We start from the raw sequence: 45,716 nt of genomic DNA, 5'->3' as shown, positions 1-45,716 counted from the left end.
TTTTGATCACCTTTTTTATGTACACTACCACGCTGAACAAACCAAAGGCCATGAACGTGGCGATGCCTGATAACTCCGTTAAGACGCAGAGTTTACCGATTGCAGCCTCCCGTTCCATGACAATCCTTTTAGGAAGCAACAATAAGGTAGAATGGTATATGGGCGAGCCAGGTAAGTCAGCACCTACAGTTGACCACTATGGTAAAGATGGTTTACGCAAAGCATTGATCGATAATGCCAAACAAGTTGAATCGACGCATGCTGCGCCCGATAATACGATGGAAGTATTGATCAAGCCAAGCGATAAATCGACCTACCAAAACCTGGTTTCCGCGCTTGACGAGATGAAGATCACCAACGTGCAGATTTATGCGATCGTAAAAATCACACAAATGGAGATCGACGACCTTAAAAAGAATAATATTTATCAGTAATATTTTATTTACTGTAACCGTTAATTAATTACTAAAGCCTAAAAAAATGTTAGGATCAAAATTAGACATATTTAATCAGGAATGGATTGATGTCGTATTTGCCGGTCGTAATAAAGCATATGGCGCGTATGAACTAAGAAGGGACAACGGGCGCAATACCCGTACCGCCCTTATCATAGGTGTTATCGCCTTTGTTATTATTATTTCTGCAAATACTATCATCAACGCTATTTCCGGCTTTATCCCTAAAGCCAAAGAAAAGGTGAAGATCACCAACGTGGTGCTTGCTCCACCCCCGGTGGATATTAAAAAACCACCTCCGCCACCTCCGCCTGAACCGCCAAAACCAAAGGTTGACCAGGTAAGATTCCCGCCTCCTGTTGTAAAACCGGATGCTGAGGTAAAGGAAAAACCACCAACCGTTAAGGAACTTGAAGTAGCTGACCCCGGTCAGAAAAACCTGAAAGGCGACTCAAAAGCAGACGTTACAATCGATGAACCTGTTGGAACAGCAGAAAAGAAAGTAACCGAAGATGATGGTAACAAAATCTTTACAGCAGTTGAGCAAAACCCTGAGTTCCCCGGAGGTCTGGATGCATTTTATAAATATCTTGGAAAAACCATCCGCTATCCCGCAGTTGCAAGGGAAAACAATACCCAGGGAAGGGTAGTTGTACAGTTTGTTTGCGAGAAAGATGGTTCGTTAACAGATATCAAAGTGGTACGTGGTATAGGTGATGGTTGCGATGAAGAAGCAATTCGCGTTGTAAAAAATTCACCGCACTGGAAACCAGGTATTCAAAACGGTCGCCCTGTACGTGTAATGTACAGCGTACCTATCAACTTTACGCTATCGTCTGAAGAATAATAACAGTTAAATGTTTACAGATAATAACAAGCAAAAATCGCCCTCCCGGCGATTTTTGCTTATTTTAGGAGCCGTAGTATTTATAGCAATTTTCGCATGGGGGCTGATGGTGATCTTTGACGACAAACTGTTTTCAAACTTACCAAAAACCCAAAAAATACTTTTCGGTTCATTGATCATCCTCTACGCGGTGCTGCGGATTTCGCGCATATTTAAAAAAAACAATGACCAGGTATAGTTTCACCCCCGGCGTTAGCCTTATTGTTCTGTTCCTGCTGTGCCAAAGCTGCGGGCATAAAACCAATACCCTAAAAAAGGGTAAATATAGCGCTGATAGCTTGACAATGGTTGTAGATGAATCCCTGCAGCCAATCGTCGACCAGGAATTATATGTATTTAAAGCGCTGGAGACCAAGTCTCGCCCAAGCGTAATTTATGCACCTGAAAATGACGCTGTCAACCTGCTTTTAGCAGACAGTGTTCGGATGGTCCTTATCTCACGCGAGTTAAACCCGCAGGAAAAACAAGTATTAAAATCCCGCAACCTGGTAACTATTGTGAACCGCTTTGCTGTGGATGCGATCGCCATTATTGTTAACAAAGCCTCCAACGACACCACTATTACCGTTAGCGACGTAAAAAAGATGCTTAACGGACAGGCTAAGCAGGATAAAAATATCATATTTGACAACCCAAACTCGGGCCTGGTGAGGTATCTGAAAGAGTTTTCCGGCAATAAGGAGCTTAAACAAAAAAATATTTTCTCCCTCAAATCCAACAAGGACGTCATCAAATACGTCAGCCAGCACCCAAATTCAATAGGGATTGTCGGGTTTCCGTGGCTTAATGATCCGGATAAAGACTACGCCGATGCTGTCGATAATATAAAAATTGTAGGTGTGAGAAATGACACCGCAAAAAATGCCTCCCCTGATTATTTTACACCATCGCAAACTACCCTTGCGTTAAAACAATATCCTCTCACCCGCGATTTATATATTGTTAATTGCACCGGCAATATGAGTTTAGGAATGAAATTTGAGGTGTTTATGAGGGGTGAAAGAGGGCAGCTGATTGTATTAAAATCCGGAATTCTGCCCGATAATATACCGGATAGGCAAATAAATATTGTAAAATAACTGAAACAGTTAACCGGGTTTATTTATTTTGTATAAACTTGTTTAAACTTGTACCGGCAAAATCAATCTAAAAAATATAATATTGCAGGATTATCCAAAAAAAAATGTTTTTTTACATACTGTTTCAAGGGGAAAAACATTTCTAAAGTCACAATGTTGCAGTAAAAAACAATTAATTAGTAATTTAGCAGTTAATGCTAAGAAAACAATTATAAGAATGAGGGAAGTACCGCTGGTTTACTGAAACATTAAAATAAAAAGTAAATATGCTGCTGCTGACAGAACGCAATTAAACATAAAACGATAACGAATTAACTAATAAAAATGAAAATGATCAGTAAAATAGCCGCCTCAGGGTTAGGACTGTTATTTATAGGTTCATCAGTTTTTGCTCAAAGTTTAGCAGATGCCAAAAAAGCAATTGATGCCGAACAATACCAGAAGGCTAAATCGATGCTAAAAAACCTGACGGTTACGCAGGCAGATAAAGATGAAAACTATTTTTACCTGGGTTGGGTATATCTGAAGCAGGATTATCTGGACTCAGCCAAAACGATTTTCAACAAAGGACTTGCTGTAAACAGCAAATCAGCATTAAATTATGTTGGTTTGGGAGCTGCTGCCCATATTGAAAAAGACAATAGCACCGCTACAACAAATTTTAACGCGGCAATAACCCTTGCAGGAAAGAAAAACAGCACGCCTTTTTTATATATAGGTTTGTCGTACTTGTTACCTGTTAGCGGCAGCAGTATTGGTCCTAAAGGATCTGCTGTAAGCCAGGCCGATGCAAATGCTGCTATTGCAGCATTAAACCAGGGCAAAGCTGCCAATCCGCGTGATGCAGAGGTATTAACAGCGCTTGGCGATGCCTACCGCTCGCAATTAAGCAGCAATGATGCTTATAGCGCTTACTCATCAGCATTGGCAATTGACCCTAAATCGGCTTCAGCAAATGTTGCTGAGGGTGTATTATGGAAATTTGCAGACAACTTTGACGGCGCCGTAACCCAGTTTAAGGCAGCGTTGACAATCGATCCTAACTATGGACCCGCCTATCGCGAATGGGCCGAAACTGATTTACGCTGGGCCGATACTGACCCCGCCATACATGATGCCAAAATTCAGGAAGCAGCTGATAACTATAAAAAATACATCAGCCTTACTGATTACTCGGTTGAATCGCAAATGCGCTATGCTGACTTTTTGATCACCGCAAAAGATTATGTAACCCTGCAAAAGGTTGCAACTGACCTATCGGGCGCGTCAAGATCTAACTTAAGGGTTTACCGCTATTTAGGTTATGCCGCCCTGGAAAACAAGGACTATCCTGCTGGCGAAGCCGCTTTAACCAAATGGGTTACCCAGGCAGATCCAAAACGTTTGATCCCTACAGATTATTTAAAATTAGGCAAGATAGAGCTGGCTCTTAAAAAAGATTCATTAGGCGTACTTGACCTTCGCAAAGCTTTAACACTGGATACCACGCAGGTAGATGTTTATGGCGATATAGCAACTTCTTTATTTAGCCTGAAAAAATACCAGGAAGCAGCAGATGCTTATCATGTTTATGGGCAAAAATCTTCTCACGCTAAACTGAAAGACCATTTTAACGAGGGTTATAGTTTTTACGAAGCCTATTTAGCACAGGCTCGCAAATCACAAACTGTTAAGACCTATATACCAGATACGACATTGCTTACAAAAGCCGATTCAGCTTTTACCTATGTTCAGCGTAAACTGGCCAGTCCTAACGTTAGCGTTGTATATTACCAGGCGCAGGTGAAGGATTTTGAAGATTCAGGCGACAGGAACAACATCAAAGGATTGGCAAAACCTTTTTACGAACAATACATCCAGTTGGTATTGGCTAAAGGCGGTACACCTGATGAAACTACCAAAAGTAATTTGGTTGATTCCTATGTTTATTTAGGCAACTATGCTGAATTTAAAGATAAGGACCACGCCAAAGCCCTGGATTATTTTAACAAAGCGAAGGAACTTGACCCGACTGATGCCCGGGTTACCTATTACTTTCAAACTTCAGGAAAAGCAAAGTAAAACCCATTCCATAAATAAAAAAAGCCTCGCTGATAAAACATCAGGGAGGCTTTTTTATTATCGTTCCGTTTGTATATTTGCAACATGGAAATACATAGTTTGCCCGTAAATTATTTGCCCATCATTTTTCAAATGATCGTGGCATTGGCCTTTGTGGTTGTCACCATGTTTTTTACCCATAAATTGGGCCCCACACGCAAAACGAAAGATAAGTTAACCACCTTTGAATCGGGTATCGAGGTAATCGGTAACGCGCGTACCCCTATCTCCATCAAATATTTCCTGGTAGCCATCCTATTTGTATTGTTTGATGTGGAAGTAATTTTCATGTACCCCTGGGCAGTCAACTTTAAGGACCTTGGCCAGCAAGGCATGATAGAAATGTTCATTTTTATGGGCACCCTGCTGCTGGGCTTTATCTATGTTATAAAAAAAGGCGCACTTGACTGGGATTAACATTTGTCCAATCTGGTATTAATACACCCTCTACCTGGGGTTATTTATATAAGCTTGCAGTTAAATTATCCTGTTTAGACTAATTCTAAATATAAATACCATATTGCAAAGTGTATCTTATACATTAGTTATTTATTGTAAATTTGCAACCACATAGTCAATTTAGGACGGGTTTTTGTTTGATATAGATCATGAGTGAAATTCAGTTAGTTGATGCCCCTGCGGGCGTAGAAGGAGCAGGTTTCTTTGCTACTTCGGTTGATAAAGCAATAGGTTTAGCGCGTTCATATTCATTATGGCCACTGCCATTTGCTACTTCATGCTGCGGGATCGAATTTATGGCTACTATGTCGCCACATTATGACCTGGCCCGTTTTGGCGCCGAAAGGTTAAGCTTTTCGCCCCGCCAGGCCGACCTTTTAATGGTGATGGGTACCATCTCCAAAAAAATGGGCCCTGTTTTGCGCCAGGTTTACCTGCAAATGGCTGAACCACGCTGGGTAATGGCCGTTGGCGCCTGCGCATCAAGCGGCGGTATTTTTGATACTTATTCTGTTTTACAGGGAATTGACGAAGTGATACCGGTTGACGTTTACGTGCCCGGCTGTCCGCCACGCCCCGAAGCCATTATTGACGGCTTCATACAAATTCAAAAACTGGTGCAATCAGAAACTTTGCGCCGCAGGAATGAGCCAAAATATCAGGAACTACTAGCTTCATACGGAATTCAATAATGGGTAAATTAACAAACGAAGATCTTGTAAAAAAGATCAGCGAAAAATATAGTGACCAGGTAACCCTCCTTGGCGAACCATTTGGCTTATTAACCTTTGAGACCGGTCGCGACCAGATCATTGATCTGCTAACCTGGTTAAAAAACGATGCCGCATTACAGTTTATTTATTTAACAGATATTACCGCTATCCATTACCCCGAACTGCCAAAACCTATCGGGGTAATTTACCATTTGCATAGCCTGGTAAATAATGTACGCGGAAGGATAAAGGTATTTTTGGAAGATGCCGATGTGCATATCCCAACCGCCACCAATATCTGGAACGGCGCCAACTGGATGGAACGCGAAACGTATGACCTTTTTGGGGTGATATTTGACGGGCACCCTGACTTACGAAGGATATTAAATGTTGACGACATGACGGCCTTCCCGATGCGAAAAGAATTCCCGCTGGAAGACCCTAACCGTGTTGATAAAAAAGATTATTTTTTTGGAAGATAAAAGCAATGCAGAACCATCCGGTATATACAGATAACGATCCGCAAACCGAGCTTTCAACCCTTAACCTGGGCCCAACCCACCCTGCCACACATGGTGTATTCCAAAATGTGCTGCAACTGGATGGCGAAAGAATTGTAAGCGGCGTATCCACCATAGGCTACATCCACCGTGCTTTTGAAAAAATTGCCGAACACCGGCCGTTTTACCAGATCACCCCATTAACCGACAGGTTAAACTACTGCTCATCGCCCATCAATAACATGGGCTGGCACATGACAGTTGAAAAATTACTGGGCATACAAACGCCAAAACGTGTTGATTACCTGCGGATCATTATTATGGAACTGGCACGTATTGCCGACCATTTGATCTGTAACAGCGTACTCGCTGTTGATACAGGTGCCGCTACAGGCTTCTTTTACGTAATGGAATACCGCGAGGCTATCTATGAAATTTACGAAGAGGTTTGCGGTTCGCGCCTTACCACCAATATTGGCCGTATAGGCGGTTTCGAACGTAATTTCAATGCCATCGCTTTCAGAAAACTGCGTAAGTTTTTAAAAGAATACCCGGTTGTTTTAAAGGAGTTTGAAAACCTCACCAAACGTAACCGCATATTTATTGACCGTACCAAGGATGTTGCAGCAGTAACCGCCGAAGACGCGATTAGCTACAGCTGGAGCGGGCCGATATTACGTGCAACAGGTGTTGATTATGATGTAAGGGCAATGAACCCTTATTGCTCATATGAGGAATTTGATTTTGAAGTACCCGTGGGCGAAAACGGCGATGTTTACAGCCGTTACCTGGTACGCCAGGAAGAAATGTGGCAAAGCTTGCGCCTGATTGAGCAGGCATTGGTTAAACTTGAAAACGAGCCTTCGGATATTTTCCACGCGGATGTACCTGACTTTTACCTGCCTCCGAAAGAGGATGTATATAATAATATGGAAGCGCTGATCTATCACTTTAAAATAGTGATGGGCGAAATACCTACACCAAATACAGAAGTTTACCACTCGGTTGAAGGTGGTAACGGCGAATTGGGCTTTTACCTGGTAAACGACGGCGGACGCTCGCCTTACCGTTTGCATTTCCGCCGGCCAAGCTTCATTAATTACCAGATGTACGCGCCGATGAGCCGCGGCATGCTGTTATCAGATGCGATAATTAACATGAGTAGTTTAAACGTTATAGCCGGAGAGTTAGATGCTTAGAGTTGAAGAAACCCAGGCGCCGGTTGAATTTTCGCCGGAACTGTTAAAAAAGTTCGATGAAATCGTAAGCCGTTATCCCGAAGGGAAGCAAAAATCGGCTTTATTGCCCATTTTGCACCTTGTACAGGCTGAATTGGGTTGGCTTAGCGCAGCTGCTATGGATACTGTTGCTGAATACCTCAGTATCCAATCGATTGAAGTATACGAAGTAGCCACTTTTTACTCCATGTACTTTATGCGCCCGCAAGGCAAATACGTATTGGAGGTTTGCCGCACCGGCCCTTGCTGCCTGGTGGGCGCTGAAAAAATAATGGACCATATTGAAGAGAAACTGGGCGTTAAGGAAGGTGAAGTTACTTCCGACGGCCTGTTTAGCTGGCGGGGTGTTGAATGCCTTGCTGCCTGCGGTTTCGGCCCGGTTTTACAAATTGGTCCCGAATATACATTTTATGAAAATTTAACAAACGAGGGGGTTGATAAGCTGATTGCGGAATTAAAAGCGAAAGGCAAAAATTAATAATGACAGGAACAGCTTTAGTTGTGTCAGATACTTTATTGGTTGTAACCGTAGCTGTTATCAATTTAACCAACGAAAGCATCGATCAAATACCGGTGTTCCTGAAGTTCCTGATAATTATTGCTGTTGCCAGCAGCATTATCAGGCATATCAACCACTACAGGCATACAAAACGCTTGTATTAGCCTGGCGACGTTATAAGTAGATAAAAAATAAATGAACAACAGAATAAAATTAATTGTATGGGATTCGGCTTTAATCAGCGGGATCATGTTGTTTTTGTTTTGGAATATTCAGCCGCATAACAATTTAATCATAGGTTTAATTACCGTATTAATTCTGTCAAATTGTGCGGCACAACATATAGCCGGGTATAAATTAACCGGCAAAATTTATTAACAGTAATGGCACGTAAATTACTATTAGAACACATCAACGTACCCGGCATCAATACTTTTGATGTTTACCGCTCAAAAGGCGGCTATGCTTCGGTTGAAAAAGCTTTAAAAACCATGTCGCCCGACGAAGTGGTTGAAGAAGTTAAGAAATCGGGGCTGCGCGGCCGTGGCGGCGCGGGTTTCCCTACCGGGATGAAATGGAGCTTTCTGGCTAAACCGGAAGGTGTTGCCCGCTACCTGGTTTGCAATGCAGATGAATCAGAACCAGGAACTTTTAAGGACCGCTACCTGATGACCTATATCCCCCACTTATTAATTGAAGGGATGATCACTGCAAGCTATGCCCTTGGCGCTAAAGTATCCTATATCTACGTTCGCGGTGAAATGATGCCGCAGATCAGAATCCTTGAAAAAGCAATCGCGGAAGCAAAAAATGCTGGTTTCCTTGGTAAAAACATTTTAGGCTCAGGCTACGATCTTGAACTATATGTGCAACCGGGCGGTGGCGCCTATATCTGCGGCGAAGAAACCGCTTTACTGGAATCACTGGAAGGCAAGCGCGGTAATCCACGCATCAAACCGCCATTTCCCGCTATTGCCGGTTTATATGGCTGCCCTACAGTAGTAAATAACGTGGAATCAATTGCAGCAGTTGTTCCGATCATCAACGAAGGCGGGGAAGAATATGCCAAAATAGGCATTGGCCGCAGTACCGGGACCAAATTGATCTCAGCTGGCGGCAACGTTAAAAATCCTGGCGTTTATGAAATTGACCTGGGCTTGCCAGCCGAAGAATTTTTATATTCCGACGAATATTGCGGCGGTATCGCCAATGGCAAACGTTTAAAAGCGGTTGTGGCCGGCGGTTCATCCGTACCGATACTTCCTGCAAACCTTTTCCTGAAAACCATTAATAACCAACCACGCCTGATGAGCTATGAATCATTGTCAGACGGTGGTTTTGCTACGGGCACCATGATGGGCTCAGGCGGTTTTATCGCCTTTGACGAGGATCAGTGCATTGTACGCAATACATGGAATTTTACCCGTTTTTATCACCACGAAAGCTGCGGGCAATGCTCGCCATGCCGCGAAGGTACCGGGTGGATGGAAAAAGTATTGCACCGTTTAGAATACGGCCATGGCAAAATGAGCGACATGGACCTGCTGGTTGATGTATCGAAAAAAATTGAAGGAAATACCATTTGTCCGCTGGGCGATGCGGCTGCATGGCCGGTGGCCAGCGCCATCCGTCATTTCAGGGACGAATTTGAATGGCATGTAACCAATGCTTCGGAAGCGGTAACGAGGAATTTTGGATTGGCGCATTATGCTGATCCGCTGCCGAAACCGGAAGTTGTAGCATAAATAATAATAACAGCGTCGCTGTCGCAAACGCGGCGATTGACGGTTGGAAAATATAATTTTGACTAATATAGAATGTCAGTTAAAGTAACCATAGATGGCATTGCCATTGAAGTAGAACCGGGAACATCCATCCTGAACGCCGCGAGGCAGATTGGTGGCGATATTGTTCCGCCTGCGATGTGCTATTATTCAAAACTAAAGGATAGCGGCGGTAAATGCCGTACCTGTTTGGTAAAAGTGAGCAAAGGATCTGAAAAAGACCCGCGCCCTATGCCCAAACTGGTGGCTTCATGCCGCACCACAGTTATGGATGGCATGGAAGTGCAAAACATCACCTCGCCCGAAGTTATTGAAGCCCGTAAAGGGATCGTAGAAATGCTGCTGGTAAACCACCCGCTGGATTGCCCTATTTGCGACCAGGCAGGAGAATGCCACCTGCAGGACCTTGGTTTTGAGCATGGCGCGGTTAAAACCCGTTATGAGTTTGACCGTCGTACCTTCGAAAAAATTGATATCGGCGATAAAATACAGCTGCACATGACCCGCTGTATCCTTTGTTATCGTTGCGTATTCGTAGCTAACCAGCTTACCGAACATCGTTATCACGGGATTTTAAACCGTGGCGATCATTCTGAAATATCTACCTATATACAACATGCCGTTGATAACGATTTTTCAGGAAACGTGATCGACGTTTGCCCTGTTGGCGCCTTAACTGACAAAACTTTCCGCTTTAAAAACCGTGTTTGGTTTACTAAACCAGTTGAAGCGCACAGAGAATGCGATCATAAAGATTGCAACGGTAAGGTAACCCTTTGGTATAAAGGTGAAGAAGTTTTGCGTGTAACAGCACGTAAGGATGAATATGGCGAAGTGGAAGAATTTATTTGCAACACTTGCCGCTTTGACAAAAAGAAAACGTCAGATTGGGTGATTGACGGGCCGCGCCATGTATCACATAAATCGGTAATCAGTTCTAATCATTATGATTTTATACCTTTACCGGTGGTAAAATCAAATCCTGTGCTGATAGAGGCTAATAAAGAACAATTTGAACGGGAAACACGCTTATAATGGAACTTGCAGATATCATAATTAAATTTGTCCTGGTAGTGATCATTTTTGCAATCAGCTTGCTGATTGCTTTATACTCTACCTATGCCGAACGTAAAGTAGCCGCATTTTTTCAGGACAGGCTTGGCCCTAACCGCGCCGGTCCATGGGGTATTTTACAACCCTTTGCCGATGGTGGTAAAATGTTTTTAAAAGAAGAGATCATTCCGGCAAGCGCAAGCAAGTTCCTGTTTATAGCAGGCCCTTCGCTGTCCATATTTACCGCATGTATCGGTTCGGCTGTTATCCCATGGGGGCAGCAGTTAACCATTGCCGGTCATGTTATTGACTTGCAGGTTACTGATATTAATGTAGGCGTCCTCTACATACTCGGCGTGGTTTCGCTTGGTGTTTATGGGGTAATGATAGGCGGTTGGGCCTCCAATAACAAATATTCGTTATTAGGTGCTATACGTGCAGCATCGCAAAACATCAGCTACGAGATTTCAATGGGCCTGGCCATCATCGCCCTCCTATTGGTTACCGGTACCCTGAGCTTGCGCCAGATTGCTGAACAGCAACATGGTTTTTGGGCGCATGGCTGGTTTACCTGGAACTTTTTTAAACAGCCATTAGGCTTTTTATTATTTATTGTTTGTGCTTTTGCAGAAACCAACCGTACCCCTTTCGACCTTCCTGAATGCGAAACTGAGCTGATTGGTGGTTACCACACCGAATACTCCTCCATGAAACTTGGGTTTTACCTGTTTTCTGAGTATATCAATATGTTCGTGTCTGGTGCGGTAATGGCTACCCTTTATTTTGGCGGTTATAATTTCCCTTTTATGGATATGATACACTCACCAAACCTGGTAGCTATTTTGGGTGTGGTCGCGCTTTTCGCAAAAATATTTTTCTTTATCTTCTTTTTTATGTGGGTTCGCTGGACAATCCCCCGTTTCCGTTACGATCAGTTAATGGACCTGGGTTGGAAAGCATTGATCCCGCTGGCAATAGCCAATATTGTCATTACCGGTATTGTTATTACTTTTTTAAACAGATAAGCGATTAAACAGATGGAAGCATTAAGTAATAAGCGAAAAGTAATGGAATCGAAGCCGCTCACTTTTTTAGAGCGGATCTATTTGCCTGCCATTTTCCAGGGCCTGGCCATTACCATGAGGCACTTTTTCAGGAAACCTGTAACCGTGCAGTATCCTGAGCAAACACGCGAATATTCTGAAAATTTCAGGGGTCTGCACTCGCTTAAACGCGATGAGAATGGCAAGGAACGTTGCACCGCCTGCGGTTTATGCGCCTTATCATGCCCGGCAGAAGCCATCACCATGACAGCTGCTGAACGCCAGAAAGGCGAAGAACATTTATACCGCGAAGAAAAATATGCAGCAGTTTACGAGATCAATATGCTGCGCTGTATTTTTTGCGGCTTATGTGAAGAAGCCTGCCCGAAAGAAGCGATTTACCTGGATGGCCCGCACGTAACGTCAGACTATTTGAGAAAAGATTTTATATACGGTAAGGACAAATTAGTAGAAGCCCCATTAAATCAATAAAGAAGTTTTATACCTTTGTCCCGCACTTTAAAGGGTAAGGTATTTTGTAAATATAAACCATGAGTACATTTTACTTCATCGCATTTTTGTCAATCTTTTTTTCGATACTTGTTATCTCTGCGAAAAATCCTGTACATAGCATTCTTTACCTGGTGCTAGTATTTTTCACCTTCACTATTCATTATATTTTGATGAATGCACAGTTTTTAGCTGTGGTAAATTTCATTGTATATATGGGTGCGATCCTGGTATTGTTTTTATATACCCTGATGCTGATCAACCTGAATAAAGAGTCTGAGCCCCGCAAATCCGGCCTCATTAAGCTTGCAGCGGTTGTTGGCGGCGGTTGCTTTTTAACAACCATCATTGCAGCCTTAAAAGCATTTAAAATTTCGCAACCGGTAATGCTGCAGGACCCTAACCTGGGCCTGGTAAAAAACTTAGGCAAAATTTTGTTCAACGAATATTTACTGCCATTTGAAGTTTCATCCATCCTGCTGCTGTCAGCAATGGTTGGCGCTGTTTTACTGGCAACTAAAGACCCAAAAACAACCTGATGGAAACCATATCAAAAAACATACAAGCTATTCCGCTTAACCATTACATCCTGTTATGCTCTATCATATTTTCGATAGGGGTTATCGGTGTTTTGATCCGCAGGAATGCGATCGTGATCTTTATGTCGGTTGAGTTGATGCTGAACTCGGTAAACCTGCTGTTAACCGCATTTTCCGTTTACCGCGGCGATGCCACGGGCCAGGTTTTCGTATTCTTTATCATGGCGCTGGCCGCTGCAGAAGTAGCAATAGGACTTGCCATCATCGTAATGATCTATCGAAATACAAATTCGATAGACATCAACGTGCTGAACAGGTTGAAATGGTAATTTATAATTTCGGAAATCGGAATTTCGATTTCGGATTTGTTTTGTTTTAAAAATTTAACTTAAAAAAAATCTTAACGTCTCCCCCACCGGGGGAGATTTAGAGGGGGCTTATATGGATAATTACATCTGGCTTATTCCTGTACTACCGTTAGCCGGTTTTATTATTAACGGCTTAGGCCGCAACACGCTGTCAAAAGGCCTCATCGGCTTTTTGGGCAGCTTAATGGTACTGGTTTCATTTGGCTTAAGCCTGGGCCTTTTCTTGCAGATCAATTCAACACATGCGCCTATCAATGTAACTTTGTTTACCTGGTTTGAAGCAGGTATTTACAAGCTGCCTTTTGCATTTTTGGTAGATCAGTTAAGTGCATTAATACTGCTCATCATTACGGGTGTAGGTTTCCTGATCCATTTATATTCGATAGGATATATGAAAGATGACGCGGGTTATGGCAAGTTTTTCGCATACCTTAACCTGTTCGTCTTCTTTATGCTTTTACTGGTTTTAGGTTCAAATTACCTGATCATGTTCATCGGCTGGGAAGGTGTAGGGCTGTGCTCCTACCTGCTCATCGGTTTCTGGTACACCAATCCGGATTATGCGGACGCCGCTAAAAAAGCATTCATCATGAACCGTATCGGCGATCTGGGCTTTATCATTGGCATATTTATTCTGATGAGATATTTTCACAGTGCCAGCTTTGCAGATATCTTCCCGCAAGCAGGCACCAGCCAGTATGCTGGTACACCTTACGTTTTGATCACATTACTACTGTTTGTAGGCGCTGTTGGTAAATCGGCACAATTACCATTGTTTACCTGGCTTCCGGATGCGATGGCCGGCCCGACACCTGTTTCGGCCCTCATCCATGCCGCAACCATGGTAACTGCTGGTGTTTATATGATAGCCCGCTCAAATATCTTATTTACTTTGGCGCCGGTTACGCTGCATGTCATATCCATCGTGGGCTTATCAACCGCAGTTTTAGCAGCTGTTATCGCTTTAACACAAACTGATATTAAAAAAGTACTGGCTTATTCAACTGTTTCGCAGTTGGGTTATATGTTTTTAGGTTTGGGTGTTGGCGCTTATACCGGCGCTTTCTTCCATGTGCTCACCCACGCGTTTTTTAAGGCTTTATTATTCCTTGGCGCCGGCTCGGTAATCCATGCGGTTAGCGGCGAACAAGATATGCGTAAAATGGGCGGCCTCAAAAACAAGTTACCTATAACTTACAGAACGATGCTGATCGGTACTATTGCTATTGCAGGTATTCCTCCATTTGCTGGTTTCTTTTCAAAAGACGAGATATTGGCGCACGTGTTCGCACAAAGCCCCGCAATGTGGGTGATTGGTGTTATTACCGCCATGTTCACCTCATTCTATATGTTCAGGATGCTGTATCTTACCTTCTTCGGTAAGTTCCGCGGCACACATGAACAGGAGCATCATTTGCATGAATCACCTGCTACCATGACCATTCCCCTAATTGTTTTGGCAGCATTATCCATTGTTGGCGGTCTGATCGGCATTCCCGAGGTTATGGGTGGCCACGATTGGCTGGCCCAGTTTTTAGCGCCTGTATTTAAACAGTCTGCGGCTATTTTTACTGAGACGCCTTTGACACAATCTACAGAATGGACCTTGATGGGACTATCTGTTGCCGGGGCCGTAATAGCCTTGTTTTACGCTTTCAACAAATACGTAACGAAAGCCCATGTGCCTGTTGCCGATACCGAGGAACGCCCTGCTTTGGCTGAATTATCCTACCATAAGTTTTACATAGACGAATTGTATGATATGATTATCCGGAAACCACTGGATGCGCTATCAGACTTCGCCTATAAAGTGGTTGATAAAATGGGTATAGACGGAATTGTGAATGGACTGGGTAAAGGATCAATTGAGGCAAGCAAAGGCCTGCGCCTTTTGCAAACCGGTAATGTAGGTTTTTATATTTTCATGATGGTATTGGGGATCATTTCGATACTCCTGACACTTGTTTTTAAATTTTAAAAAACGTTTAGCGTTTACAATATAAAATGACGGTTAGTATTTTAATTTTTTTGCCGGTAGTTGCAGCCCTTGCGGTATTGTTATTTAAAAACAATGCGGCCAAACACGCTGCCTTAACTTTTGCGGTTGCCGAGTTGGTTGTAGCTGCACTTTTTTTATCCAAATTCGTACCTGATGCATCGTTTCAGTTTGTTACGGATGTACCCTGGATCCCCAAATTTGGTATTTATTTTAACGCAGGGATCGACGGGATCAGCATGATGATGGTTTTGCTGACGACGCTATTGGTTCCGCTCATCATTTTAACCACCTATAAGCATCAATACAAAAATGCAAATGCATTTTATGCCCTCATTTTATTTATGCAGGCAGGCTTGCTGGTAGTGTTTACCGCTTTAGACGGATTTTTATTTTATGTGGGTTGGGAAGCGGCTTTGATCCCTATCTATTTTATCTGTTCATTGTGGGGCGGCGAAAACCGTATCAAAGTAACTATCAAGTTTTTTATCTATACTTTCTCAGGTTCGCTGATCATGTTACTGGCTATCATTTACCTGTACCTGCAAACTCCTGAAAAAACTTACGACATATTTCATTTTTATAATTTAGCGCTCGGTGCCAAACAACAGTCATGGGTTTTTCTTGCTTTCTTTTTGGCTTTTGCTATAAAGATGCCGCTATTTCCTTTCCACACCTGGCAGCCTGATACTTATACCGAAGCGCCAGCAGCCGGCACCATGCTATTAGCAGGTATTATGCTAAAAATGGGCATCTATGGGGTTATCCGCTGGTTAATTCCAAACGCGCCGCTTGGCTATATGCAATGGTATAGCGTTGTAATTGTGCTGGCAGTAATCGGCATTGTATATGCATCTATTATTGCCATCAGGCAAAAAGATGGGAAACGGCTGGTGGCTTATTCGTCCATTGCACACGTTGGCTTAATTGCAGCCGGCATCTTTGCCTGGTCAGTGCAAGGTTTGCAGGGCGCCATGATCCAAATGCTGAGCCATGGTATTAATGTTATTGGTATGTTCTTTATCTGGGATATTATCAGCACCCGTTTGGGTACCCGCGAGATCAGCCAGCTGGGCGGCATCGCAAAAGTAGCCCCCAAATTTGCGCTGGCATTTTTAATCATCGTATTAGGGACGGTAGCCCTCCCGCTTACCAATGGTTTTGTTGGCGAATTTTTATTGCTCAACAGCGTTTTCCAGGTAAACATTTACCTTGTTGCGGTTGCCGGCTTAACCATGATACTTGGCGCGGTTTATATGCTGCGGATGTATAAACAGGTAATGCAAGGCGAAACAAATGCATTAACTGCCACTTTTACTGATATTACAGGTACTGAGAAACTGGTCCTTTGTATCATTTGCGCCCTTATTATTGTAATTGGCATTTATCCGCAGCCAATACTTCATATATCAGACGCCGCAGTTACAAAATTGGTTCAAACCTTGAATTTTAAATTTTACCAACAAAAACTATGAGTACCCTAATAATTATATCTACTCTTCCTATACTATTGTTATACCTGGGTTTATACAAAGCCCAAAAAGCATTACTACCCGTAACGCTTATTGGGTTGATTGCCGCGCTGGGCTTTACTGTAGCATCTTATACTTCGGCTGACACCGCTACCCCGATTTATAGTGGTATGATGCTGTTTAATAATTTTTCAGCTGTATTTTCAGGCATTACTATCATTACGACTATACTGATCATCTTACTTTCACGCGGTTATTTTGAAAAGATCAGTAATCATATTGCGGAATATTATGCTATCATCCTGTTTGCACTGGCAGGGGTTATCGTAATGGTTTCTTTTTACAACCTGGTTATGCTGTTTATCGGCATCGAGATCATGTCGGTTAGCTTATACATCCTTGCAGGTATTAAAAAAACCGACTTCGCCTCTAATGAAGCTGCTTTAAAATACTTCCTTATGGGGGCATTTTCAACAGGCTTCCTGCTGTTTGGTATTGCCTTGATTTATGGCTCTACAGGTTCGTTTAACCTCGAAACCATCCGTAATTGGGTGATTCAAAACCCACATAGCATCGATCCGATGTTTTATGCAGGCATCTTGCTGATCGTAGTTGGCTTGTGCTTTAAAGTAGGTGCGGCCCCCTTCCATTTCTGGACTCCGGATGTGTACGAAGGCTCCCCTACCCTGATTACAGCGTTCATGTCGACAGTGGCAAAAACAGCAGCATTTGCAGCTTTTTTACGCCTGTTCAGCGCTTGCTTTGCGCCGGTATCTGATTTCTGGGTGCCTGTGTTATTAGTAATCACTATTATTACCCTTTTCATTGGCAACATTACTGCGCTTTACCAGCAAAGCTTTAAACGAATGCTGGCCTTTTCGAGTATATCACATGCAGGCTACTTATTATTTGCTATTGTAGCTCTTGGTGCAAGTTCTGCAAATTCGGTATTCATGTATGCCACTGCTTATTCTATTGCCTCTATCATCGCCTTTGGCGCCTTAATACTTGTTCAGCAACAATCAGGCAGCGATAATTTTGAGAGCTTTAACGGGTTGGCTAAAAAGAACCCCTTCCTGGCAGTTGTGTTAACTATTGCCATGCTCTCACTGGCGGGCATTCCGCTTACCGCAGGGTTTATTGGTAAATTCTTTATGTTCTCAGGCGCATTACTGCAGTTTAAGTTAGTGCTGGTATTATTGGCAGTGGTAAATGCTGTTATCAGTATCTTTTATTACTTCAGGGTAATTATCGCCATGTATTTCCGTGATGCTGAACGCGCCGAGCTTACTGTACCGGTATTTTATCAACTGGTTTTAGGTTTTGCTGCATTGGTAACTATACTGATTGGCATCTACCCGGGCTTTATTTCAAACCTTATTTAAATCTGTAACATAAGCATTACAAATTCATTTAATATTTGTAGTTTTACAGATATAGCAAATGGATAGTTTTTGGGAACACCTGCAAAATTTAACAGATGCCCGATCAATTATAAGCTTAGGGTTCTTCTTTCTGCTTATTGTTGTTTTTGCTGAAACCGGGCTGTTTTTTGGTTTCTTTTTACCTGGCGACTATTTGTTATTCATGTCGGGCCTACTCTGCTCAACCGGCAGGTTTGATATTTCAATTTATACCCTTGTTTTATCACTAATTGCAGCTGGCGTTTTAGGAAATTATACCGGCTACTGGTTTGGGTACCGAACGGGGCCGGCCTTATTTAATAAAAGCAATTCTTTCTTCTTCAAAAAGCATCATATTAATGTTGCGCAGGAATTTTACGCCAAACATGGGGGCAAAGCATTGGTTTTAGGGAGATTTTTCCCAATAATTAGAACTTTTGCACCTATCTTTGCAGGAGTTGTTAAAGTTGACATTAAAAAATTCACACTTTATAACTTTGCGGGCAGTATTGCCTGGGTATGTACATTTACCTTATCCGGTTATTTTTTAGGCCGACGGTACCCGCAATTAAAAGAATATATTGAGTATATTGTAATTGGTTTAATAATAGTAACAAGCGTTCCGCTGATTTATGCGTTGTACAAGCGAAATCAGCACAATCGCGAAAAGGTTAAAGAGTTAAAATAAAATTTATAAATGAGTACACAACATCCATGGCACCAGGTTTCGCCCGGAGATAATATTCCCGAAATTGTTAATGCAATTATTGAGATCCCTAAAGGATCCAAAGCCAAATATGAGATCGACAAAGCATCCGGGCTGTTAAAGTTAGACAGGGTTTTATTTTCGTCGGTAATGTACCCGGCTAATTATGGGTTTATCCCACAAACGTATTGTGATGACAATGACCCTTTAGATATACTCGTACTCTGCTCCATTGATGTATTCCCCATGTCAATAATCGAGGCAAAAGTTATTGGCGTTATGCACATGGTTGACAACGGCGAACAGGACGATAAGATCATCGCGGTAGCAAAAAATGATATGTCGATCAACTACATCAACGACCTTGCCGAACTTCCTCCGCATGTAATGGTGGAAATTGTACGCTTTTTTAAGGATTACAAAAAACTGGAAGGTAAGAATGTTACCATTGAACACCTTTTAGGGATGCGATATGCACATAAGGTGATCAAAGAAAGTTTGGAATTGTATAAGTCTACTTTTCCCGTGTACCAATAAATAAACTATGGGGCCTGATCTTGAAATAAACGGTTTTTACCTTTTCCTTACCTTTTTCCTGGTTTTGCTGAACGGCTTTTTCGTTGCGGCAGAATTTGCTATGGTTAGGGTCCGCGGTTCGCAGGTTGAAATTAAGGCAAAATCGGGCAGCCCGGTAGCAAAAGTTGCCCGGGGTATTTTACACAACCTTGATGGCTACCTGGCGGCTACGCAACTGGGCATTACTATTGCCTCTCTTGGTTTGGGTTGGGTGGGCCAATCCGTTGTAACTGCTTTGATGCTGCGGATGTTCCTCACCTTTGGGCTTGACATAAAATCAATATTTATTGTCGATACAAGCCATATTGTGGCATTTGCTTTTATTACAGTGTTTCACATCGTGTTCGGCGAATTGGCACCAAAGTCTATCGCCATACAACGATCAGTGCGTACCGTAATGACAGTTTCGCTCCCGCTGCGTTTCTTTTTTGTAGTGTTTAAACCTGTAATCTGGTTATTAAACGGCTTCGCCAATTTTATTTTAAAGCTGATGGGGATCAACCCGGTGCAGGGCGAAGCGTCTCATAGCTCTGAGGAACTGCAATACCTCCTAGACCAGGGAAAGGAAACAGGTGCACTGGATTCAACCGAGCATGAGCTCATCCAGAATGTTTTTGATTTTAACGAGCGCATCGTTAAAAACATCATGGTACCCCGTACTAAAATATCAGGCATAGAACTCGGCACTACGAAAGATGAGTTACTTGAAATTATTATAACGGAAGGTTACTCGCGCATACCTGTATATGATGAAACTATTGACAAGATCGTGGGAATCGTACATGCAAAGGATATTTTACCCTTGCTGGCCCACCATGAAGAGATTATTTTAAAAAATATTATCCGTAAACCCTACTTCATCCCTGAAACAAAAAGGATCAACGACCTGATGAGCGAGTTACAGCAAAAACGTATCCAGATCGCAATTGTGCTGGACGAGTTTGGTGGCACTGCCGGAATGGTGACCCTTGAAGATATTGTGGAAGAATTGGTGGGTGAGATCCAGGATGAATACGATGAAGAAAAACCAATTGTTGAAACGATAAACGATCGTGAATTTATTGTAAACGCCCTTGCCCCCATCTACGATGTGAACAGCCACCTGCCGCATGATTTGCCGGAAGATGGCGATTTCGACACGGTATCAGGATGGCTTGGTGACATTTTCGGCAAAATACCGGATGTTGGTGAGCAGAAAGAAGCAAATGGTTACAATATCACGGTATTGAAAAAATCCGATCAGAATATTGAGTCAGTAAAGCTCGAGTTGCTGATTAACGAAGAGGATGCGTTAGATTTACATTGATCTGCTTTAACGATGCACCTTTTTTATACGCCAGATATTGACTCAACCTGCCAGCAATATTTTCTGACTGAAGAAGAAAGCAAGCACTGTACCCGCGTACTCAGGCTTGAGAAAGGCGCAGAACTGCAATTGATCGATGGCAAAGGTGGTTTATATACCGCAAGCATTTTGGATGCCCATCCAAAAAGAACATTGCTTCAAATAATTTCCGTAACCCACAACTTCAATAAAAGAAACCACTATTTACACATCGCCATTGCCCCAACCAAAAATATTGAACGTATTGAATGGTTTTTGGAGAAAGCAACAGAGATAGGCATTGACGAAATCTCGTTCATCATCTGCAAACGATCGGAAAGAAAAGATGTAAAGACTGAACGCCTGAACAAGGTGGTTACGTCCGCAGTTAAACAATCGTTAAAGGCCTACCATCCGCTTTTGAATGAGCCGATAAGTTTGACTAAGCTATTTACCCACCCTTTTGATGGACAGAAATTTATTGCACATTGCGAAAAAACAGGCAAAACCAGTATCGCCGATGAGCTGAAAACAGGTGGCCGGTATTTGATATTGATTGGGCCCGAAGGCGACTTTACGACCGACGAAATTGACGAGGCTTTGCAATACGGTTTTAAAGCAATAACTTTAGGCGAAAGCCGTTTGAGGACCGAAACTGCTGCGTTAGAAGCCTGTTTTGAAGTGAACTTTTTAAACAGAGTTAGTTGATTTTATTGATAGATTAGTTGACTTAGTTAATATTGATGATTAATCGAAAAAAATCGCTTATAAGGACGGGGATGAAACCCTTGTTGACGCTTTGCGCTATTGTGTTTTTAATGGCGATCACCAGTTTTAGCCCACCTACCTATAAAATGGCCAAACTAAAATATAATGGTGGCGGCGATTGGTACGGCGACCGGACAGCCCTCCCTAACCTGATAAAATTTTGTAACGAAAAACTCAAAACTAATTTTCAGCCAGAAGATGACGTGGTTGAAGTTGGCAGTGCTGAATTGTTTAACTATCCTTTTATTTTCATGACCGGCCATGGTAACGTGATTTTTTCGGACCAGGAAGCGCAAAACTTAAGGAAATATTTAACCGGCGGCGGCTTTTTGCATATCGACGATAATTATGGCCTCGACCCTTATGTTCGGCCGCAAATGAAAAAAGTATTCCCTGAGCTTGATTTTGTTGAGTTGCCGGTTAACTATCCAATCTACCACCAAAAGTTTGATTTTCCATCCGGCTTACCAAAAATTCACGAGCACGACGATAAACGCGCACAAGGTTTTGGATTGATATACAAGGGCCGCCTGGTTTGCTTCTATACCTATGAGTGCGACCTGGGCAATGGCTGGGAAGATTATGGCACATACGCCGGCGATACACAGGAAACGCGCTTAAAAGCCTTGAAAATGGGCGCTAACCTGGTCGAGTATGTTTTAACCCAGCAATAGTCACTATAATCATAAACACTAATGTCGAAAGCAATCTCCAATTAACTAACCTCTAATCTCCCGCCCCCATGTACAAGGTAAAAATAAATGATAAATACAATTTCGAACTTGAAAAGAATGGCGATAGCCTGTTGATAAATAATGAAAAGATTGAGGCAGACGTAAAACAGTTAAACAATACCGTCTATCATATCATCAACAACCTGCAGTCGTACAATGCAGAGATGATCAGTTTTAACCGCGCCGAAAAAACGGCTGAAATAAAAGTAAACAACAATATTTATACAGTTACCGCAAAGGACCAATTTGATATTTTACTGGATAAACTTGGCCTAAGTAACCTTAATGAAGCTAAGGTTAGCGAAATAAAAGCGCCTATGCCCGGCATGGTACTTAAAGTTTTTGTTAGTGAAGGAATGGACATTAAAAAAGGCGATAACCTTTTTGTTTTGGAGGCTATGAAAATGGAAAACATTATCAAAGCGCCGGCGGATGTAGTGGTTAAAACAGTTAAGATAAAACCTGGGGATAAAGTAGAAAAAGGGCAGATCCTGATGTTATTTTAAGCCGGATCAACTTTTATTATCCATAAAAAAGGCTTCCCGATTTTTTCAGGAAGCCTTTTCAATATCTAAAGATTAGAATTATTGTTTCGCGTTAAACTTCTTTGATTGTTTGATGCTGTAATGCGGTTTGCCTTCAGGATGAATTTCAGGCTCGCCTACTAAGGTCATTGCACAACGGAAGCCAACGGTTGAACTTGACTCGTCTTCATTCATAAAACGACGGGTTGCAGGGTTTAACCAGAACGCCATATCGTTCCATGAACCGCCTTTATACACCTTTGAATGATCGCTTACCAAACTGGTAGTTCCATACAACGAAGTATTTACTGTATCGTTATAACCCCTGTTATCAGGATTAAATTTCTTTCCCTCCAAAGCATTTTTTTCAGCGGGGGTCTGACCGGGAGCCGCACCCACAGCTGCTCCTGCGTTAGCAGTATTTGGCTGGTTAGGGTTTGCACTTTGTGCCTGTTGCAATGCTAGTAACTCGCTGTATTTCAATTTTTTGTTTGATACAGAAGCATCTTTGATCGGGCGGCCATACTTATCTTTGGCGTACAAACCTTTTGAAGCATCAGCCAGACGCTTATTGCTAAACTCGTTACCACGGAAAGGGTTAAAATCTTCAACTTCTTCAAATGAGGTTTGGCGGTAGGTATCCTGAACCCATTCATTTACGTTACCGGCCATGTTATATAAGCCAAAATCGTTTGGCGGAAAGTCTCTTACCGGCGCGGTAATATCCGCTTTATCATTCAAATATCCGCCTACACCCATATTGTCGCCCAAACCGCGTTTAAAGTTGGCCAATATCATACCCCGGGTAGCTCTTTTTGACGACCGTACACCTAAACCATTCCATGGATAAACTTTATTATCATCAATATTTTCAAATTGAGTATTGCCTATCAAACCTAATGCAGCATATTCCCATTCGGCTTCTGACGGTAAACGATATGCTTGTTTTAATATACCGTCTTCCATACGCACGTGCCTTACAGGCTCTTTTCCACCTTTTCCGTTGGCACCTGTAGTTGGTTTGGCGTTAGGGCTTAAATCAACTATCATTTTTTTACCATCAATACCGGGGCCCGTATATTGACCATTCAGATAAATATCTGTATTAAAAGGATCTTTATTTGATGCTGCGGGCGCAGCTGCTTTGCCTTTTTTGCCATTCCCGTTTAAGTCATTCCAGGCAACCATACGCCCGGTTTCACGTAAAATATTTTCGTTAACACGGTCAGTACGCCAAACGCAATAATCCTGCACCTGGTCCCAGCTAACACCCACAACAGGGTAGTCCTGAAAGGCCGGGTGCCTTAAATAGTTATCAACATAGGGCTCATTATATGCTAATGCATTACGCCAAACCAAAGTATCAGGCAATGCATTGTAATATAATTCGTGATCCTCCGGATAGGTAACACTTATCCAGTGCATGTAATCAATCCAATCCTGGTTGGCTACTTCAGTTTCATCCATGTAAAATGAAGGAACTGTTACCCTGCGTTTTATGTTATTGTAATCGTACGTAACGTCCTGGTCGGCACTACCGCCCATTACAAAGGTACCGCCTTCAATAGGCACCAAACCTGGTCCGGGAGTTGGGTGAGTCTTCCTGAAACGTTCGTAACCGCCGGTTTTTTTGTCATTGTAAGTAATACCGGTCTTTGAAGATTGCGCGTGTTTACTGCAGCTGCTTATCACTGTGCCAATGCCCAACAACACAATCGCAGTTCGCGTAAAAAGTACTTTCATATTTATACTTTATTTTTGGAATGTAAATTTATAACATTTTGCTTAAAATGCTAATTCTATTACCTAAATCTTTTAAAGATATTAATCTTTATTTGAATTTAAACGCAATCCAGGCTTATTGTGTTACATTTAATCCAAATAATATGGTGGAAAACTTCTTGGTTAACTTATACGTAATAGCCTTCAAATAGCATATATTTATTATTTAAAATATAAAAATATAAATTTCACATGATGTTTTTCTCTACCAGAGCTTTAATTATTTTCAGTGGTATATTATGTCCCGTTTTGGCAATTGCTCAAACAACGGGACCAAATGTTGATGGTACTACATACAATACTTCTTCCCTGGCTGCTGTTCCGTTTTTGAATATTACCCCCGATTCACGGTCAGGGGCATTAGGCGAAGCCGGCGTGGCCCTTACAGCAGACGTGAATGCAAATTACTGGAATCCAGCCAAACTTGCATTTTTAGAAGACAATGACAATGTCTCACTCTCTTACAGCCCATGGCTACGCCAATTGGTCCCGGACATCAGTATGTCTTATTTAAGTTATGCACATAAAATTGATGACCGCAACACATTCGGTGCATCTTTAAAATATTTCAACTACGGCACCATCCAATTCAGGGACAATACGCAAAATGACCTGGGCACCTATTCGCCAAACGAATTTGCGTTGAACGGATCATTCGCCCGTAAATTTGGTGAAGAGTTTTCGCTTGCGCTCACCGCTGGTTTTATCTACTCAAATTTATCAAATGCTGTTTTCGCTACCGGAACGGGCGCACAGGCCAGGGCAGGAACTGCTGTGGCAGCTGGCGTTGCTTTGTACTATAACCATAAGATCCAGGAATTTGGTACCGATGCGATATTTGCGTTCGGAACGAATATTTCAAATATTGGATCAAAAATCAGTTACAGCAATAATGGCCCGAAGTATTTTTTACCGGCAAACCTGAAAATTGGCGTTGCCAATACGATTAACCTGGATGATTATAACCAGCTAACTTTTACTGCAGATTTTAACAAACTATTGGTTCCAACGCCGCCAATTACTGATGCCAATGGGAATATCGTCAAAGGCGTCAGCAATGACGTATCAGTACCGGTTGGCATTTTCCAGTCATTTTCTGACGCACCGGGAGGTTTTAAGCAGGAATTACAGCAAATTACCATTTCAACCGGCCTTGAATACTGGTACAACCAGCAATTTGCCGTACGGGCTGGTTATTTTTATGAAAATCCAAATAATGGGGGCTCGCATTACCTCACCATGGGCATAGGTTTTAAATATGATATTTTCAATTTTGACTTCTCGTACCTGGCGGCGAGCCAGCAAAATAGCCCGCTAGCAAATACGCTTCGTTTTACCTTAAGTGCTAACTTTGGCGGAGATAAAAACGCTAAAAAGCAATGACAAAATTAAGGGTTGGGTTTGGATTTGATGTTCACCAGTTAAAAGATCAGCATCCGTTTATTTTAGGCGGCGTAGATTTACACCATACTTCCGGGGCTTTTGGCCATTCAGATGCAGATGTATTGTTGCATGCTATTTGCGATGCCCTGCTCGGCGCTGCCAATTTGCGCGATATAGGCTTTCATTTTTCCAATACGGACGAGAGGTGGAAAGGGATCAGCAGCCTGGTTTTATTGCAAAACGTAGTAATACTTTTAAAAGAAAAAGGCTGGCAAATCGGTAATATTGACGCCATGGTTTGCCTCGAGGCCCCCAAAATAAACCCTCACATCCCTGCAATGAAGGTTAATATAGCCAAAGCCGCAGGCATTAGCGAAGAAGATATCTCCATAAAGGCTACCACTAACGAACAATTGGGCTTTATTGGCCGGCAGGAAGGCATTGTAGCCTATGCGGTTTGTTTGATAGAAAAGAACTGAGATTTGACAATTTGAAAATTTGGTAATTTGAAAATTATAAATCATTTTCAAATTACCAAATTTTCAAATTCACAAAATCGGACTAAACAGTCGCTTCTTTCTTAATAGTCACATTTCCGGTACGTTTTAACGCGCCCCATCCATGCAACTCGCCTTTTAATGCCCTGCGGATGGACTTAAACAGCACATAATACATCAGCTGGCGCCATATAAAGCGCTGCGGGATAATGTAAACCAATTTTTTATAGTCTTCCTTCTGCATCCAAAAGGCAATTATAGCCACTATGAAGTCTATCAGCACGAATCCAACGTAGTAGGTAATTATCCTACCCGGCTTATCACTGAATAAACCAATAATCATGAACAGGTCAGCAAGCGGAGAAAACAAAGGCAAAATAATTTGAAAAACTAAAATATTAGGCATGCCCAGCATCCCGAAGAACTTATACTTTTTATTGAAAAGCGCGTCCTTGTTTTTCCAGAAACTTTGCATCACGCCAAAGCTCCAACGGAAACGCTGTTTTAGCAAGCCATTAAGCGTCTCGGGGGCTTCGGTGTAGGCAATAGCGTCATCGCAATTACGTACCACATAGCCTTGCTTTAATATGCGCATGGTAAGATCGCAGTCTTCAGCCAGGGTATCGTAAGTAAAGCCACCGGCTTTGTACAGGGCTGATTTGCGGAATGCGCCAATGGCCCCGGGCACCACGGTGATGCTATTGATCAGGTCAAAAGCGCGCCTATCCATATTTTGGGCAGTAATGTATTCTATCGACTGCCACATGGTTATCAGGTTAGTTTCGTTTCCAACTTTAACAGTACCGGCAACGGCGCCAATTTCCTCATCGGTAAAATGGTTCATCAAATGATAAACGGCATCATTTTTTAGCTGTGTATCAGCATCAATACAAACCACAAAATCATTTTTGGCATGGCTGATCCCGAAGTTGAGCGCCGAAGCCTTGCCCCCGTTTGGCTTCGAAAGCACCTGCACCAAGGGGTGGTTTCCGTAGGCATTGTTTACCAGTTCGTATGTTTTATCTTTAGACCCGTCGTCAACAAAAATGATCTCGAATGAGGGGTACTCCGTTTTCAATAAACTTTGTATGGTTTTAATAGCGGTTACTTCTTCGTTATAACCTGGAACTATGATACTTACTGCAGGCAATTTAGCGGGATCAGTAACTGCCTGTTCAATTTTCTTATCCTCGCTGTATTGTCTTAACGCAAGTATTCCAATCAATATCACACGGCCAACGGCAAGGAAAATAGCAGAAAAGAATAAATAAATAAGGAACCAGTTACCATAAAAGTAAAATTCAATCAGAAAATTGTATAGCGAGCCAAGCACGCCTGAATTTGCATCATCCTTAATAGGTGGCATCAGGTCGGCTTTGTTTTTATGCAAAACATCAGCAATAGTGGTGAATTTGTACCCATGACTTTTAAAATAATGGATAATTTCCGGCAGCGCTTTTACAGTTTCTTCGCGGGTATCACCACCTGCGTCATGCAGCAATAGCATCGAACCGGCATCTTTCTGTTTGATAACACGGGCAACAATACTGTCAGCGGTTACACCCGGCTGCCAGTCCCATGGGTCAATGGATTCGCCTATGGTGATATAGCTTTGTTTCCTGCTTTCCGCTACCGGTATAACTTCCGCCAGGGTTTGCGGCTCGGCATCCGCATTGAAAGGCGGCCTGAACAATATGGTGCTCCTGCCTGTAACTGATTCAATCAGTTTCCTGGTCGCATTCAGTTCGAGATTCACCCGCTGCAGGCTTATTGCGGAAATATCGGGATGAAAAAACGTATGGTTACCGATTTCGTAACCCTCGTCAAACTCGCGCCGGAGAATGGGTACATTTTTTTCGGCCATTGATCCAACCACAAAAAATGCTGCCGGAACATGTTCTTTTTTTAAGATATCGAGAATCCTTGGCGTATAATCAGGGTCAGGACCATCGTCAAACGTTAAAACAATTTTGCCCGGATCGTACCCGTATTTGCGGATAACATATTTTGTGGGCAGCTTGATGTATTGCTGAGCAGTGATCACAAAACTGGAAGTATCCATCTGCACATTGATCTTGCCGGTAGTTGGGGTAGTTACCAGGTCGAGCACTTCGCCGTCGCCATCGTAATCTATTTTATTATTTAACCCTACAGATGTTAATCTCTTAACGTCGATACCCGTTTTCTTTAATGAATCTATTGACAAATTCTTCTGGAAGAATGTCCATAACCGGGGATCTTCGCCACCCAGCCGCCAAAGGGCAACGCCGCCCGTCGCCCAATCATCGGCCATACGGATAACATTAAAATTGGTAGCCGCATCAGTAAAATAAACTGTATGCTCAAGACTGTCAAGGTCATAATAATTATAATGCAGATTAGCTGAGGCCGGATCGAAAGTTATCTTGCTGCCATTTTCCTGTGCGTAACTAATCGCCTCCAGGTAACTCATGGGTTTTCCGGTACTGCTTTCGGGCCAGTCGTACCCCCCACCCTGAACCGTTAAAATAACTTTTTCACTAGGTATCCGGGAGCAAACATTATCCAGAATTTCTTCCACCCAACGCTGGTTTGATAGATCGCCTGCATTGCTTCCGTCATTATGCTGATCTATCGCCATCACAAACAAAAAATCATTGATATGCTGCAGGCGCTCTAACTGGTACTTTTCATCATCCGGAACCACGTTTTGCGTAACCAGAAAACCCAGCGGGTGCAGAATAGCATAAAGCTCATTTTCAAAAGTGATATAATTTTTGCTGTTGATGTCTTTTAAATCATCAAAATCAAGGTTGACTCCTTTGAACTTATACCTGGTTAACTGACTGGCGATGTTATAGATAAGCTGGGTACGAAGTTTTTTACTTTTGATGATTCGTTCAACATCTTTGGTATCATAACTACCTTTTTCCTTATCAGAATTAACGTAGTTTGAAAGCGAGACGATAACGGGCTTCTTAAATTTTCTATTTAGATTTATCAGGCCGGTATCAATATTAGCGACCATTGTATCATGCTTTGGCAATAAAAAGAAACCTTCGCTAACCACCATATCCAGGTGAGAGATATTGGACGCGAGTGAGCCATAGGCTTGCGGCTCCCATGCCTTATAAAATGCCGCGTTGATACGGTCCTTATTATTGGGGCGTTTTAGCTGGTGCAGGTGCCTTGTACGTGCCAGCTTGGTGATTTCATTTTTATCAATTTTGAAATCCTTATATTTTTTTGACCTTTTTAAGCTCTCGAGTTCTTCTTTAGTAAGCTTTTTGGGTGCGGGATTTAAGTTTGGTAAACTTGGATAATGCTTGGATGTTACGGTAATGATTGCCGCGAGTACACTACAAACCAGCACGATGATCAGCACACGGCTAATCCATTTAAAGCGCATCCACCGGCCAGGGGTATCCGTTTGAAAAACTTGTTTATCAGCCATTAAATTCTTACAATAATTTATTTAGGTACGTAATGATCAAATAGGGGGATTTGATATTATTTATGGTTTTTTAACCTGGTCAATTGCCGAAAAATCGACTCCGCATTTGCAATTTTCGCCACAGCCTTTTTTTGCAAACAAATTCCTGTAAACAAGCCTGCCCACATAAAACAGTGCTGCGGTAAATAAAATGGCTACTATAATGATCTGGATATTCACGTTACAAATTTAATACAATTTATATATATACGTACAGACATGTTAAATAGTATTTGGTTTAGGAATGGACACGAAGATTAACGAATTTGTTTGAATTTCACTAATGAATTGACACGAATTACACGAATGGATTCGAATTTTCACTAATGAGAGAGCCGCCGCTTGATATGATTCGTGAACATTCGTCCTTATTTGTGACATTCGTGTCCATTAAATTCGTCCTTATTCGTGAAATTCGTGTCAATCATTTCATGAATGCGATAGTCCCCCCTACCCAGTCAAAATCCTTATTATACCTAACGCCTATCATTTTTCCTTTACTTAAGCGGGCCAAATTAATGGCCAAAGTTGGTTTTTCATCACCATTTGGCCAAAGGTATAATAGCCTGATCTCTATCTTAACACCACCGTCCGGCGCATGCAAAACAGGTTCGTAATTTACTTTTTCCTGCAAGATCCAGTTCTCCGGATCCTTTATATTTTCAATGTCATTTTTACGCACATCAATAATTACACCCTGCCCTGCAAACGAAAAGAGTGGTTTTAGCACATAGTTTTCCAAATCGGCAGGAATATCCTTTACCTGGTGTAAAAATTGAGTTTTGGGGATGTAGTCCCCCTTTAAAAACGGCATGGTAAACTTGCTTACCCGGTAAAACCAGTTGGGGTGGGTTATCCATTCCACATCCAGTGATTGCCGGATATCAACTACTTTATCAAAAGCAGCGGGGTCGCCTTCTATCTCATCAAAAATTAAGCGATTATAGATCCGTTTGATCAGTTTTCTTTCGCCCCCGGCCCGGTAAAAAAGCTGGTTACCGTCCTGCTCCATTTCTTCAAGCGACACGATGGGCGTACCAATATATTTTCGGGTATGTTCAAAATCAACTGCAGTTTTTTGGTGATGGGCATTCACATCCATCAATACCACTTCTGCCGGATCATATTCTCCAATTATTGTCCTTTTTAGCAAATCGATATAAGAAGATTCGTCTAATCCGCTAAAATAAACCGACCATTCGTCTGTAATATCAAATGCCTTCGCATAGCTTTTAGCCAGGTTAACCTGGAAACCAAACAAGGATGGGAATCCCTGCAACTCGATCAATTTTGGAACAATATTGCCGTTTTCGTCGCTGCAAACCCCAAAATCAAGTGCAATAAAATGCGGGTGATCATTTTCATTGGGGAGCCGCCACTTATCGGGGATGGCTCTTTCGGTGAGTTGTTTAAAATCAGGTTCAAGGATAACGTTAATGATATCGTTACCTGCTGTAATGAGCCTGCTTTTAAAATCATCGGTCAAAAAAACCGGCGTTTCGGCTACGCGGAAAGCAATCGGGTTTTCAAGGTCTTTATTTAGCAACGCCAAAAGCTCATTGTACTTTTCTGCGGTAAATTTTTCGTTGAATGTTTTTCTGGCAGATGGCTCCATAAGTTTAAAACAGGCTTATTCAATCATGTTTTCCAATTGTTCCTTTAATATCGACCTCTCAGGCTGACTCATAAGATAGCGATCGCGGACAAAAGCACTTCGTTTCTTATGGATGGCTTGAGTGCACTGTACTCAACTAAATCAACTTTCCTGTTTGTAACTTCAGAGAGTTCTTCTTGAAGTTTAAGCATTTTAAAAAGAGTAAATCCTATCTCAGCTTCTATAAGGAGATCCAAATCACTATTTGAATTCATTCCGCTCTTCGCCAATGAACCAAAAATTGCCGCACGTTTAATTGAATACCGAATTAAAACAGGCAAAATCAATCGTTGGTATTTTTCTACGTCGTGCACGTTCATAGATCGTTAAATCAACATTAGAAGCAAAAAGGCCCTATACAACACTTCCTGCCGCCACCGGCCATTTTAAAAGCCCTCCCCATCCGGGGAGGGTTGGGTGGGGCCTATATCTCCTGCAAACTCAAAACAGCCTGGTCTAAAAAATTAGGGATGATGGTATTTTGCGTTTGGGTGATCTTATCCGGGTCCTCCAACCGTTCCAGCATTTCATTGTATTTATCCAGGCCGTGTTCACTCACTACCTCTTTCTTTTTGTCTTCCTTTAATAGCAAAGTGCGAATACCGACCGCATCTGCTTCCGGGTGAAACTGGGTGGAGAAAAAATAATCGCTGAACCGTATAGCCATCATTGCCCGCGGAAGGTCGACATATGGCCTTTCCTTTTCAATAGCCAGCAATTGCATTCCCAGGTCGATAAAACGCTTTTCATTTGGATGGATGACCTGCCAAAACCGGGAATCGACTGCGTAAAATGGATCGGCAAGCCCGTCAAATAAAGGTTCGTTCCTGCCTGCATTTGTTTCGTGAACAGGCAGAACCCCAAAAGAGGGCGATTTACGCATATTTATTGCACCCAAACCATATTTACGGCACATGAGCTGGAAAGAATGGCAAATAAAAAAGGCATGCTTTTTTTGCGAAGTGCTGGAAAGATTATGATCTTCAAGCGCATCCACCAGCTTAAAATATTTCTTTTCCCATTCGGTGCCTTCGCTTTCCAAAGGATCGCCCGGGCCGCCGCTGGAGATATAAATGTCGAATTCCGTCCCTGGTACTTCCACTTTTTTGCGGACGTCGAAAACTTCGTAGGTTAAATTTAATTCATTTTTCACACGGTAACGCTCCAAAATTTCACGGATCCCGCGCATCCCTTCATTTTCTATCCCATTATACAGATCCAGTACCGCTACTTTTACAGATTGTTTATCGTTTTGTGCCATTATTTTTTATATCCCTTTAAGCGTTTGTGAAGTGATGTAATCCACAACATCTGCAAAGTTATGGTTTTGTTCGTAAACTGCTAACTGTCTGTCAGCTCCTGTGCCATTTTCTAATATTTTATGCACGTATTGCAGGTCATCGCGGCAGCCCAATTCGTCAACCACTTCATCAACAAAATCAAGCAACTCCAGTACCAGCGAGCGGGTGTTTACTTCCATTTCTTTGCCGAAGTCGATCATTTTGCCATCAATACCATACCTTGCAGCGCGCCACTTATTTTCGTTGATCAGCGCCCGGTTATAGGTCATAAAAGCCATATTCTGGAGCCGCATTTTATAAAGTTTGGCGCATAAGGCCTGGAATAAAGCCACAAAAGCCATCGTTTCGTCAATCAGCATGGGGCAATCGCAAATGCGAAATTCAATCGTTTCAAAAAACGGGTGAACCCGGATATCCCACCATATTTTTTTGGCATTGTCAATACAATTTGTTTTCACCAAAAGCTTGATATACCTGTCATATTCCTCAATACTGTTAAAATAATCAGGGATACCGGTACGCGGGAATTTATCAAAAACCTTGGTTCTGAATGATTTAAAGCCAGTATTACGCCCTTCCCAAAAAGGTGAATTGGTAGATAAGGCATATACGTGGGGCAAAAAATAACGCACCTGGTTGGCAATATGAATGGCCAAATCGCGCGACTGGATGCCCACATGCACATGCAGCCCGAAGATCAGGTTGGAGCGCGCAGCTTCCTGCATCTCGTCTACAATTTCAAAATATCGGGGATGATCAGTGATCAACTGGTGCTGCCAGTGCGAAAAAGGATGCGTCCCGGCGGCGCCAATGCGTAAACCTATGTCCCCGGCCAACATGGCAACAGTACCGCGAAGCTTGCTCACTTCTTTGCGGGCCTCTTCGGTATTGCGGCAAATATGGGTGCCCACTTCTACCACGGCCTGGTGCATTTCGGCCTTTACCTGGTCTTCGTGGATCTTTTGGGCGCTTTCAACAATTTTTTGGTCATGCGATTTTAGCTCCCGGTTTACCGGGTCAATCACCATGAATTCTTCTTCAACACCTAAGGTAAATTCGTTCATAAAAGGTTATAATTTATCAAAAATCCCATTATTAGGCTATGTTTTGTTAGGTTAAATTATCTGTCGCGATCTGTTTAAAACATCGAACATTCGAAACACTTTTTTCACCCTCTTTACGGCTTGCCGTAGAGAGGGTCGGAGAGCGAAGCGAATCCGGGGTGAGTAAACTCGCCGCCATGCATTCGCAGTAATGTCCCCCGGGGTTGACTCACCCGAACATCGCTACGCTCGTTCACCCTCTCTTTTGCAGGCAAAAAAGAGGGTAGCTGCAATTTGTTCTTTGTTTCGAATGCTCAAGATTTTAAACCCATCACTATAATTGCTATATTATTTTGTCGTCTTTTTCGGCTTTACTATTTTTTCCTTGATCGTGCCTTCTGCCAATACTTCGTGATCTATCTTTCCTTCACTCGCTTCTTTTTTACCGGCTTTTTTCTCTACCTTTTTTTCAGATGCTAATAAATGCTCCCCTGCGGCGCCTGTTTTTACAAATTCGCCCCAGGTTAAATTATCCATATCAGGCTTTTGCTTTTTGGCGCGTTCAATGGCATAATCGGCAGCAGTCTCCACCACCCATTCAAAATTTTCCTGTCCAACACTGGTTACTTCCGCATCCGGCGCAGGGTTACAAAAATCAATGGCATAAGGCACGCCATTGCGGATCGCAAATTCAACGGTATTAAAATCGTAGCCAAGGTATTTATTTAGTTTGATCACGTAGTTTTTAACCAGCTCCAGCAATTTCTTTTCGGCCGGGGCCTTGCCATGCTCGTAGCGCAGGTGGTGCGGGTTGCGCGGCTCGTACTGCATTATGCGCACATGCTTGCCGCCTATGCAATAGCAACGGAAGTAGTCATCAAAAACAACCTCTTCCTGCAGCATCATTACGTACTGTTTGGTGTTGGCGTATTTGTCGAAAAAGTCTTCCTTATCGTGCAGTTTATAAACTTCTTTCCAACCGCCACCATCAAAAGGCTTCATGTATGCCGGGAAACCGACATAATCAAATATACCTTCCCAATTTAAAGGATAGGACAGGTTACGGAATGATTGTCCGGTGGTATCATCCGGCATATCCTTTGATGGCAGGATAACCGTTTTAGGTACCGGCACCCCTATTTTAACGGCCAGCGCATTGTTGAAGAATTTCTCATCAGCACTCCACCAAAAGGGGTTGTTGATGACCGCCGTGCCGCAAATCGCAGCATTTTTCAACATAGCCCGGTAAAAGGGCACATCCTGCGAGATTCGGTCAACAATTACTGCATAATCGAGTGGGATTGCTTGCTGCACTTTGTCAATGTGGACAAACTCTGCAGTGATATTTTTTTCTGCCTTCTGGTTAATGCGATCAACAAATGCATGCGGGAATGAATTTTCCTGTCCGAATAAGATGCCTATTTTTTTCATGGTATGATGGTAATTTTAATGCTCTCGTTTATATTTAATCTTTGTACTTTGTAGCAAATTCAATTCTTCTATGTTTTTATTAATTCTCTAACTCACTAATTCACTAAATCAATAACTATTTTATCGTTGATAAATAATGCGGAAACATTTCCTTCCAAACCGGCCAATCATGACTCGCAAACGGCCGTACATCCAGCCAATTGCGGATGCCCTTTCGATTTAAGATATTAGATAACCGGTCATTGTCCCCCCTGCAGATATCATGCTCAGCTGTCCCCAAAATTATATTCATGTGCCACAGATCTGGCTGGCTGCTTCCGGGCAAATAATCTATCGGGTTATTATAAAATACATCATCGTTATAAAAACCATCCGTAAACTGGGTGATATCAAACGCCCAGCTCATGCTGAACATATGGCCTGTTTTATCCGGGTGCTTAAAGGCGAAATTCGCGGCGTGGTAACCACCGAAACTACAGCCGGCCGTGGCTACCTTGTTGATGCCAGTTTCGTGCATTGCCCAGGGTGCAAGTTCATCCAATAGCATTTTATCATACCAGGCATAACGGCGGGCACGCTCGGATGGATGCACATCTTTATTATACCAGGTAAGCCAGTCGAAACTCTCGGGGCAATAAATTTTTACCAGGCCTTCATCAACAAACCACTTTACGCTATCAATCAGCCCTTCATCCTTGTTCTGGTAATATTTGCCCTGCGAAGTAGGGAAAAGTATAACCGGGTAGCCACGGTCGCCAAAAACCAGCATTTCTACATCGAGCCCCAAAATTTGCGAGTACCAGCGGTGATATTTTTCAGTCAAAGTATTGTTGGTTTAATGAATGTAAGTTAGAGAAATAATTTGGTGATTTGAAAATTTGATGATTTGAAAATTTGATGACTTGAAAATTTGATGATTTGAAAACGCCTCACCTAATTCCTCTCCAAAGGAGAGGCGAGGTTTTCAAACTTAAAAACCTTACCTTTGCCGTTTTAATAAAATTGAATACTGAGATGTACTGGAATTTGCCGGAGATGGAAATAGCAATAGCTGAAAAAAATATCATAATAAGATCCGAACACTTAAAGCGCAACGTTACCTGCACGCTTTTGATACCCGAAGAAACTGAATTTGTTGAGCCGATGAACCTTTTGCTCCTGAATGACGGGCAGGAAATAGAAAGCCTGGAGCTGAAAGAAACTTTAGAAGAGTTAACCAATTCCCAAAGGATAAAACCAACCCTGGTTGTCGCCATACACGCTGACGAAAATCGTTTGCACGAATACGGCACCGCCGGCAAACCTGATTTTAAAAAACGAGGCGACAAAGCCGGGTTATATACCGAATTTATAAAAACAGAGTTATTGCCAGCGATTTATAAGCTGACCAGCATCGAAAGTTTTGAAACGACCGCTTTCGCAGGTTTTTCGTTAGGCGGATTATCCGCTTTGGACATCGCCTGGCACAATCCCGCCCTTTTTGATAAGGCAGGCGCATTTTCAGGTTCTTTTTGGTGGAGAAGTAAGGATTTAAGCAAAGGGTATACCGATAATGACCGCATTATGCACAGCATTATCAGAAATACCAAAGAAAAACCCGACCTAAAAATATGGCTGCAAACCGGCACTAAAGATGAAACGGCCGACCGCAACAAAAACGGCATTATCGACAGCATCGACGATACCATCGACCTGATCAAAGAACTGGAAAATAGAGGTTTTAAACGCCCTGAAGAGGTTCGGTATGTCGAAATGTTCGGTGGCAACCACGATACTGCCACCTGGGCCAAAGCCATGCCTAAATTTTTGGTTTGGGCGTTTGGAAGATAGAACTATTTTGTAGTTTTAAGCCAAAATACAAAAGTGCGTCTTAAATACTTTTTTGTAACCGTTGCCGCATCGCTTTTCCTGCAAACCAGCCGGGCGCAAATGTTTGTTAAAAATATCCTGCACGACAAAATCCCTGTTTCATACACCGGCAAGGCAATTGATGCGTATGAGTACCGGGATAAGGCCGGCCTGCACATTTACCTGGTAACCAAAATCAAACAGGACAAGCCGATAAACAAGGTCAGTATTTTTGGTTTTGCTTATACCAGCATTAATGGGGTATTTGTTAAAGACTGGGAAATAAAGGATTTTTCGGACGATGATGTCCTGCTTTATTATGAGCATACCATAATAGTAGATGTAGATAAAGACGGAATTTATGAAACTTTTTTTGTGTATGAACTTGATCCCAATATGGGCGAAGGATCCAATTGGAAAGTTATGGTACATTATAAAAATATTAAGGCCGTGTTAAGAGCTCATATACCGGAACTCGATTCGGATAATTATACCGAAACAATGGATAAATCATTCGATACCATGCCTGTGCCTATCAAAAAAATCGCGAAAAGCGTTTGGGATGGTGTTGCAAAAGAGGAGCACCTGCGGGGAACATCCTTGTATAAGTAACAGGCAATTAATTTAACATATTTACCTCCATGCGCCACCCCGAAGAAAACCCCTGGAAAACCACCTCCGAGCAAATTATTTACGATAACCCCTGGATAAAATTAACCGAGTACCATGTGATCAATCCATCGGGTAATCCCGGCATTTACGGCAAGGTGCATTATAAAAATTTAGCTATCGGCGTTTTACCGCTGGATGAGGATTTGAACACCTACCTGGTGGGCCAGTATCGTTTCCCGCTGGGGCAATACAGCTGGGAAATGCCCGAAGGCGGCGGAATTATTGGCGTTGACCCTATCGATTCGGCCAGGCGGGAGCTTTTGGAAGAAACGGGGTTAAAAGCTGAGATTTGGACAGAAATTCAACGCCTGCACTTGTCCAATTCGGTAAGTGATGAATTAAGCATTTTATTTGTTGCCCGTGGCCTGCAGCAATTTGAGGCTGAACCTGAGGATACCGAGCAACTGATCATCAAAAAACTACCGTTCGAGCAGGTTTACCAGATGGTTTGCAAAGGTGAAATAACTGATGCAATGACTGTAGCGGCAGTTTTAAAAGTAAAATTACTGCTGACGGAAAACAAGCTGTAAGGTTTTTAAGCTTGAGAAAAAAATCTAACTTTGAGGCTTTTATGAGAAAGTTCTTCGGCTATATATTATCACCTCTTGTCATCATCACCTTTTTTTTGGCGCTGCTAATTTTTCAGCCTATCCAATGGTTTTGTTATAAAGTTTTCGGTTATGCGGCGCACAAAAGGTCTGTTGACATTTTAAATCTTTGTTTGTTAAGAACGGTTTACCTGGCTGGAAATACGGTGGTTTTTACCAACAAGCAAAATTTGCCCATTGGCCGGCCTATTATTTTTTTAGCGAACCATCAAAGCATGTTTGATATCCCGCCGCTGATTTATTACCTGCGCAAATATCACGCTAAATTCATATCAAAAATTGAACTTACCAAAGGTATTCCCTCCATATCCTTTAATTTAAAATATGGCGGCGGGGCCAATATAGACCGGAAAGACTCTCGTCAATCGATCTCTGAGATCATCAAGCTGGCCACCAAAATGAAGGAAGCCAATTGGTCGGCTGTAATATTCCCGGAAGGCACCCGCTCAAAAGATGGTAAAGTTAAATCTTTCCAGGTTGGTGGAATCGCTACGATGTTAAAAAAGTGCCCCAACGCGCTGCTGGTTCCCATTGCGATCAATAATACCTGGAAAATAACCCAATACGGATATTATCCGCTCTACAGCTTTACAAGAATGACCTGGGATGTGCTTGAACCTATTGAACCCAACGGACAACCGATGGAAGACCTGGTAAAAGAAGCGGAAGACAGGATAAAAGCCTATCTTCATCAAATTTAATGATGAAGAAAACCTGCTGCCTTATTTTTTGCTTTTTTGTATTTGCCGGCTGCAACTGGTCAAATCGCCCAAAATACAAAAGGATAGCGCTTGACAATAGTTTATTATGGGAGATCAGCGGTAACGGCCTCGCATCTCCCTCCTACCTTTTCGGCACAGACCATCTCATCGGCGGCAATTTTCTTGACACTTTACCTTACGTGATGGGAAAATTCAAACAATGTAAGGCGGTCGCTACCGAGGCGGATTTGGATAGTGAGCCTCTCGAATACAAATCGCATATTTTTCTCAAACATGACTCACTAAGCCATTTATTTACGCCCGATGAATTTTCAGAAATCGACAGAACGCTAACACGCTTCCTGCCCTGGCCCCTTTTGAAATTCAACCGGTATAAACCGGTTTATGTTTACGACGAGCTGTCAGTTTTCATTTCAGCAAAAACCACGTCAAAGACAAATCATCATTTGGACAAATATTTCCGGGAAGAAGGCCGCAAAATGGGATATAAAATCCTCGGCCTTGAAACTGTTAAATTTCACGACAGTTTGCTATACGATGCGCCGTTGGATAAACAAAAAGAGTCTTTGCTATATCTGGTAAGGCATATTGATCAGGTTCGTAAATCGCGTCAAAAATCCTTTAAGTTATATCATGAGCAAAATCTGAATGGCCTCGAAATCCTGGCAAATTCAAACGCCGAGTTCACTAATGAACGATATGATGGGTTCATAAGAGCAAGAAATAATAACTGGCTGCGTGAACTTCCCGCAATCATGAAACAGCAGCCTACTTTTATAGCCGTGGGCGCCGCACATTTGCTCTGGGATTGCGGCCTTATAAATCAGCTTCGACTAAAAGGATACACAGTTAAAGCCGTCACCAACTAAAAACTCAACTCAAGTTCGCCGCCAGATAACTCCCCCTTTAGGGGCCAGGGGCTAAACGTTTTTTCCGTCAATGATCTTGAAAAACTCATCGCGGTAGGTATCTCCAACAGGGATGATCTTGTCGCCAATAAAAATACGGCTGCGTTCAATACTGTCTATCTTATTGATAGACACAATATATGATTTGTGTATCCTCATAAAATATTTAGTGGGTAAAGCATCTTCCATCTTCTTCATGTTCTGCAGGGTGATGATCCTTTCGGCAGGGGTAAAAATGGAGATATAATCTTTCAAACCTTCAATAAACAGGATATCGTTCAAATACACTTTTTGGATCTTATGCTCGGTTTTAACAAAAATAAAATCGCTTAAAAACTCCTGCTGTGGCTTTTGTGGGGTGCTTTCTGCAAGGGCAACAGGTTTAACAGCTGCGGGCTGTAATATGGCCTGGGCTTTTTGAACAGCTTTAAAAAACCTATCAAAAGCTATCGGCTTTAACAAGTAATCTATCACATCCAGTTCATACCCCTCAAGCGCATATTGCGGATAAGCGGTGGTCAAAATCACCTTGGCTTTGCCGTTGGCTATTTTCAAAAATTGTATGCCGGTAAGCTCGGGCATTTGTACGTCTAAAAAAACCAGGTCGGCCTCTTTTTCCTGAACCAGTGTTAATGCCTCAATAGGGTTGGTGGTGGCTTTTACCAAATGCAAAAAAGGTATTTTGGATATATAATCTTCCAATACATGCAATGCAAGAGGCTCGTCATCAACTATTATACATCTGATCATGCTATAAAACTAATGATAATTCAACGGTGTAAGTGTTTTCTTCATCCTGGATCTCCAGGTTATATTTGCCGGGGTATAGCAGGTTTAGCCTTCGTTTCACATTATTCAACCCTATTCCGCCAGAGGCATCTACGTTATTATTGTGTTTTTTATTTTGAATGTATAAATGCAGATGTGCATCGTCAACATCTATCAATAACCTTATTGGGGTAAGCGGATTATTGGCAACCCCATGTTTAAAGGCGTTTTCAATAAATGTGATCAACAGCAAAGGTACTATTTGCTGGCCATCCACACTGCCCGATATTTTATAATCAATATACGCCTTACCCGCAAACCGGATTTTTTGCAGGTCGATGTAATTCTGTAAATATTGCAGTTCTTTTTCCAGGTCAACCTTGTTATCGTTACACTCATAAAGCATATAACGCATAATTTCCGAAAGTTTTAATATCGCTTCCGGTGTAGTTTCGGACCGCTGGTACGCCAGCGAATAAATGCTGTTTAATGAATTAAATAAAAAATGCGGGTTGATCTGCGATTTAAGGAAAGCCAGTTCGGCGCTTAGGCGCTGGTTCTCCAAGTCGCGCTGGATGCGTTCATTTAAAAACCAGTCTATTGCAAACTTTAAAGCAGCGCTCAAAATTAAAAAAAGCAAACCTGTAAATAATGTTGCGATAAAATATTCGCTAAAGGTGAGGGTATGATGTTTGTCGCGCATCAAAATATTCTCCCGGAATATTGACGCAATCCCATACTTGCCCAAACCATATATTATTAAGGTGGCCACTATAGCTACAACATAAAAGGCATATTTTTTTTTATTTAAAAACCGGGGGATAAGGACAAGGTAATTCAAATAAAACAGGCTAATGTTGACCAGGGGATATAATAAGAAAATGATCAAAAGGTCTGTAGTATTATATTTTGCCCCGTTGCGCGCAATAAACAAAAAAAACACCATCAGCGCGAGCCAAATAATTACATGCCAAAATACCTGCAAGCGTATTTTCATCGAATAAAAATATTATTTTGAAAGTTTGTAAAGGTATATATTATATATAGTTGTTTGCGTAATCGATAAACTGCCTTTTATCCCCGACGAACGCCTTGTTGTTTAAAACAACGGTTCATCTATAATTACTGCCCGTTGGTCTAATACTTTTTACCAGACAAATTATTAGAGGTTTCTTTGTATCATCAAATCACACACAATGAAAAAGCTAATTACAAATTCAAACCCTTTTATATTACTGCTTGTTCCGGTATTATTTGCATTGATTATGGGTGTTAGCTACCAGTTTCAGCAAAAAAGGGAATCCGTAGCCGGCACAACCGAACATGCTACATCACTTTTCTATAAAAGCGTAAGCCTGGTAAAAACCGTTTGCGCTGTAGCCAAAGAAAAACTATGGTAATCGCCACCGATAACCTGACATTTAATTTCGGCGATCAAACAGTAGTTAAATCACTATCACTACAAGTTCCGGAAGGTAGCATTTACGGATTTCTGGGACCAAACGGCGCCGGTAAAACCACCACTATCAAATTGCTGATGAACCTGCTTAAAACACAGCAGGGCTCTATCCATATATTCGACCTGGAGCTGAAAAGCAACCGGGTTAAAATACTTTCACAAATTGGTTCGCTGATTGAGCAGCCCGCGATATACCTGCACATGAGCGGCAGGGAAAACCTGCTTAACCGGGCTTTACTGCTACAGGTGCCTGAAAGCCGTGTTGAGGAAATGCTGAACCTTGTGCATTTAACTAATGCCGCCCATAAAAAGGCAGGGCAATATTCCCTCGGAATGAAACAACGCCTGGGGATTGCTTTGGCGCTTTTGAGCGACCCTAAATTACTGATCCTGGATGAGCCCACCAACGGTCTCGACCCCAACGGCATTATAGAGATCCGTGAATTGCTGATCAAACTGGTTACCAAACACAATAAAACAGTTTTTATATCAAGCCACCTGCTCGGCGAAATTGAACGCATGGCCACCCATGTGGGCATTATTAACAATGGCGAACTTTTATTCCAGGGAAGTATCAGCGAACTGCAAACCTTAAGCCAGCCATTGATACAGGTTGAAACGGATAACACTGTGGATGCTGCCAACCTTTTAACCCGCAATAACTACGAGGTGACCGAGGTTACAGATAATTATTTTTATGTGCCTTATGCCAGTAAAAAGCAAATGGGCGAAATGAACGCCTTACTGAATAAAAACGACTATGCGGTTTACAGCATCAGCAAACAACAAAAAGACCTGGAGAAATTGTTTTTAGACATCACCCAAACTGCCTGAGCCATGCAAGGATTTATTCTATCATTCCGGTCTGAGTTTTATAAAACACGTAAAACAATGGCATTTTGGAGCGCTATTTTGCTGCCATTGTTAATATGCCTTCTGATTTTTTCCGGATTTTTAAGCAAAGGCGACCATGGGGCGCACACGTCCGGCGTAGCGCTTTGGATAGAATTTTCGGGGTTAATTTTGGCAATTATGGGATCGTTTATTCTCCCTATGCTGATCATATTTATAGCATATTCGGTAAATAATATCGAACACAGGGCCGATACCTGGAAATCGCTATTTAGTTTGCCCATATCCAAGCTTTCTGTTTATGCTGCCAAATATTTTTATGCGCTATTTTTAACATTCTTGTGCCTGGCGCTATTTGTTCTGTTTACGCTGGGTTTTGGCAACTTGTTAAGTGTGATAAAACCCTCTCTCAGGTTTAGCGAATATCATATTGAAGGTTTATTAACCCGGGTTTATTTGAAGCTGTTCCTGTCTTCGCTTGGCATTCTCTCCATCCAATTCCTGTTAAGTCTTTTATTCCGAGATTTTTTAAAACCCATGGGTATTGGTTTTATTTGTGCAATTACCGGCGATATTATTGCCAACAACTGGAAATACTCTTACCTTTTTCCTTATTCACACCCTTTTTTGGCCATACAGGCACTGTTAAATGGCAAAAATGCGGCTATCGGGCCCGATGGAGTGCCACAAATAACGGTTGATTTTTTTACCAAAGACATTGCCGTAAGCCTGATTGTAGCTACAATAGTATTTATAGCTGGCTATTTTATTGTGCTGAAGAAGAGTGTGAAGTAAGGCGAAGTCGGGAAGTCGGGAAAGTCAGTAACGTTCGAAAGAAAAATCAGGGTCTGTTTTTCAAGTTTTTGATATTGACCTTTGCTTGTTTAAAAAGAAATATATTCCCGATAAAATAACAATATAAATGACAGCTTCCTTTAAATACTCAAACGCCGTGTATTTAAATTCGAAGTGCCCGTCTGCTAAATATGATGGCATTTTTATAAGTAAAGATATTCCAATCCAGAAAAAGACCACAATAACTGAACTGATAATTGTCTTCCGAAATTTCCTGACCCATAATAACTGAGGCAATAAATATCCCGGAAATATTTCTATCCAAAAAGCCCACCAATAGCTTCCGAAAAGCCGGTCACTTATCGAATATTGGACATATTTCGCACCGGAAAAAAGATCGGTAATTATTTCGTGAACAAATCCGCATATAAAAAGCACTGAACCTAAAAGTAATGCCGAGTTAATTACAAGAATAAGTGTCCGTTTATCAATAACCGGAATTTTTATTTTAAAAGGAAAAAGAATTAATAAGCACGGAACAAGAATTGATGAACAGTCAAATATTGATTCTGCAATCGTGTATAAAATCGTGGATATGAAATAAACTATCTTCTTACTTTGTGCTAATAATCTCTTCTGTATACTTAGGTTATTTTTGCCGAAACGGCAGTTGCAGCTTCTTTCGGACTTCCGGACTTTACTGACTTTCGGACTAATCTCCAGTCTCTAATCAACTAATAACTATCTCACCGGCTTCGGAAACACCGGCAAACTCTCATGTCCATCCGCATCAACAGATTGCACTGCAAAAAGATAATTATCCTTTGAATAAGCAAGTGTTGCGGTAATATCCGTCACATAAAATTTCTTTTCCCAATAAGGGCTGATGGTTTCGCGCATCAGTACATAATAGCCTGCTGGTTTTTTACCGGTTTTGGGAGCCTCCCATTTTAAGGTGGTTTTATTGGTTAAGCCGCTGGTTACAATACCCACATTCTGTGGTTCGGCTGGTGCACTGGCAAGGTTAGCCAAAACAGAAAGGTTCATCCGGGCTACCTTTTGGACGTAGTTGTAATCAATAAAATCGGGCAGGTCACCGTAATCAACCCCATTTTCGTTGCGGATGTCCTGGTGCTGGCGGGTAAAATCCTCGTTCATTTCGGTAAAACGCACCGCGGTAAAGCCTTGCAACAAGAATGAAACGTGATCGCCGCCACGCAGGTAACGGTCGCGCCGGTAGATGAGTTTTACATCAAGTTGATCAACATAGCGTTCGCCGGTTTCTTTCACATACCTTGCCAACTCGCGCGAGGGGCTGTCATTTTCGCCACCTAAAGCAATCAGGGAAGCGACATCCTTTTGATTCCCGGCGGCTATGGATGGAACTCCTTCGCTGAATATCCTTACACTGCGGTTATCCTTTAAATCAGTTTCCATACCGTGGGTATTGCCCACAATATCATTGTTGAGCATTGCATCCACGTTCCAGTTTTCGGCTTTGGCACGTTTGGCCACGTTGGTGGAACCGTACAGGCCCTGCTCCTCGCCCACTACAGCCATAAAAATGATCGTCGCCGGGAATGATCTTTTGGCCATAACGCGCGCCAGTTCCATGGATACGGCGGTACCTGAAGCATCATCATTGGCCCCTGGCTCAACGGCGTTGGGGTTCATCACGTCTGTTACACGCGAATCATAATGACCGGAAACGATATAAACGCGGGTGTCTTTTGGATCGGTGCCTTTTAAAATGGCCAGTACATTTTTAAGG

48 protein-coding genes are annotated in these 45,716 nt (G+C 42.2%); 36 read left to right on the top strand and 12 right to left on the bottom strand.

Translation table 11 applies throughout. The annotated features are described in order from the left end of the window. From QZY09_RS00715 to QZY09_RS00590, 26 genes are all read left to right on the top strand, one after another. Positions 1 to 434, top strand: a 434-nt coding sequence (locus QZY09_RS00715; RefSeq protein WP_295666809.1) for a biopolymer transporter ExbD, incomplete at its 5' end; no start/stop codon positions are given. A 46-nt stretch (positions 435 to 480) separates the two neighbouring features. After that, positions 481 to 1,302 carry an energy transducer TonB gene (locus tag QZY09_RS00710; protein ID WP_295666806.1) on the top strand — a complete coding sequence of 274 codons (822 nt, stop codon included), beginning with the start codon at positions 481 to 483 and terminating at the stop codon, positions 1,300 to 1,302. A 10-nt stretch (positions 1,303 to 1,312) separates the two neighbouring features. Then, entirely contained in the window at positions 1,313 to 1,540 is a 228-nt protein-coding gene (locus QZY09_RS00705) for a hypothetical protein (protein WP_096354872.1), read from the top strand. Then, entirely contained in the window at positions 1,527 to 2,441 is a 915-nt protein-coding gene (locus QZY09_RS00700) for a PstS family phosphate ABC transporter substrate-binding protein (protein WP_295666801.1), read from the top strand. The genes QZY09_RS00705 and QZY09_RS00700 overlap by 14 nt, the downstream gene beginning before the upstream one ends. 324 nt (positions 2,442 to 2,765) lie before the next feature. Beyond that, complete coding sequence (locus QZY09_RS00695) at positions 2,766 to 4,502, top strand: tetratricopeptide repeat protein (RefSeq protein WP_295666799.1); 1,737 nt, start codon at positions 2,766 to 2,768, stop codon at positions 4,500 to 4,502. A gap of 84 nt (positions 4,503 to 4,586) precedes the next feature. Then, positions 4,587 to 4,958, top strand: coding sequence for an NADH-quinone oxidoreductase subunit A (locus tag QZY09_RS00690; protein ID WP_295666795.1), 372 nt, complete (start codon positions 4,587 to 4,589; stop codon positions 4,956 to 4,958). Positions 4,959 to 5,149: 191 nt separating this feature from the next. Further along, positions 5,150 to 5,692, top strand: a complete 543-nt coding sequence (locus QZY09_RS00685; protein ID WP_096354878.1) for an NADH-quinone oxidoreductase subunit B — start codon at positions 5,150 to 5,152, stop codon at positions 5,690 to 5,692. Further along, entirely contained in the window at positions 5,692 to 6,195 is a 504-nt protein-coding gene (locus QZY09_RS00680; RefSeq protein WP_295666792.1) for an NADH-quinone oxidoreductase subunit C, read from the top strand. Before QZY09_RS00685 ends, QZY09_RS00680 begins: the two co-directional genes overlap by 1 nt. A gap of 5 nt (positions 6,196 to 6,200) precedes the next feature. Further along, positions 6,201 to 7,412 (top strand): NADH-quinone oxidoreductase subunit D, encoded by a 1,212-nt coding sequence (locus QZY09_RS00675; RefSeq protein ID WP_295666789.1) that lies wholly within the window; start codon positions 6,201 to 6,203, stop codon positions 7,410 to 7,412. Continuing rightward, complete coding sequence (nuoE, locus tag QZY09_RS00670) at positions 7,405 to 7,929, top strand: NAD(P)H-dependent oxidoreductase subunit E (RefSeq protein WP_295666786.1); 525 nt, start codon at positions 7,405 to 7,407, stop codon at positions 7,927 to 7,929. The genes QZY09_RS00675 and nuoE overlap by 8 nt, the downstream gene beginning before the upstream one ends. A 2-nt stretch (positions 7,930 to 7,931) precedes the next feature. Beyond that, positions 7,932 to 8,114, top strand: a complete 183-nt coding sequence (locus QZY09_RS00665; protein ID WP_295666783.1) for a hypothetical protein — start codon at positions 7,932 to 7,934, stop codon at positions 8,112 to 8,114. A 219-nt stretch (positions 8,115 to 8,333) separates the two neighbouring features. Then, positions 8,334 to 9,695 (top strand): NADH-quinone oxidoreductase subunit NuoF, encoded by a 1,362-nt coding sequence (gene nuoF / locus QZY09_RS00660; RefSeq protein WP_295666780.1) that lies wholly within the window; start codon positions 8,334 to 8,336, stop codon positions 9,693 to 9,695. 72 nt (positions 9,696 to 9,767) lie between these two features. Continuing rightward, positions 9,768 to 10,769: a 2Fe-2S iron-sulfur cluster-binding protein gene (locus QZY09_RS00655; RefSeq protein ID WP_295666777.1), complete on the top strand. Its 1,002-nt coding sequence runs from the start codon at positions 9,768 to 9,770 to the stop codon at positions 10,767 to 10,769. Continuing rightward, positions 10,769 to 11,812, top strand: a complete 1,044-nt coding sequence (nuoH, locus tag QZY09_RS00650) for an NADH-quinone oxidoreductase subunit NuoH (protein WP_295666775.1) — start codon at positions 10,769 to 10,771, stop codon at positions 11,810 to 11,812. The genes QZY09_RS00655 and nuoH overlap by 1 nt, the downstream gene beginning before the upstream one ends. A 12-nt stretch (positions 11,813 to 11,824) precedes the next feature. Continuing rightward, positions 11,825 to 12,322, top strand: coding sequence for an NADH-quinone oxidoreductase subunit I (locus tag QZY09_RS00645; RefSeq protein WP_295666773.1), 498 nt, complete (start codon positions 11,825 to 11,827; stop codon positions 12,320 to 12,322). A gap of 59 nt (positions 12,323 to 12,381) precedes the next feature. Then, entirely contained in the window at positions 12,382 to 12,879 is a 498-nt protein-coding gene (locus tag QZY09_RS00640) for an NADH-quinone oxidoreductase subunit J (protein WP_096354895.1), read from the top strand. Further along, positions 12,879 to 13,208: an NADH-quinone oxidoreductase subunit NuoK gene (gene nuoK, locus QZY09_RS00635; protein WP_096354896.1), complete on the top strand. Its 330-nt coding sequence runs from the start codon at positions 12,879 to 12,881 to the stop codon at positions 13,206 to 13,208. The genes QZY09_RS00640 and nuoK overlap by 1 nt, the downstream gene beginning before the upstream one ends. A gap of 112 nt (positions 13,209 to 13,320) precedes the next feature. Further along, on the top strand, positions 13,321 to 15,225 hold the full coding sequence (gene nuoL / locus QZY09_RS00630; RefSeq protein ID WP_295666766.1) for an NADH-quinone oxidoreductase subunit L: 1,905 nt from the start codon (positions 13,321 to 13,323) through the stop codon (positions 15,223 to 15,225). Between the two features lie 26 nt (positions 15,226 to 15,251). After that, entirely contained in the window at positions 15,252 to 16,718 is a 1,467-nt protein-coding gene (locus QZY09_RS00625; RefSeq protein WP_295666764.1) for a NuoM family protein, read from the top strand. After that, positions 16,715 to 18,100 (top strand): NADH-quinone oxidoreductase subunit N, encoded by a 1,386-nt coding sequence (locus QZY09_RS00620; protein WP_295666762.1) that lies wholly within the window; start codon positions 16,715 to 16,717, stop codon positions 18,098 to 18,100. Before QZY09_RS00625 ends, QZY09_RS00620 begins: the two co-directional genes overlap by 4 nt. Positions 18,101 to 18,158: 58 nt before the next feature. Next, positions 18,159 to 18,806 (top strand): VTT domain-containing protein, encoded by a 648-nt coding sequence (locus QZY09_RS00615; protein ID WP_295666758.1) that lies wholly within the window; start codon positions 18,159 to 18,161, stop codon positions 18,804 to 18,806. Between the two features lie 9 nt (positions 18,807 to 18,815). Beyond that, on the top strand, positions 18,816 to 19,361 hold the full coding sequence (locus tag QZY09_RS00610; RefSeq protein WP_295666756.1) for an inorganic diphosphatase: 546 nt from the start codon (positions 18,816 to 18,818) through the stop codon (positions 19,359 to 19,361). 7 nt (positions 19,362 to 19,368) lie between these two features. Continuing rightward, positions 19,369 to 20,706 carry a hemolysin family protein gene (locus tag QZY09_RS00605; RefSeq protein ID WP_295666753.1) on the top strand — a complete coding sequence of 446 codons (1,338 nt, stop codon included), beginning with the start codon at positions 19,369 to 19,371 and terminating at the stop codon, positions 20,704 to 20,706. Between the two features lie 12 nt (positions 20,707 to 20,718). Continuing rightward, complete coding sequence (locus tag QZY09_RS00600) at positions 20,719 to 21,432, top strand: 16S rRNA (uracil(1498)-N(3))-methyltransferase (RefSeq protein ID WP_295666750.1); 714 nt, start codon at positions 20,719 to 20,721, stop codon at positions 21,430 to 21,432. 71 nt (positions 21,433 to 21,503) lie between these two features. After that, complete coding sequence (locus QZY09_RS00595; protein WP_295666747.1) at positions 21,504 to 22,166, top strand: DUF4159 domain-containing protein; 663 nt, start codon at positions 21,504 to 21,506, stop codon at positions 22,164 to 22,166. A 68-nt stretch (positions 22,167 to 22,234) separates the two neighbouring features. Next, a complete protein-coding gene (locus QZY09_RS00590; protein WP_295666744.1) occupies positions 22,235 to 22,732 on the top strand; it encodes an acetyl-CoA carboxylase biotin carboxyl carrier protein subunit in 498 nt (165 codons plus the stop codon). A 78-nt stretch (positions 22,733 to 22,810) separates the two neighbouring features. Here the strand turns inward: QZY09_RS00590 and QZY09_RS00585 are convergent, their stop codons facing one another. After that, positions 22,811 to 24,493: an SUMF1/EgtB/PvdO family nonheme iron enzyme gene (locus QZY09_RS00585; protein WP_295666741.1), complete on the bottom strand. Its 1,683-nt coding sequence runs from the start codon at positions 24,491 to 24,493 to the stop codon at positions 22,811 to 22,813. 231 nt (positions 24,494 to 24,724) lie between these two features. Between QZY09_RS00585 and porV the strand changes: the two genes are divergently transcribed. Next, positions 24,725 to 25,915, top strand: coding sequence for a type IX secretion system outer membrane channel protein PorV (gene porV, locus QZY09_RS00580; RefSeq protein ID WP_295666738.1), 1,191 nt, complete (start codon positions 24,725 to 24,727; stop codon positions 25,913 to 25,915). Next, positions 25,912 to 26,394, top strand: a complete 483-nt coding sequence (ispF, locus tag QZY09_RS00575; RefSeq protein WP_295666735.1) for a 2-C-methyl-D-erythritol 2,4-cyclodiphosphate synthase — start codon at positions 25,912 to 25,914, stop codon at positions 26,392 to 26,394. The genes porV and ispF overlap by 4 nt, the downstream gene beginning before the upstream one ends. A gap of 82 nt (positions 26,395 to 26,476) precedes the next feature. Here ispF and QZY09_RS00570 read toward each other — a convergent pair whose 3' ends face one another. The 8 genes from QZY09_RS00570 to QZY09_RS00535 all read right to left on the bottom strand — a co-directional run bounded on the left by QZY09_RS00570 (position 26,477) and on the right by QZY09_RS00535 (position 36,136). After that, a complete protein-coding gene (locus QZY09_RS00570; protein WP_295666732.1) occupies positions 26,477 to 29,845 on the bottom strand; it encodes a glycosyltransferase in 3,369 nt (1,122 codons plus the stop codon). A 60-nt stretch (positions 29,846 to 29,905) separates the two neighbouring features. Next, positions 29,906 to 30,064, bottom strand: coding sequence for a FeoB-associated Cys-rich membrane protein (locus QZY09_RS00565; RefSeq protein ID WP_295666729.1), 159 nt, complete (start codon positions 30,062 to 30,064; stop codon positions 29,906 to 29,908). Between the two features lie 244 nt (positions 30,065 to 30,308). Further along, entirely contained in the window at positions 30,309 to 31,499 is a 1,191-nt protein-coding gene (locus tag QZY09_RS00560; protein WP_295666726.1) for a hypothetical protein, read from the bottom strand. 68 nt (positions 31,500 to 31,567) lie between these two features. Then, positions 31,568 to 31,858 carry a nucleotidyltransferase domain-containing protein gene (locus tag QZY09_RS00555; RefSeq protein ID WP_295666723.1) on the bottom strand — a complete coding sequence of 97 codons (291 nt, stop codon included), beginning with the start codon at positions 31,856 to 31,858 and terminating at the stop codon, positions 31,568 to 31,570. 104 nt (positions 31,859 to 31,962) lie between these two features. Continuing rightward, positions 31,963 to 32,799, bottom strand: a complete 837-nt coding sequence (locus tag QZY09_RS00550) for a GMP synthase (protein ID WP_295666720.1) — start codon at positions 32,797 to 32,799, stop codon at positions 31,963 to 31,965. Between the two features lie 6 nt (positions 32,800 to 32,805). Continuing rightward, positions 32,806 to 33,903: a carboxylate-amine ligase gene (locus tag QZY09_RS00545; protein ID WP_295666717.1), complete on the bottom strand. Its 1,098-nt coding sequence runs from the start codon at positions 33,901 to 33,903 to the stop codon at positions 32,806 to 32,808. Positions 33,904 to 34,230: 327 nt separating this feature from the next. Next, positions 34,231 to 35,313 (bottom strand): hypothetical protein, encoded by a 1,083-nt coding sequence (locus QZY09_RS00540; RefSeq protein ID WP_295666714.1) that lies wholly within the window; start codon positions 35,311 to 35,313, stop codon positions 34,231 to 34,233. A 115-nt stretch (positions 35,314 to 35,428) separates the two neighbouring features. Next, complete coding sequence (locus QZY09_RS00535) at positions 35,429 to 36,136, bottom strand: alpha/beta hydrolase-fold protein (RefSeq protein WP_295666711.1); 708 nt, start codon at positions 36,134 to 36,136, stop codon at positions 35,429 to 35,431. A 191-nt stretch (positions 36,137 to 36,327) separates the two neighbouring features. Here QZY09_RS00535 and QZY09_RS00530 point away from each other — a divergent pair, with 191 nt between their 5' ends. Genes QZY09_RS00530 through QZY09_RS00510 form a run of 5 tightly spaced genes read left to right on the top strand, consistent with a single transcriptional unit; the run spans position 36,328 to position 40,032 of the window. Further along, positions 36,328 to 37,143, top strand: coding sequence for an alpha/beta hydrolase-fold protein (locus QZY09_RS00530; protein WP_295666708.1), 816 nt, complete (start codon positions 36,328 to 36,330; stop codon positions 37,141 to 37,143). A gap of 33 nt (positions 37,144 to 37,176) precedes the next feature. Then, positions 37,177 to 37,773 carry a M949_RS01915 family surface polysaccharide biosynthesis protein gene (locus QZY09_RS00525; RefSeq protein WP_295666705.1) on the top strand — a complete coding sequence of 199 codons (597 nt, stop codon included), beginning with the start codon at positions 37,177 to 37,179 and terminating at the stop codon, positions 37,771 to 37,773. 29 nt (positions 37,774 to 37,802) lie between these two features. Further along, positions 37,803 to 38,363, top strand: coding sequence for an NUDIX hydrolase (locus QZY09_RS00520; protein ID WP_295666701.1), 561 nt, complete (start codon positions 37,803 to 37,805; stop codon positions 38,361 to 38,363). A gap of 41 nt (positions 38,364 to 38,404) precedes the next feature. Beyond that, complete coding sequence (locus QZY09_RS00515) at positions 38,405 to 39,142, top strand: 1-acyl-sn-glycerol-3-phosphate acyltransferase (protein ID WP_295666699.1); 738 nt, start codon at positions 38,405 to 38,407, stop codon at positions 39,140 to 39,142. After that, entirely contained in the window at positions 39,142 to 40,032 is an 891-nt protein-coding gene (locus QZY09_RS00510) for a TraB/GumN family protein (protein WP_295666695.1), read from the top strand. Before QZY09_RS00515 ends, QZY09_RS00510 begins: the two co-directional genes overlap by 1 nt. Positions 40,033 to 40,083: 51 nt before the next feature. Here the strand turns inward: QZY09_RS00510 and QZY09_RS00505 are convergent, their stop codons facing one another. Both QZY09_RS00505 and QZY09_RS00500 read right to left on the bottom strand, forming a co-directional pair. Further along, positions 40,084 to 40,821 (bottom strand): LytTR family DNA-binding domain-containing protein, encoded by a 738-nt coding sequence (locus QZY09_RS00505; RefSeq protein WP_295666692.1) that lies wholly within the window; start codon positions 40,819 to 40,821, stop codon positions 40,084 to 40,086. Between the two features lies 1 nt (position 40,822). After that, positions 40,823 to 41,836, bottom strand: coding sequence for a sensor histidine kinase (locus QZY09_RS00500; protein ID WP_295666689.1), 1,014 nt, complete (start codon positions 41,834 to 41,836; stop codon positions 40,823 to 40,825). Between the two features lie 199 nt (positions 41,837 to 42,035). Between QZY09_RS00500 and QZY09_RS00495 the strand changes: the two genes are divergently transcribed. Genes QZY09_RS00495 through QZY09_RS00485 form a run of 3 tightly spaced genes read left to right on the top strand, consistent with a single transcriptional unit; the run spans position 42,036 to position 43,945 of the window. Beyond that, complete coding sequence (locus QZY09_RS00495; RefSeq protein WP_295666686.1) at positions 42,036 to 42,239, top strand: hypothetical protein; 204 nt, start codon at positions 42,036 to 42,038, stop codon at positions 42,237 to 42,239. After that, complete coding sequence (locus tag QZY09_RS00490) at positions 42,233 to 43,132, top strand: ABC transporter ATP-binding protein (RefSeq protein ID WP_295666683.1); 900 nt, start codon at positions 42,233 to 42,235, stop codon at positions 43,130 to 43,132. The genes QZY09_RS00495 and QZY09_RS00490 overlap by 7 nt, the downstream gene beginning before the upstream one ends. Positions 43,133 to 43,135: 3 nt before the next feature. Next, positions 43,136 to 43,945: an ABC transporter permease gene (locus tag QZY09_RS00485; protein ID WP_295666681.1), complete on the top strand. Its 810-nt coding sequence runs from the start codon at positions 43,136 to 43,138 to the stop codon at positions 43,943 to 43,945. 741 nt (positions 43,946 to 44,686) lie between these two features. On the opposite strand, the gene QZY09_RS00480 is transcribed toward QZY09_RS00485, so the two are convergent. Then, positions 44,687 to 45,716, bottom strand: a 1,030-nt coding sequence (locus tag QZY09_RS00480; RefSeq protein ID WP_295666678.1) for a M28 family peptidase, incomplete at its 5' end; no start/stop codon positions are given.

Source organism: uncultured Mucilaginibacter sp., from assembly GCF_903913935.1.
Lineage (GTDB): Bacteria > Bacteroidota > Bacteroidia > Sphingobacteriales > Sphingobacteriaceae > Mucilaginibacter.
The sequence above is the reverse complement of the archived record's forward strand: the minus strand, read 5'-3'. Positions and strand labels throughout refer to the sequence as shown.

Bases quoted from the DNA above. Each gene is read 5' to 3' on its own strand.
- QZY09_RS00710 (WP_295666806.1), top strand. From the start codon at position 481: ATGTTAGGATCAAAATTAGACATATTTAATCAGGAATGGATTGATGTC.
- QZY09_RS00705 (WP_096354872.1), top strand. From the start codon at position 1,313: ATGTTTACAGATAATAACAAGCAAAAATCGCCCTCCCGGCGATTTTTG.
- QZY09_RS00700 (WP_295666801.1), top strand. From the start codon at position 1,527: ATGACCAGGTATAGTTTCACCCCCGGCGTTAGCCTTATTGTTCTGTTC.
- QZY09_RS00695 (WP_295666799.1), top strand. From the start codon at position 2,766: ATGAAAATGATCAGTAAAATAGCCGCCTCAGGGTTAGGACTGTTATTT.
- QZY09_RS00690 (WP_295666795.1), top strand. From the start codon at position 4,587: ATGGAAATACATAGTTTGCCCGTAAATTATTTGCCCATCATTTTTCAA.
- QZY09_RS00685 (WP_096354878.1), top strand. From the start codon at position 5,150: ATGAGTGAAATTCAGTTAGTTGATGCCCCTGCGGGCGTAGAAGGAGCA.
- QZY09_RS00680 (WP_295666792.1), top strand. From the start codon at position 5,692: ATGGGTAAATTAACAAACGAAGATCTTGTAAAAAAGATCAGCGAAAAA.
- QZY09_RS00675 (WP_295666789.1), top strand. From the start codon at position 6,201: ATGCAGAACCATCCGGTATATACAGATAACGATCCGCAAACCGAGCTT.
- nuoE (WP_295666786.1), top strand. From the start codon at position 7,405: ATGCTTAGAGTTGAAGAAACCCAGGCGCCGGTTGAATTTTCGCCGGAA.
- QZY09_RS00665 (WP_295666783.1), top strand. From the start codon at position 7,932: ATGACAGGAACAGCTTTAGTTGTGTCAGATACTTTATTGGTTGTAACC.
- nuoF (WP_295666780.1), top strand. From the start codon at position 8,334: ATGGCACGTAAATTACTATTAGAACACATCAACGTACCCGGCATCAAT.
- QZY09_RS00655 (WP_295666777.1), top strand. From the start codon at position 9,768: ATGTCAGTTAAAGTAACCATAGATGGCATTGCCATTGAAGTAGAACCG.
- nuoH (WP_295666775.1), top strand. From the start codon at position 10,769: ATGGAACTTGCAGATATCATAATTAAATTTGTCCTGGTAGTGATCATT.
- QZY09_RS00645 (WP_295666773.1), top strand. From the start codon at position 11,825: ATGGAAGCATTAAGTAATAAGCGAAAAGTAATGGAATCGAAGCCGCTC.
- QZY09_RS00640 (WP_096354895.1), top strand. From the start codon at position 12,382: ATGAGTACATTTTACTTCATCGCATTTTTGTCAATCTTTTTTTCGATA.
- nuoK (WP_096354896.1), top strand. From the start codon at position 12,879: ATGGAAACCATATCAAAAAACATACAAGCTATTCCGCTTAACCATTAC.
- nuoL (WP_295666766.1), top strand. From the start codon at position 13,321: ATGGATAATTACATCTGGCTTATTCCTGTACTACCGTTAGCCGGTTTT.
- QZY09_RS00625 (WP_295666764.1), top strand. From the start codon at position 15,252: ATGACGGTTAGTATTTTAATTTTTTTGCCGGTAGTTGCAGCCCTTGCG.
- QZY09_RS00620 (WP_295666762.1), top strand. From the start codon at position 16,715: ATGAGTACCCTAATAATTATATCTACTCTTCCTATACTATTGTTATAC.
- QZY09_RS00615 (WP_295666758.1), top strand. From the start codon at position 18,159: ATGGATAGTTTTTGGGAACACCTGCAAAATTTAACAGATGCCCGATCA.
- QZY09_RS00610 (WP_295666756.1), top strand. From the start codon at position 18,816: ATGAGTACACAACATCCATGGCACCAGGTTTCGCCCGGAGATAATATT.
- QZY09_RS00605 (WP_295666753.1), top strand. From the start codon at position 19,369: ATGGGGCCTGATCTTGAAATAAACGGTTTTTACCTTTTCCTTACCTTT.
- QZY09_RS00600 (WP_295666750.1), top strand. From the start codon at position 20,719: ATGCACCTTTTTTATACGCCAGATATTGACTCAACCTGCCAGCAATAT.
- QZY09_RS00595 (WP_295666747.1), top strand. From the start codon at position 21,504: ATGAAACCCTTGTTGACGCTTTGCGCTATTGTGTTTTTAATGGCGATC.
- QZY09_RS00590 (WP_295666744.1), top strand. From the start codon at position 22,235: ATGTACAAGGTAAAAATAAATGATAAATACAATTTCGAACTTGAAAAG.
- QZY09_RS00585 (WP_295666741.1), bottom strand. From the start codon at position 24,493: ATGAAAGTACTTTTTACGCGAACTGCGATTGTGTTGTTGGGCATTGGC.
- porV (WP_295666738.1), top strand. From the start codon at position 24,725: ATGATGTTTTTCTCTACCAGAGCTTTAATTATTTTCAGTGGTATATTA.
- ispF (WP_295666735.1), top strand. From the start codon at position 25,912: ATGACAAAATTAAGGGTTGGGTTTGGATTTGATGTTCACCAGTTAAAA.
- QZY09_RS00570 (WP_295666732.1), bottom strand. From the start codon at position 29,845: ATGGCTGATAAACAAGTTTTTCAAACGGATACCCCTGGCCGGTGGATG.
- QZY09_RS00560 (WP_295666726.1), bottom strand. From the start codon at position 31,499: ATGGAGCCATCTGCCAGAAAAACATTCAACGAAAAATTTACCGCAGAA.
- QZY09_RS00555 (WP_295666723.1), bottom strand. From the start codon at position 31,858: ATGAACGTGCACGACGTAGAAAAATACCAACGATTGATTTTGCCTGTT.
- QZY09_RS00550 (WP_295666720.1), bottom strand. From the start codon at position 32,799: ATGGCACAAAACGATAAACAATCTGTAAAAGTAGCGGTACTGGATCTG.
- QZY09_RS00545 (WP_295666717.1), bottom strand. From the start codon at position 33,903: ATGAACGAATTTACCTTAGGTGTTGAAGAAGAATTCATGGTGATTGAC.
- QZY09_RS00540 (WP_295666714.1), bottom strand. From the start codon at position 35,313: ATGAAAAAAATAGGCATCTTATTCGGACAGGAAAATTCATTCCCGCAT.
- QZY09_RS00530 (WP_295666708.1), top strand. From the start codon at position 36,328: ATGTACTGGAATTTGCCGGAGATGGAAATAGCAATAGCTGAAAAAAAT.
- QZY09_RS00520 (WP_295666701.1), top strand. From the start codon at position 37,803: ATGCGCCACCCCGAAGAAAACCCCTGGAAAACCACCTCCGAGCAAATT.
- QZY09_RS00515 (WP_295666699.1), top strand. From the start codon at position 38,405: ATGAGAAAGTTCTTCGGCTATATATTATCACCTCTTGTCATCATCACC.
- QZY09_RS00510 (WP_295666695.1), top strand. From the start codon at position 39,142: ATGATGAAGAAAACCTGCTGCCTTATTTTTTGCTTTTTTGTATTTGCC.
- QZY09_RS00505 (WP_295666692.1), bottom strand. From the start codon at position 40,821: ATGATCAGATGTATAATAGTTGATGACGAGCCTCTTGCATTGCATGTA.
- QZY09_RS00500 (WP_295666689.1), bottom strand. From the start codon at position 41,836: ATGAAAATACGCTTGCAGGTATTTTGGCATGTAATTATTTGGCTCGCG.
- QZY09_RS00495 (WP_295666686.1), top strand. From the start codon at position 42,036: ATGAAAAAGCTAATTACAAATTCAAACCCTTTTATATTACTGCTTGTT.
- QZY09_RS00490 (WP_295666683.1), top strand. From the start codon at position 42,233: ATGGTAATCGCCACCGATAACCTGACATTTAATTTCGGCGATCAAACA.
- QZY09_RS00485 (WP_295666681.1), top strand. From the start codon at position 43,136: ATGCAAGGATTTATTCTATCATTCCGGTCTGAGTTTTATAAAACACGT.